The 57,671-nt window shown below is 52.2% G+C and carries 57 protein-coding genes (1 of these 57 cut by a window edge); 17 read left to right on the top strand and 40 right to left on the bottom strand.

Features of this window, described 5'->3' with window-relative positions; translation table 11 throughout:
- Positions 1-1,618 carry the 3' portion of a CusA/CzcA family heavy metal efflux RND transporter gene (locus GOC95_RS08290; RefSeq protein WP_275356642.1) on the top strand. Its footprint begins 1,457 nt before the window's first position, so only the last 1,618 of its 3,075 coding nucleotides appear in the window; its start codon lies off the left edge, out of view; its stop codon occupies positions 1,616-1,618.
- Between the two features lie 507 nt (positions 1,619-2,125).
- On the opposite strand, the gene lnt is transcribed toward GOC95_RS08290, so the two are convergent.
- The 6 genes from lnt to phoB all read right to left on the bottom strand — a co-directional run bounded on the left by lnt (position 2,126) and on the right by phoB (position 8,308).
- Entirely contained in the window at positions 2,126-3,604 is a 1,479-nt protein-coding gene (gene lnt / locus GOC95_RS08285; protein ID WP_275356641.1) for an apolipoprotein N-acyltransferase, read from the bottom strand.
- Positions 3,595-4,446, bottom strand: a complete 852-nt coding sequence (locus GOC95_RS08280; protein WP_275356640.1) for a ChbG/HpnK family deacetylase — start codon at positions 4,444-4,446, stop codon at positions 3,595-3,597. Before GOC95_RS08280 ends, lnt begins: the two co-directional genes overlap by 10 nt.
- Positions 4,443-4,829, bottom strand: coding sequence for a GtrA family protein (locus tag GOC95_RS08275; protein WP_275356639.1), 387 nt, complete (start codon positions 4,827-4,829; stop codon positions 4,443-4,445). The genes GOC95_RS08280 and GOC95_RS08275 overlap by 4 nt, the downstream gene beginning before the upstream one ends.
- Positions 4,830-4,836: 7 nt before the next feature.
- Positions 4,837-5,814, bottom strand: a complete 978-nt coding sequence (locus GOC95_RS08270) for a glycosyltransferase family 2 protein (protein ID WP_275356638.1) — start codon at positions 5,812-5,814, stop codon at positions 4,837-4,839.
- A 45-nt stretch (positions 5,815-5,859) separates the two neighbouring features.
- Positions 5,860-7,488, bottom strand: a complete 1,629-nt coding sequence (locus GOC95_RS08265) for a hypothetical protein (protein ID WP_275356637.1) — start codon at positions 7,486-7,488, stop codon at positions 5,860-5,862.
- Between the two features lie 112 nt (positions 7,489-7,600).
- Positions 7,601-8,308 carry a phosphate regulon transcriptional regulator PhoB gene (gene phoB, locus GOC95_RS08260; protein WP_194749295.1) on the bottom strand — a complete coding sequence of 236 codons (708 nt, stop codon included), beginning with the start codon at positions 8,306-8,308 and terminating at the stop codon, positions 7,601-7,603.
- 156 nt (positions 8,309-8,464) lie between these two features.
- On the opposite strand from phoB, the gene GOC95_RS08255 reads away from it, so the two are divergent.
- Genes GOC95_RS08255 through nusB form a run of 3 tightly spaced genes read left to right on the top strand, consistent with a single transcriptional unit; the run spans position 8,465 to position 11,115 of the window.
- Positions 8,465-10,138, top strand: a complete 1,674-nt coding sequence (locus GOC95_RS08255) for an OFA family MFS transporter (RefSeq protein ID WP_275356636.1) — start codon at positions 8,465-8,467, stop codon at positions 10,136-10,138.
- A 60-nt stretch (positions 10,139-10,198) separates the two neighbouring features.
- Entirely contained in the window at positions 10,199-10,648 is a 450-nt protein-coding gene (gene ribH / locus GOC95_RS08250) for a 6,7-dimethyl-8-ribityllumazine synthase (protein WP_194749293.1), read from the top strand.
- Positions 10,645-11,115: a transcription antitermination factor NusB gene (gene nusB, locus GOC95_RS08245; RefSeq protein WP_194749292.1), complete on the top strand. Its 471-nt coding sequence runs from the start codon at positions 10,645-10,647 to the stop codon at positions 11,113-11,115. Before ribH ends, nusB begins: the two co-directional genes overlap by 4 nt.
- Before the next feature lie 100 nt (positions 11,116-11,215).
- Here the strand turns inward: nusB and GOC95_RS08240 are convergent, their stop codons facing one another.
- From GOC95_RS08240 to GOC95_RS08220, 5 genes are all read right to left on the bottom strand, one after another.
- Positions 11,216-11,962, bottom strand: a complete 747-nt coding sequence (locus GOC95_RS08240) for a UDP-2,3-diacylglucosamine diphosphatase (RefSeq protein ID WP_275356635.1) — start codon at positions 11,960-11,962, stop codon at positions 11,216-11,218.
- 3 nt (positions 11,963-11,965) lie between these two features.
- Complete coding sequence (locus GOC95_RS08235) at positions 11,966-12,460, bottom strand: peptidylprolyl isomerase (protein WP_194749290.1); 495 nt, start codon at positions 12,458-12,460, stop codon at positions 11,966-11,968.
- 44 nt (positions 12,461-12,504) lie between these two features.
- A complete protein-coding gene (locus tag GOC95_RS08230) occupies positions 12,505-13,068 on the bottom strand; it encodes a peptidylprolyl isomerase (protein ID WP_275356634.1) in 564 nt (187 codons plus the stop codon).
- Positions 13,068-14,315: a L,D-transpeptidase family protein gene (locus tag GOC95_RS08225; RefSeq protein ID WP_275356633.1), complete on the bottom strand. Its 1,248-nt coding sequence runs from the start codon at positions 14,313-14,315 to the stop codon at positions 13,068-13,070. Before GOC95_RS08225 ends, GOC95_RS08230 begins: the two co-directional genes overlap by 1 nt.
- A 120-nt stretch (positions 14,316-14,435) precedes the next feature.
- The gene (locus GOC95_RS08220) at positions 14,436-15,593 is read right to left on the bottom strand and encodes a tetratricopeptide repeat protein (RefSeq protein WP_275356632.1); all 1,158 of its coding nucleotides are present in this window, start codon (positions 15,591-15,593) and stop codon (positions 14,436-14,438) included.
- Between the two features lie 266 nt (positions 15,594-15,859).
- Between GOC95_RS08220 and cysS the strand changes: the two genes are divergently transcribed.
- Both cysS and argJ read left to right on the top strand, forming a co-directional pair.
- Entirely contained in the window at positions 15,860-17,221 is a 1,362-nt protein-coding gene (gene cysS / locus GOC95_RS08215) for a cysteine--tRNA ligase (protein ID WP_275356631.1), read from the top strand.
- 37 nt (positions 17,222-17,258) lie between these two features.
- The gene (argJ, locus tag GOC95_RS08210) at positions 17,259-18,485 is read left to right on the top strand and encodes a bifunctional glutamate N-acetyltransferase/amino-acid acetyltransferase ArgJ (protein ID WP_275356630.1); all 1,227 of its coding nucleotides are present in this window, start codon (positions 17,259-17,261) and stop codon (positions 18,483-18,485) included.
- A gap of 146 nt (positions 18,486-18,631) precedes the next feature.
- Here the strand turns inward: argJ and arfB are convergent, their stop codons facing one another.
- Complete coding sequence (gene arfB / locus GOC95_RS08205; RefSeq protein ID WP_275356629.1) at positions 18,632-19,033, bottom strand: alternative ribosome rescue aminoacyl-tRNA hydrolase ArfB; 402 nt, start codon at positions 19,031-19,033, stop codon at positions 18,632-18,634.
- Positions 19,034-19,052: 19 nt separating this feature from the next.
- The gene (locus tag GOC95_RS08200; RefSeq protein ID WP_275356628.1) at positions 19,053-20,999 is read right to left on the bottom strand and encodes an ATP-dependent DNA helicase; all 1,947 of its coding nucleotides are present in this window, start codon (positions 20,997-20,999) and stop codon (positions 19,053-19,055) included.
- A 174-nt stretch (positions 21,000-21,173) separates the two neighbouring features.
- Between GOC95_RS08200 and GOC95_RS08195 the strand changes: the two genes are divergently transcribed.
- The gene (locus tag GOC95_RS08195; protein ID WP_194749282.1) at positions 21,174-21,728 is read left to right on the top strand and encodes a C40 family peptidase; all 555 of its coding nucleotides are present in this window, start codon (positions 21,174-21,176) and stop codon (positions 21,726-21,728) included.
- A gap of 46 nt (positions 21,729-21,774) precedes the next feature.
- Here the strand turns inward: GOC95_RS08195 and GOC95_RS08190 are convergent, their stop codons facing one another.
- A complete protein-coding gene (locus GOC95_RS08190) occupies positions 21,775-22,062 on the bottom strand; it encodes a SelT/SelW/SelH family protein (protein WP_275356627.1) in 288 nt (95 codons plus the stop codon).
- Between the two features lie 172 nt (positions 22,063-22,234).
- On the opposite strand from GOC95_RS08190, the gene GOC95_RS08185 reads away from it, so the two are divergent.
- The 3 genes from GOC95_RS08185 to GOC95_RS08175 are packed head-to-tail and all read left to right on the top strand — an operon-like array spanning position 22,235 to position 24,702.
- Positions 22,235-23,662, top strand: coding sequence for a S41 family peptidase (locus GOC95_RS08185; protein WP_194749280.1), 1,428 nt, complete (start codon positions 22,235-22,237; stop codon positions 23,660-23,662).
- A gap of 54 nt (positions 23,663-23,716) precedes the next feature.
- Positions 23,717-24,358 carry a 2-polyprenyl-3-methyl-6-methoxy-1,4-benzoquinone monooxygenase gene (coq7, locus tag GOC95_RS08180; RefSeq protein ID WP_275356626.1) on the top strand — a complete coding sequence of 214 codons (642 nt, stop codon included), beginning with the start codon at positions 23,717-23,719 and terminating at the stop codon, positions 24,356-24,358.
- Between the two features lie 26 nt (positions 24,359-24,384).
- Positions 24,385-24,702: a DUF2322 family protein gene (locus tag GOC95_RS08175; RefSeq protein ID WP_194749278.1), complete on the top strand. Its 318-nt coding sequence runs from the start codon at positions 24,385-24,387 to the stop codon at positions 24,700-24,702.
- A gap of 47 nt (positions 24,703-24,749) precedes the next feature.
- Here the strand turns inward: GOC95_RS08175 and GOC95_RS08170 are convergent, their stop codons facing one another.
- The 7 genes from GOC95_RS08170 to GOC95_RS08140 all read right to left on the bottom strand — a co-directional run bounded on the left by GOC95_RS08170 (position 24,750) and on the right by GOC95_RS08140 (position 29,691).
- On the bottom strand, positions 24,750-25,157 hold the full coding sequence (locus GOC95_RS08170; RefSeq protein WP_275356625.1) for a VOC family protein: 408 nt from the start codon (positions 25,155-25,157) through the stop codon (positions 24,750-24,752).
- A gap of 48 nt (positions 25,158-25,205) precedes the next feature.
- Positions 25,206-25,631 carry an OsmC family protein gene (locus tag GOC95_RS08165; RefSeq protein ID WP_194749276.1) on the bottom strand — a complete coding sequence of 142 codons (426 nt, stop codon included), beginning with the start codon at positions 25,629-25,631 and terminating at the stop codon, positions 25,206-25,208.
- A gap of 53 nt (positions 25,632-25,684) precedes the next feature.
- The gene (locus tag GOC95_RS08160) at positions 25,685-26,098 is read right to left on the bottom strand and encodes an FKBP-type peptidyl-prolyl cis-trans isomerase (RefSeq protein ID WP_275356799.1); all 414 of its coding nucleotides are present in this window, start codon (positions 26,096-26,098) and stop codon (positions 25,685-25,687) included.
- Between the two features lie 293 nt (positions 26,099-26,391).
- Positions 26,392-27,801: a D-alanyl-D-alanine carboxypeptidase/D-alanyl-D-alanine-endopeptidase gene (gene dacB / locus GOC95_RS08155; RefSeq protein ID WP_275356624.1), complete on the bottom strand. Its 1,410-nt coding sequence runs from the start codon at positions 27,799-27,801 to the stop codon at positions 26,392-26,394.
- Complete coding sequence (gene bioA / locus GOC95_RS08150) at positions 27,801-29,114, bottom strand: adenosylmethionine--8-amino-7-oxononanoate transaminase (RefSeq protein WP_275356623.1); 1,314 nt, start codon at positions 29,112-29,114, stop codon at positions 27,801-27,803. The genes dacB and bioA overlap by 1 nt, the downstream gene beginning before the upstream one ends.
- Entirely contained in the window at positions 29,111-29,410 is a 300-nt protein-coding gene (locus tag GOC95_RS08145) for a type II toxin-antitoxin system RelE/ParE family toxin (protein ID WP_275356622.1), read from the bottom strand. The genes bioA and GOC95_RS08145 overlap by 4 nt, the downstream gene beginning before the upstream one ends.
- Positions 29,407-29,691, bottom strand: a complete 285-nt coding sequence (locus GOC95_RS08140) for a hypothetical protein (RefSeq protein ID WP_018987653.1) — start codon at positions 29,689-29,691, stop codon at positions 29,407-29,409. Before GOC95_RS08140 ends, GOC95_RS08145 begins: the two co-directional genes overlap by 4 nt.
- 110 nt (positions 29,692-29,801) lie before the next feature.
- On the opposite strand from GOC95_RS08140, the gene GOC95_RS08135 reads away from it, so the two are divergent.
- Positions 29,802-31,736 (top strand): U32 family peptidase, encoded by a 1,935-nt coding sequence (locus GOC95_RS08135; protein WP_275356621.1) that lies wholly within the window; start codon positions 29,802-29,804, stop codon positions 31,734-31,736.
- Positions 31,737-31,781: 45 nt separating this feature from the next.
- The gene (locus tag GOC95_RS08130; RefSeq protein ID WP_275356620.1) at positions 31,782-32,417 is read left to right on the top strand and encodes a YchE family NAAT transporter; all 636 of its coding nucleotides are present in this window, start codon (positions 31,782-31,784) and stop codon (positions 32,415-32,417) included.
- A 71-nt stretch (positions 32,418-32,488) separates the two neighbouring features.
- On the opposite strand, the gene GOC95_RS08125 is transcribed toward GOC95_RS08130, so the two are convergent.
- From GOC95_RS08125 to GOC95_RS08115, 3 genes are all read right to left on the bottom strand, one after another.
- A complete protein-coding gene (locus tag GOC95_RS08125; protein ID WP_275356619.1) occupies positions 32,489-32,989 on the bottom strand; it encodes a hypothetical protein in 501 nt (166 codons plus the stop codon).
- 86 nt (positions 32,990-33,075) lie between these two features.
- On the bottom strand, positions 33,076-33,318 hold the full coding sequence (locus GOC95_RS08120) for a DUF2442 domain-containing protein (protein WP_275356618.1): 243 nt from the start codon (positions 33,316-33,318) through the stop codon (positions 33,076-33,078).
- Positions 33,299-33,535 carry a DUF4160 domain-containing protein gene (locus GOC95_RS08115; RefSeq protein ID WP_275356617.1) on the bottom strand — a complete coding sequence of 79 codons (237 nt, stop codon included), beginning with the start codon at positions 33,533-33,535 and terminating at the stop codon, positions 33,299-33,301. The genes GOC95_RS08120 and GOC95_RS08115 overlap by 20 nt, the downstream gene beginning before the upstream one ends.
- A gap of 198 nt (positions 33,536-33,733) precedes the next feature.
- Here GOC95_RS08115 and GOC95_RS08110 point away from each other — a divergent pair, with 198 nt between their 5' ends.
- From GOC95_RS08110 to GOC95_RS08100, 3 genes are all read left to right on the top strand, one after another.
- Complete coding sequence (locus tag GOC95_RS08110; RefSeq protein ID WP_275356616.1) at positions 33,734-34,225, top strand: NUDIX hydrolase; 492 nt, start codon at positions 33,734-33,736, stop codon at positions 34,223-34,225.
- Entirely contained in the window at positions 34,222-35,316 is a 1,095-nt protein-coding gene (gene mnmA, locus GOC95_RS08105; RefSeq protein ID WP_275356615.1) for a tRNA 2-thiouridine(34) synthase MnmA, read from the top strand. Before GOC95_RS08110 ends, mnmA begins: the two co-directional genes overlap by 4 nt.
- A 94-nt stretch (positions 35,317-35,410) precedes the next feature.
- Entirely contained in the window at positions 35,411-35,740 is a 330-nt protein-coding gene (locus GOC95_RS08100; RefSeq protein WP_194749265.1) for a hypothetical protein, read from the top strand.
- Positions 35,741-35,773: 33 nt separating this feature from the next.
- Here GOC95_RS08100 and GOC95_RS08095 read toward each other — a convergent pair whose 3' ends face one another.
- The 4 genes from GOC95_RS08095 to GOC95_RS08080 form a co-directional block, all read right to left on the bottom strand.
- Entirely contained in the window at positions 35,774-37,972 is a 2,199-nt protein-coding gene (locus GOC95_RS08095; protein WP_275356614.1) for a TonB-dependent receptor, read from the bottom strand.
- A 250-nt stretch (positions 37,973-38,222) separates the two neighbouring features.
- Entirely contained in the window at positions 38,223-38,879 is a 657-nt protein-coding gene (locus GOC95_RS08090) for a PEP-CTERM sorting domain-containing protein (protein ID WP_275356613.1), read from the bottom strand.
- 176 nt (positions 38,880-39,055) lie between these two features.
- Complete coding sequence (locus tag GOC95_RS08085) at positions 39,056-39,253, bottom strand: hypothetical protein (RefSeq protein WP_194749262.1); 198 nt, start codon at positions 39,251-39,253, stop codon at positions 39,056-39,058.
- 244 nt (positions 39,254-39,497) lie between these two features.
- Complete coding sequence (locus tag GOC95_RS08080; protein ID WP_275356612.1) at positions 39,498-40,121, bottom strand: glutathione S-transferase N-terminal domain-containing protein; 624 nt, start codon at positions 40,119-40,121, stop codon at positions 39,498-39,500.
- A gap of 164 nt (positions 40,122-40,285) precedes the next feature.
- On the opposite strand from GOC95_RS08080, the gene nadC reads away from it, so the two are divergent.
- A complete protein-coding gene (gene nadC, locus GOC95_RS08075) occupies positions 40,286-41,155 on the top strand; it encodes a carboxylating nicotinate-nucleotide diphosphorylase (RefSeq protein WP_275356611.1) in 870 nt (289 codons plus the stop codon).
- Positions 41,156-42,113: 958 nt separating this feature from the next.
- On the top strand, positions 42,114-43,904 hold the full coding sequence (locus tag GOC95_RS08070) for a GspE/PulE family protein (RefSeq protein ID WP_275356610.1): 1,791 nt from the start codon (positions 42,114-42,116) through the stop codon (positions 43,902-43,904).
- A 15-nt stretch (positions 43,905-43,919) separates the two neighbouring features.
- On the opposite strand, the gene GOC95_RS08065 is transcribed toward GOC95_RS08070, so the two are convergent.
- The 12 genes from GOC95_RS08065 to azu form a co-directional block, all read right to left on the bottom strand.
- The gene (locus tag GOC95_RS08065; protein ID WP_275356609.1) at positions 43,920-44,435 is read right to left on the bottom strand and encodes a cytochrome b/b6 domain-containing protein; all 516 of its coding nucleotides are present in this window, start codon (positions 44,433-44,435) and stop codon (positions 43,920-43,922) included.
- A 26-nt stretch (positions 44,436-44,461) separates the two neighbouring features.
- Positions 44,462-44,740, bottom strand: a complete 279-nt coding sequence (locus GOC95_RS08060) for a PepSY domain-containing protein (RefSeq protein WP_275356608.1) — start codon at positions 44,738-44,740, stop codon at positions 44,462-44,464.
- Positions 44,741-44,753: 13 nt separating this feature from the next.
- Positions 44,754-45,800 carry an alpha-hydroxy acid oxidase gene (locus GOC95_RS08055; RefSeq protein WP_275356607.1) on the bottom strand — a complete coding sequence of 349 codons (1,047 nt, stop codon included), beginning with the start codon at positions 45,798-45,800 and terminating at the stop codon, positions 44,754-44,756.
- A 4-nt stretch (positions 45,801-45,804) separates the two neighbouring features.
- Complete coding sequence (locus GOC95_RS08050) at positions 45,805-46,485, bottom strand: Fe2+-dependent dioxygenase (RefSeq protein ID WP_275356606.1); 681 nt, start codon at positions 46,483-46,485, stop codon at positions 45,805-45,807.
- A gap of 8 nt (positions 46,486-46,493) precedes the next feature.
- Positions 46,494-48,728 (bottom strand): TonB-dependent receptor, encoded by a 2,235-nt coding sequence (locus GOC95_RS08045; protein ID WP_275356605.1) that lies wholly within the window; start codon positions 48,726-48,728, stop codon positions 46,494-46,496.
- Between the two features lie 305 nt (positions 48,729-49,033).
- Entirely contained in the window at positions 49,034-51,190 is a 2,157-nt protein-coding gene (locus tag GOC95_RS08040) for a TonB-dependent siderophore receptor (protein WP_275356604.1), read from the bottom strand.
- Between the two features lie 152 nt (positions 51,191-51,342).
- Positions 51,343-53,505: a TonB-dependent siderophore receptor gene (locus GOC95_RS08035; protein WP_275356603.1), complete on the bottom strand. Its 2,163-nt coding sequence runs from the start codon at positions 53,503-53,505 to the stop codon at positions 51,343-51,345.
- A gap of 56 nt (positions 53,506-53,561) precedes the next feature.
- A complete protein-coding gene (locus tag GOC95_RS08030; RefSeq protein WP_275356602.1) occupies positions 53,562-54,395 on the bottom strand; it encodes an ATP-binding cassette domain-containing protein in 834 nt (277 codons plus the stop codon).
- Positions 54,392-55,465: an iron ABC transporter permease gene (locus GOC95_RS08025; RefSeq protein ID WP_275356601.1), complete on the bottom strand. Its 1,074-nt coding sequence runs from the start codon at positions 55,463-55,465 to the stop codon at positions 54,392-54,394. The genes GOC95_RS08030 and GOC95_RS08025 overlap by 4 nt, the downstream gene beginning before the upstream one ends.
- Positions 55,462-56,406 (bottom strand): ABC transporter substrate-binding protein, encoded by a 945-nt coding sequence (locus tag GOC95_RS08020; protein ID WP_275356600.1) that lies wholly within the window; start codon positions 56,404-56,406, stop codon positions 55,462-55,464. Before GOC95_RS08020 ends, GOC95_RS08025 begins: the two co-directional genes overlap by 4 nt.
- Positions 56,393-56,941, bottom strand: coding sequence for a pyridoxamine 5'-phosphate oxidase family protein (locus GOC95_RS08015; RefSeq protein ID WP_194749245.1), 549 nt, complete (start codon positions 56,939-56,941; stop codon positions 56,393-56,395). Before GOC95_RS08015 ends, GOC95_RS08020 begins: the two co-directional genes overlap by 14 nt.
- 139 nt (positions 56,942-57,080) lie before the next feature.
- Positions 57,081-57,596: an azurin gene (gene azu / locus GOC95_RS08010; protein ID WP_275356599.1), complete on the bottom strand. Its 516-nt coding sequence runs from the start codon at positions 57,594-57,596 to the stop codon at positions 57,081-57,083.
- Between the last annotated feature and the right edge of the window lie 75 nt (positions 57,597-57,671).

The raw sequence follows: 57,671 nt of genomic DNA, 5'->3' as shown, positions 1-57,671 counted from the left end.
CATTATTCCGGTACTGGCCTCATTCCTCATCCGCGAACAAGCCAGCGAAGACCCGTGGTTGATCCGGCACCTCAATCGCTGGTATGCCAGCGCACTAAACACGGCCATGCAACATAAGCGCCCTGTGCTTTTAGCCGCGGTTGTCCTGCTGGTGCTCACCGGCGCCGTCTATCCGCTGATCGGCAAAACCTTTATGCCCACCATGGATGAAGGCGACATCATCATCGGCACCGAAAAACTGCCTTCTATCTCCTTGCAACAAAGCATCGCAACAGATACCCATCTGCAACAAACCCTGCTACAACAAGTGCCAGAGCTCGAAGGCGTTTACTCCAGGGCGGGCGCTGACGAACTGGGTCTGGACCCGATGGGCGTGAATCAGACCGATAATTTTCTGGTGCTCAAACCACGTGACCAATGGCAAGTGCCAGACAAAGCGACGCTGATCGAAAAGCTGCGCCAAGTCATGCACAGCGTTCCCGGCCTGGATTACAACTTCACGCAACCGATCGAAATGCGCGTAAACGAAATGATCCTCGGTGTGCGTGGTGATTTGGCGCTCAAAATCTTTGGGACAGACCTCAACGTACTCGACCAGAAAGCGCAGCAAATCATCAAAGTGCTCGAATCCATCCCTGGCAATCAGGATGTCTATACCCCGCAAAACAGTGGCGTGCAATATTTGCAAATCAAGATAGACCGCGTCGCCGCCGGACGACTCGGCCTCAGCGTGGCGGACATCAACACCCTGCTGCAAAGCCAGCTCGAAGGCAAATTGCTCGGCATCGTGCTGGAAGGCAACCGCCGCACCCCAATCTTGCTGCGCGGCAGCCAGATCGTGCGCGAATCCGCCGCCGACTTCAGCCAACTCATGCTGGCGCTGCCGCAAGGTGGCACTGTCCCGCTTTCCAGCGTCGCTCACGTCGTGCGCGAAGAAGGCCCGGTCAAGGTAGACCGCGAACGCGGCAACCGCATGGTCGTCGTCACCGCCAATGTTAAAGGGCGCGATCTGGTCAGCTTTGTAGAAGAAGCCAAGCAAAAAGTGGCACAGCAAGTAGCGCTACCCGAAGGCTACTGGCTGAAATGGGGCGGCCAGTTCGAAAACCAGCAACGTGCCGCCGCACGCCTCAGCATCGTCATCCCGATTGCGGTCACACTGATTGCGCTGCTGCTGTTCATGACCTTCGGCTCCCTGCCAAAAGCCCTGCTCATACTCGCCAACATCCCATTCGCCATGATCGGTGGCGTATTCGCACTGTGGCTATCAGGTGAATACCTCTCTGTCCCAGCCTCGGTCGGCTTTATCGCCTTGCTAGGGATCGCAGTACTAAATGGCGTCGTCATGGTCAGTCACTTCCAACACTTAGCCGAACAAGGAATGGCGGCCAGCCTCATCGCCTACGAAGGCGCCAAACGCCGCCTGCGGCCAGTACTCATGACCGCCAGCATCACCGCCTTTGGCCTGATTCCCCTATTGTTTGCCACTGGACCAGGCGCTGAGATTCAACGGCCATTAGCCATTGTGGTGATTGGGGGCCTCATCACAGCGACCTTTTTGACGTTGTTTGTCTTGCCGATTTTGTATCAGCACTTTTTTGGTAGGGAAAAGAGGGTTTAAATGAGCAAGCAATTCTGCTTAACAGTGATGTTTGGCTGACTAGTCAGGCAATCTTTTCGCCTTTCGACAAGTGAATTTTGGCTGCTTCCCTCCAGAAAGTCACCACATCCAGCAAAGTGTTGCGACATAGGCTAAGCTTCAGGTGAAGCCGTATTGGCAGCTCTAGCCAAGATGAGTTTCGCGAACGCTTAGCCAAAGTCCGGCAAAGCAATGGACGAAATTCCTAAGCCGAGCACCGCAGGGAATCAGTGGAAACTCGGGTGCACTTTCTTTTGCTGACTTGTTCTTTGGGCAAGCAAAGACAAATCACTCGCCGAGTGGCGAAATAGAACATCACAGATTACAAGCAACTGTCCGCGTGGGCATCCATGCCCACCCTACTACTCTATCAATCAACCTTGATGTGGACACAGAATGCCCTAAGAATCGCCTACCAAATCCACGCAGACCTGGCTGCACTCACGACAAGACGGGTCTACTTCAATCCGCAAACGCAAGCAGCAAGAATTACCTTCTTACCCTAATCCAGATCAATCCTGCCGCACTCAAGACCAAAAACGCCCAATTCCCCCACCAAACATAAGGCGTCTTTCCTTGGTAGCTCTGCGCTTCCCCCGTCAAGATCACCGCCTCATCATGCGGTGCATGCTGCAATACCTGGCCATTTTTATCGATGATGGCGGTCGCGCCCGTATTGGTGCTGCGCAACACCATCCGCCCGGTTTCAATGGCGCGCACCTGGCTGAATTGCATATGCTGGTCGGCCGCAAATGATTGTCCGTACCAGGCATCGTTGCTGATATTGACCAAGAGCTCGGCTTGCGGCAGTTGCTGGGCAATTTCTTCGCCAAACACGTCTTCATAGCAAATATTGACGCCGACTTTTTGCCCGGCAATCAGCAATGGCTGTTTCGATGTGCCGCGGGATAAATCGCTGAGCGGCATATGCAGCCAGTCACGGTAGATCCAGCCGAACAGGCTTTTAAGCGGAATAAATTCGCCAAAAGGCACCAGGTGGCTTTTGGAATATGACTGTGTGGGAGAGCTGCCCAGGCTGATGGCGCTATTAAAGTACTGGTCTTGTTTGGACTCAACAACGCCCACCAAGAGGTCGCCTTTTTGCTGTACTGCGTGCTGTTTGAGAGCATCGAGATAGCTGGGCGCAAGTTGGTCGAGCAGCACCGGCAAGGCGGTTTCGGGCAGCACAATCAATTGGGCCTGGGTTTGCTGCACCATGTCGAAATACTGTCGCAAGGTCTGTTCCGCGTGCTCAGGCGACCATTTGATGGTTTGGCTAATATTGCCTTGCAGCAAGGCGACCGAGACAGGTTTTCCCGTAGGCTGCGTCCACGGCACCAGTGTCAGCAGGCTGCCGCCTAGCCACAATAGCGCGAGCATGATGAAGGCCGGTTTACGCTGCGGCGTGATCAGCAGGCAAGCAAGACTGGCAGCCCCCAGCATGAGCAAGGTCGAGACGCCATAGACGCCAACGACAGGCAGAAAACCGCTGAGCGGGCTATCTGGGGCCTGACTGTAGCCCAGTGTCAACCAGGGGAACCCGGTAAAAATCCAGCTACGCACCCAGTCTGACAAGGCCCACAGCAGTGGTGCAGACCATAGCAGATGACCGACTTTTTTTGCCAGATAAGCGGCGAGGGCCGGGAACAGTGCCATGAAGGCGCACAGACAAAAGGTACAAAACCCGGCAAACCACCAGGGCATGCCGCCAAAGGTATGCAGGCTGATATAAATCCAGTAGATACCAACACCGTATAAGCCCAAGCCAAACGCCAGGCCCAGCCTGAACACTTGCGCGGGCGTGACCGCCTGCTGCCAAAGTAGCAGCAAGGCTGCCAGCGTCAGCCACGGTAACCAAAACAGATTAAACGGCGCAAAACCAAACACCGTTAACGCGCCTAACAGGCATGAAAGAACGGTTTGCTGCATCCACGAGGCCTGGCTGAGCCAGGCGGTGATTACGCGCATGGCAGGCCTTTCGGGTGACCTTTGACCGGTTGCAGATCCGCCATCTTAAGCCAGGCTGAAAAATCGGCGGACTGCATGACTTGCCACTCGATCATGCGCGCAATGGCGATGGGGTCTAAGGGATCCACCGTCTGTGTTGGCCGGGCAGGATGGCACATGAGGACGGGTGGCAATTCGTTTTGCGTGGCAGGCCTCAGATGCTTAAGTTGTCTGGCCCATTCTATCCAATGTGCCTGATAGGCGGCAGCATCGCCCTGAAAATCATAGACGCCTAATAAGACTGGCGAGACCCGGAAACCAGCCGCACTTGCCTGTCGCTGCAAGGCTTGTGCGCCTAGCCAATGAATAATGCGCGCCTTGAGACCGGTTGCTGCTGGCGGGCTGGAAATACGCAGCCAGGGACGTTGATCCACGGGCAGATGGCCATAGCGTTGTTGCATGAGTGTGATCAACGATTCGCGGATCATTGGCAACTGATGCACATGCAAGTGACCATCAATATAATCAGGCGGCGTGTGCAAGGCCGCTTCAAAGGCATCCAGTTGCTGTGTGATATTCGACGTCACATCTGCAGGATTGAGCATGCCGCACAGGCTGCGCATGATCAGGACGGGATGTGCAAAGCGTGAGGTGTGCGCGTACTGCGTGAAATCAAGATGCAAGCCGATGTCTGCCAAATTGCGGATGGCTGGCGTGACATGCCGGGCACTCTCTGACCAACGCGGACTCAAGGTCATGCAAGAGGTGGCGGTCAATACGCCGCGCTCGATCAAGGCCAGGATGGCGTCATCAATCTCGGCGGACTGTGCATAATCATCTGCACAAATAATGAGCTGCGTCATGCTTGGCCCTCATGGTGTTGAAACGCCCAAAAGCGGCTGAGCAGCCAGGTGCTTGCCGCGACCATCACCATCACGCAGCCGAGCACCAGCCAGAAAGGCAGCGGCGTATAGTTCAGCCCCAGCCATAACAGGGCCTGATTGCCAAAGAACCCCAATAAGGCCACCGCAAAAAACTTGCAGAATGCCGCCAGATGATTGGCTTGTGTGCCGCGAAAAGACCATAGCCGATGACCGAGGTAACTGACCGGAAATGCGCATAAAAAGCCGATCCAATTCGCCTGTGCCGGTGACAGGCCCCAGGCATGTGCCAGTAGCGCCATGACATAATGGACGGCGGCCGCGAAGGCACCAACACTGACAAACCCGAGTACCGAGGCACGCATGGGACGCTTAGCGGGAATCCGCTGATGGCGCAGGCGTGACGACTTCTGCCACAATGTAGGGTGGCCGCCCTTTGACCTCATCATAAACACGCGCCAGATATTCGCCAAGCACGCCGATAAACAACAACTGTACGCCGGACAGGAACATCATGCTGGCAACGACGGTGGGCCATCCAGGAACAGACTCATGAAAAAATAGCGCATCAATGACCACCAGCAAACCATAGGCAAACGCCAGAATAGCCAGGGTGGCACCAGTCAGGCTGGCCAGACGTAAAGGCAACACCGAGAAACTGGTAATGCCAGTCCAGGCCAAGGCAATCAGCTTGAGTTTTGAATAAGCACTTTCACCATGCAACCGCGGCAATGGGGTGTACGGAATGCCGATCGACTTGTAGCCAACCCAGGCATAGATACCTTTCATGAAGCGGTTGCGTTCTGGCAGTGCACACAGCGCATCAACCACTTTACGGTCCATCAGGCGGAAATCACCGGCGTCGCGTGGGATTTCCACATGGGTGCTGCTACTCATCATGCGATAAAACAGCCGAGATCCCCAGAGTTTGAAAGGCGATTCCTGCTCGCGGTCCTGACGCACGGCATAGACCATGTCATATCCCTCGCGCCACTTTTCCAGCATGGTGTACATCAGATCTGAAGCGTGCTGACCATCGGCATCCATACAAATGACGATCTCACCCTTGGCATAAGTCAGGCCAGCGCTGATGGCGTTTTCCTTGCCAAAGTTGCGGGAGAACTTGACCAGGGTCACACGACACTCGTCCACCAGCGACTGCACCACGAGTGAGGTCTGATCACGGCTACCGTCATCCACCACGACAATGTCCCAGTTGGGCGACATTTGCTGCAAATCTTGCCGGATATTTTGCAAGGTTTTTGCAATATTTTTTTCTTCGTTGTAAGCAGGCACCATCACCGTCATATGCGGCTGGGCAGATTGGCGATGGCTAACAGCAGTGGTCATGGCGTCATACTCAAAAATAACTGGGACTATTGTAGCGGATTGCGGTTAGTTTTTGGCTGGCGTCGCTTTGCGATCCGCCCCTTGCAAGTGACGACGGTCCTTGACTACCGCCAGCCACATGCCATCGCGCTGGATGCCACTGATGAGTTTGCCTTGCATGACCTCGTGGCAATGCATATTGGTGGTGGAGAGGAAAAAATCTGCTTCCTCCCAGCGGCGGGTGACACTGAAGCGACCATCCAGATAGGGCTCAATTTGTGGCGTATCCACACAGGCGGCCACCCAATAAGGCTGGCTGCGCGCGGGCAAATGCAGGGCCGTGAGTTGGGCCGCAGCCGCCCGCAGGGCGCTGGACCAGTAATCGCCCTCCCATTTGAACTGTGCTTGTGCCTGATCGCCAACCAGACGATTTAACCTGACGTATTGATACGGATGCATTTGCACAATATCCACCAGCGTCACCAGCATGAGTCCGGCGATAACCCCCGCCCACAGCGCTTGGGCGTGATAATGCAAGGACGATGTGCACTGCACGCAGGCCTGCCAAACCGCGAGCACAGACCAGGCAGACAAGATGGCCAGCAAGGGCAAGATAAAGGTAAAGTGTCGGACGCCATTGTACAAAGCGGGACGGTCATCCATGACAAAGACCAGCGGAAACAGGATGCCCATCAACAGCGTATACATAGGCATGCGTATTGCGTTGTCAGCCAGTCGCAGTGACCGTCTATTCACCAGCCAGAGCAAGGCGACCCCGGCAAACGCTAGTAGCGCAGCCTCGGGCAACTTCACTGCCAGATACTGGAACAAATAGCTGCGTGGAACCTCGCTGATGTTATACACCACCCCGTTGGCGATGGTTTGCATATTAAAGTCAAAATGGGAGAACGACTTGGCCGCCTCCAGCATGTTGTCGGCCTCGATCACGCTCCACGGCCAGCACATGGCCATAAACACAAACGCCAGCACTGCCGCAGGCAGCAACACCCATACCATGCGCAACAGGCGCGAAAATATCGGCGTGTGCAGTTGCCTATGATCGAGCCAGGCCCGCAGCATGACCAGCAAAACCAGATAAATCACGGCAAAGGCGCCGCCCACGCGCAAGCCAAGCGCACCGCCGACCGCAAAGCCGAGCAGGACAATGACTCTGCCACTCACCAGTTCCATGTCGCGCACCACCAAGGCGGTGGCATACAGCGCCCACAGCATGCAGGTCGCAAATGGAACATCTTTGGTATGGGTAAACATGGTGCCTGACCACGACACGGTCAAAAACAACATGGTCATTGCCAATAGTGCCAGACGGGGGCCGCCTAGCAACCGGCCAAATTGCGAAACACCATAAAAACCAAGCAAGCCAAACAAGGCAGAGAGCAGATGCCGGATATCCCAGATCATGACCGGGATGTAGGGGTCGAGTGCGGCCGCGATAATATCGAACAGGCCGCCATAGAGATATAGATTACGGTAATGAAAAGCGTCCTGGTCCTTGAATCCCGACTGATACCAGTCGAGCAGCATTTGGCCATAGGTATGCTGCACATACTCATCATTGCTGATGCCATGCTGACGGAAGGTCAACGCTACCCATGCGACCAGTACAAGCCAAAACAGCCGGATCAACCAGCGGTAAAGTGACTCATTCGAGGAAGCATTTGCAGCAGCGTTCATGGGCCTTGCCATTAAAAAAATGAAACAGGCGCAAGCGTATCACGACACCCTGCCGGATGGTAGAGCAAGACCCATGGTCTTGCTCGTATTTTGTCAAATTAAGGAAGAATGCTTATTGCGTACCAGGATCGGTATGCACGGAGAAACGGTAGCCTGAACCGCGTACCGTCTGAATCATTTCCTGATGATTGGAGGCCACCAGTGCATTGCGTAAACGACGGATATGCACATCCACGGTACGGTCTTCAACAAAGACACGGTCACCCCACACCTTGTCCAGCAGTTGCGTACGGCTATGCACACGCTCAGGATTGGTCATGAAGAAATGCAGCAGTTTGAATTCGGTAGGGCCCAGTGGAATATGGACATTGTGACCAGTCACCCGATGGGTAGTCGGGTCCAGATGCAAGCCGGCAATTTCAATCGGATCATCTGTCATCTGCGGCGCACGTCTGCGCAACACGGCCTTGATGCGTGCATTTAATTCACGCGGGCTGAATGGCTTGGTCACATAATCATCCGCACCCACTTCTAGACCACGCACCTTGTCAAACTCATCGCCGCGGGCAGTGAGCATGATAATCGGCACTTCTTTGGTCATGCTGTCAGATTTAAGCCTGCGCGCAAACTCGATCCCGCTCATGCCAGGCAACATCCAGTCCAGCAAAATCAGGTCTGGCATCGTTTCGCGTAACAACATTTGTGCATGTTCAACGCTGGTGGCACGGATAGCATGATGCCCCGCCTGTTTGATATTCAACGCCAGCAATTCCTGGATCGCCGGTTCGTCTTCTACCACCAAAATATTCGCTGCAGCCATGACACTCCCTTCGAGCAATATTGAGATCAAACTACTTAATTGAATGCTCGCCAGTTTATGAATTAATTATGACATTTTAATGACAACATCACATAAATTTAATCAAGACTGTTATTGCCTTTTGGGGCAAATTGTAACAATATGTAACAGACGTAAATGAGGGGCTTTATCTTGATTAATCTTTCCAAAGAACACATTACAGCCGGCAATCAGTTTAATCGCTGGCTGGTACCGCCAGCCGCATTGGCAGTACATCTTTCAATAGGCATGGCCTATGGCTTTAGCGTGTTCTGGAAACCGTTAGGCAATGCATTGACCGGACCAGACGGCAAACCTGTTGCCGCCTGTGCTGCAGGCGCATCCACTTTCGCCGACAAATTGGCCGGCACCGCAAAAGCATTGACCGCCACCGACTGTAACTGGACCCAGTTTGATCTGGGCTGGATGTATACCTTATTTTTTGTCTTGCTTGGCTGCTCGGCGGCGATTTGGGGCGGCTGGCTGGAACGGGCAGGACCGCGTAAAGCCGGGCTGGTAGCCATGCTTTGCTGGTGCGGTGGTTTACTGATTTCGGCGCTGGGCATACACCAGCATCAACTCTGGATGATGTGGCTGGGTAGCGGCGTCATTGGCGGCATCGGCTTGGGGCTGGGCTACATCTCACCCGTTTCCACCCTGATTAAATGGTTCCCAGATCGTCGCGGCATGGCGACCGGCCTGGCGATTATGGGCTTTGGCGGGGGCGCCATGATAGGCTCACCTCTGGCGACTAAGCTGATGGCGATGTTTGCCACACCGACAGACCCTGGTGTCTGGCAAACGTTTGTGGTGCTGGCGCTGATTTACGCGGTATTCATGACTTGTGGTTCGCTGGGTTACCGTGTCCCCGCCGCCAACTGGAAACCTGCTGGCTGGACGCCACCCGATGTACAACACAACCGACTGGTAGCCACCCGGCATGTACACTTGAAAAATGCCCATAAAACGCCACAGTTCTGGCTATTATGGCTGATTTTGTGCATGAATGTGTCAGCAGCCATCGGTATTATTGGCGCAGCAGCGCCGATGTTACAAGAGACCTTTGGTGGCGTATTGATAGGCCAGCCACAACTGGGCTTTGCCGAGATCAAGGCAGACGAAGCATTAACCGCCACAGCAGCCGCTGTTGGCGCAGGCTTTGTCGGTCTCATTTCGCTGTTCAATATTTTTGGCCGTATCGGCTGGGCCACCTCTTCCGATAAGCTGGGGCGCAGAACCACTTACTTTATCTTTTTTGTGCTGGGCATCATGATGTATGTCTGCGGCACCTATGCCGCCAACCATCATCAACTAGCCTTGTTCCTACTGGTGTTTTGTGTGATCGCCTCCATGTACGGCGGCGGCTTCGCGACCATTCCCGCCTACCTGGCAGACCTGTTTGGCACGCAGTTTGTCGGTGCGATTCATGGCCGCCTGTTAACCGCCTGGTCGACCGCAGGGATTTTGGGGCCCGTCATCGTCAACTACATGCACGATGTGAGGCTGGAGGCTCATGTTCCGTATGCAGACATTTATGCGCCGATATTCATGACGCTGGCGGCTTTGCTTGGGGTGGGCTTCACGGCCAATTTGCTGGTCCGGCCAGTGGCAGACAAATACTTCATGTCCGACAGCGAACTGGCGGCTGAACAGCAAAGCGGCAAAAAACCGGCAGACAACGCAGTCAGTCTGGCTAAAACAGATACGCCAACACCTGCCATACTGGTAAAACTGGCCTGGCTGGCGGTACTAATCCCCATCAGTTACGGCATCTGGATGACCGTACAAAAAGCCTGGTCATTGTTCGCATAATCCGTAAAGCAGCCGTTTGGGTTAAAATAGCACTTTTATGTGTTAACCCACGGACTCAAAGTGAACAAAATTGCCCAAAATCTGGACGGTACCGGTAAAAAAATCGGTATCGTTCTTTCCCGCTTTAACGACAATATCGGTGCAGGTTTGCTTAACGCCTGCGAACAAGAACTGCTCAAACTGGGCGTCGCTGCTGAAGATATTACGCTTGCCAGTGTCCCTGGTGCGCTCGAAACGCCCCTGATTCTGCAGCACATGGCGCTGTCAGAAAACTTCGATGCCCTGATTGCCCTAGGCGCTATCATCCGCGGCGAGACCTACCACTTTGAAGTGGTGTCCAACGAGTCCGCGCGCGGCATTTCCGAAGTGCAGCGTGACACTGGCGTGCCCGTCGCCAACGCCATCCTGACCACCGAAAACGACGAACAAGCCGAAGCACGCATGGCCATCAAAGGCGCTGAAGCTGCACAAGTGGCGATTGAAATGGCCAATCTGGTGAATGCACTATGAGTGCTGATCAGGCAGCACCCAGCAAAAGCAAAGGCAGTAAAAACCGCCGAAAATCGCGTGAGCTGGCGCTCAAGGCCCTGTACCGCAACCGTATGAATGCGGGCGATGTCAAACAACTGCGCCTGGACAGTTTGGATGACCCGGACTATTTCAAAGCGGATGAAGCGTATTTCAAACAACTGCTGACCGGGGTACTCGAGCAGACCGAGCAAATCGACGCCATGATCGGCCAGTTTATTGACCGTCAACTCGAAGAACTGAGTCCAATCGAACATGCCATTTTGCGTATTTCAGGTTATGAACTGATGTTTGATGTCAGCATCCCGTACCGGGTCGCGATCAATGAAGGCGTGGAGCTCGCCAAAGCTTATGGTGGCATAGACGGCCATAAATACATCAATGGCGTCTTGGATAAAGTCGCCGCGCAAGTCCGTCCGCATGAATTTGGTCAACAAGTCAAAAAGTAACTCTTTGACGGTTTGAACCTGGATCTGACATAAAAAAGACAGCGCTTAAAAGCGCTGTCTTTTTTATGTGCGGAGTGAGTAAGTCGCAGAAAAATAGCAATTACACATCAAGTGATAACGTCACCAACTGCATTTCAGCAGCATCTAAACGTGCCACCACTGCGGTGTCGTGCCAATCCCCTAACACCCAACGCTCACAGGCATGCTGATCGACCAGCAAAGGATGTATCGCTGGCCGGTGTGTATGGCCATGCAACAACACATCCGGATAGTGATTATCGCGAATCAACTGGTTGACCGCCTCGCCATTCACATCCATGATCTGCATGCTTTGGCTGGCTTTGTTTTGCGCACTCTGGCTACGCGCTTCTTGGGCAAAGGCAATGCGTGCTGCCAACGGCTGCGACAGAAAAGCGTGTTGCCAGGCCGGACTGCGCACCTGCTGACGAAATTGCTGATAAGCCACATCGTCCGTGCATAGCGCATCTCCATGACTCAACAGAATGCTTTTGCCTGCCATCTGCAAGCGCGCAGGGTCTTGGAGTAAAGTGAGGCCACAGGCCTCAGCAAAGGCCTCACCGATTAAGAAGTCACGGTTACCGTGCATGAAATAAAGCTGAACCCTTTGTGCCGACAAAGCCCGAAGCGCCTGGACGACAGGCAAAAATGCTCGGCCATACTCGGCGTCTTGCAGCAGGTCGTCACCCACCCAGACCTCAAAAAAATCACCGAGAATATACAATGCGTTGGCCTGACTAACCACGGTGTCTAGCCAATGCAAAAAAGCCTGCGTTACCGCAGGCCTTTGCGCACTCAAGTGCAGATCAGAAATGATCCAGGTGGTCATGCCCTAGGCAACCACAACTGCTTTTTCAATCACCACAGATTCAACGGGCACATCCTGATGACCAGCGCGGCTAGCTGTTTTGACTGCTGTGATTTTATCCACGACGTCCATGCCTTCGACCACTTTACCGAACACGCAGTAACCCCAACCTTGAGTGGTGGGTGCGCTAAAGTTGAGGAAGTCGTTATCTTTCACGTTGATGAAAAACTGGGCAGACGCTGAGTCTGGCACCATGGTACGTGCCATGGCAATCGTATATTTATCATTGCTGAGGCCATTATCGGCTTCATTTTTGATCGGCGCGTCAGTTGGTTTTTGCTTCATGTCGACATCAAAGCCACCGCCTTGAATCATGAAGTCTTTGATCACGCGATGAAAAATCACGCCATCATAAAAGCCTTTTTCTACATAGCTCAAAAAGTTAGCGACCGTGATCGGTGCTTTTTCTGCGTTGAGTTCTAGCGTGATATCGCCAAAGTTAGTCGTCAGTTTGACCAAAATATTCTCCGTTGATTAAAGGTTGCGACAATCAATAAGCTCAATTAATTGACTATCGTTGCACGTTTGATGATGACCGTACGATAGGGCACATCCGAAAAACCGCGCTGGTTACCTGTCGGTAAGTTGCTGATTTTGAATACCACATCCATGCCAGACACCACTTTGCCAAAGACACAGTAGCCGATACGGTCTGGTTCCGGGCTGGTGTAATCCAAAAACTGGTTATCTGCAACATTGATGAAAAACTGGGCGGTGGCCGAGTTAGGGTCTGGTGTACGGGCCATGGCAATCGTGCCAGTCTGGTTGATCAACCCATTGGCTGCCTCATTGACGACGGGTGCGCGGGTCGGTTTTTCGTTGAGGTCACGGTCAAAGCCTCCGCCCTGAATCATGAAACGGCCAATCACACGATGAAAAATGGTATTGCTGTAAAAACCGTCTTTCACATACTGCAAAAAGTTATCCACGGTTTTAGGTGCCTTGTCACGATAAACCTCTACCGTAAAATTACCCTGATTGGTTTCAAACATGACCTGCGTTGCTGCAATCGCCAGATTCACAGCCAACATCAAGCACACACCTACTAATTTTGACCACACACGCATTAAGCTGATCCTTCGTAAAGAATTTTCCATTCACCGTTTTCCTGCACCCAGTACTGCCGTTTTTTCATGACATTTCTGAGCGCAGCGCTAATATATTCCTGCTCAAAGTCTACGACCACCATATTGCGCTTGGCGTTCGGATAGGTGAACATGCTGACATCAGACAAATTGATATTGACCTTGGGCTTGGACGCTTGAATCTGGCGTTTGTAACTGGCCCATTTAGACAAATCACCATCAGAGTAAAAGAAGTCAGGCGTGTAGTGCGACAGATAAGCCTCTGTATTTTGCGCCATCCAGTCTTTACGCCAGCGCTCGATCGCCTGTTTGAGATCAGCCTTGGCACGATCTTGCTGGCGGGCCGATTCCGGTGTCACCCATTGAAAATCCACCCCGATTACCACGGGCGTATTGCCTGCTTGCAAAATACCTTGCAACGCTTGCATGTCAGGATTGGACAACACAACACAGCCATCACTGGCCCTTGGCGGACGGCTGTAGGTATCGCGTGGCGTGCCATGAATCCAGATCCCGGAGCCTGTTTTACGCTCGTAGCTATCTATTTCGTTCGGGTAGTTGAGCGGATAAGCCGCATCGCCATACAAATCTGGTAAGGGACGGTTCAGTTTGCGCGAGGCAAAATACACACCAATCGGTGTGCGTTTGTCGCCTTGGTCTTGTTTGCCGATGCCATTTTTTCCTATCGTGACATAATAGTCAGCCATGTACTTGAGCTCATTGTCATTGCCTTTTTCGTAGACATAGACACGGGAGCGTGCGGTATCGACAAACAGGACATGGCTTTGTTTTTCGGACAACTCAACCAGCAGATTGGGTTGGGTCAAGCCACGATTGCGGTCAAAGTAATTACGAATCCGAATCTCGGCTTCTTCTTTGAAGTCCTGGATACGGCTGACATCGGCGACATGCGCATCGCCAAAGCCATGCAGGATTCTGGCTTTGGCGGATAAGAGATCGCCATGAATCAAGTGCGCCAGTGCAAAATTGGGAGAGATGGCGAGTAACTGATCGACATAATCCAGCGCCTGTTGCAAATGACCTTCTTTGATAGACTGCAAAGTCTGCACCAACATGCGCTCTACCGCATTGGTGTTTTTGCTTTGCATGAACAACCTGGCGGTTAACGCCTCATGGTTAACCGCAGTTGCATTCCAGGGCAAAAGCGCAGCGCTGACAAACGCAATACAACAGTACTTTCTCAACCGACTCATACCATGATTATACAATTGTTTCAGTAAAAACCCGTGTGCTCAGGCCCCAGGCGCCGCAGTGCGGCTTTGGTGTGACCCGCCTCAAGAACACCAGCATGCATCATGCAAGAGGCCCCCAGAGGCAAGTGCGCCAATTTAAAACTTGCCTACACGCTCTTGCTGAATCAACCAGCGACCACCTTCTTTGACCATATTGAGTGTTTTGTTTGAGTTCGCATCCAGGCCGGTTGCTTTATAGGCCTGACGGAAGGTGACTTTTGCCTTGCTGTCGCCCTCCATCCTGACATCGATATTGCTCAACTTGACCGAAATTTTACTTGGCCGGCTCACGCGATCACGACGCGTGGATTCCCACTGTTTGCGCGGCTCACCTGCGGGTGTTTTAAAATCTTTGGCATAGCTGTTCAGATAGCGCTCTACATTTTGTGCCTCCCAAGCATCCGCCCAGGCGTTTACCGCATCCAACACTGCGCGCTCGAGTTGTGCCGACGATTTACTGTCGGCAGATTTAGACTCTGTTGGCTTGGACTCAGCGACCTTGGACTCTACTGGTTTTGGCTCAGCCGGCTTGATCTCCTGCGGTTTTACTTCAGTGACGACCGGTTTTTTAGTCTCTGTCACGGGAGAATTATTGGTCACAGGGGCGGTCGCAGCCGGTGGCGTCACCGCTGCCGGTGGATTCACAGCCGCATTATTGGTGGGCGGCGTAGGCGATACGCTCGCGGCAGGTGGTACAGCTGTCGCTGGACGCGCTTGCGCACGCTTTCCGCCGAACAGATCCGTAATCATGGCCAGCTTATTCTGCGCACGGCTATTTGAAGTATCCAGCTTGAGCGCCTTGTCATAAGCCTCAGAGGCCAGACGTGCATAAATATCGCCCAGATTCTCATGGGCCGTGGCATAACTTGGATGCGTTTTGATGGCAGACTCCAGCGCTTTTCTCGCTTTGTCATATTGCCCCTGATCCGCATACAGCACGGCCAGGTTGTTATAAGGCTCAGGCAGGCTAGGATATTTGTCAGTCAATTCGGTAAAAGCCTTGATCGCTTCGTCCCGCTTGCCCAGCTCGACCAGAATCACGCCACGCATAAACATGGCTTCGGCATTTTTCGGGTTGGCTGCCAAATAGTTATTCACGCGATCCAGCGCTGCTGCCTGATTGCCCTGCTCAGAGAGCTGGTTGATTTCGCGCAACTCGACATTGGTTTGACCGGCCAGCACGGTATCGGAGAAGGCCGCCTGGCTTAAAAAGACGCCAAGCACGAGTAAATATTTTTTTAATGTTGCGTTCATGAGCTATTACCTGGGTAATCGTTGATTTTTATCAGTATGTTATACTCGGATTGTACTAGAGACAGTGCAAAATTAGGTGAATATGCAGACGAATTACACATCATTTTGTGTTTGGCGTCGCCTCAACCACAACAAGCTGATCAAGCAAGGGATTGTTTGTAGACTGTTTTAGGCAAAACATGCAGCCTGCCTGCTTAACACCAATTAAACACCAGACTATTTCTGCTAATTTTATCACGCATCCATCCTTCTTCAATTTCATTCGCATGCTAAAACTTTACAACACCCTTACACGCAGCAAGCAAGACTTCAAGCCGATTCAGCCCAACCAGGTAAATATGTACGTCTGCGGCATGACCGTGTATGACTTTTGCCACTTGGGACATGCCCGCGTCATGGTGGTGTTTGACATGGTGGCGCGCTGGCTGCGTGCCACTGGCTATCAAGTGACATATGTACGCAACATCACCGATATTGACGACAAAATCATCAAGCGTGCGAACGAAAACAATGAAACCATCCAAAGTCTGACGCAGCGTTTTATTACCGCCATGGACGAGGACTCGGCCAAGCTTGGCATTTTGCGCCCTGACCTTGAACCACGCGCAACCGAACATGTGCAAGGCATGCTGGACATGATCAGCAAACTCATAGACAAAGGCTTTGCTTACCAGGCACAAAATGGTGATGTGTTTTACAAAGTGCGCAGCTTTAATGATTACGGCAAGCTCTCCGGCAAAAGCCTGGAAGACCTGCGTGCGGGTGAACGCGTAGAAGTCGATAGTTTCAAGCATGACCCGCTGGACTTTGTGTTGTGGAAGTCCGTCAAACCTGGCGAACCCTACTGGGAATCCCCCTGGGGCAATGGCCGCCCCGGCTGGCATATTGAATGCTCGGTGATGAGTGCCGCCCATCTCGGCCAGCACTTTGATATTCATGGTGGCGGGCAGGATCTGCAGTTCCCGCACCATGAAAATGAAATTGCCCAATCCGAAGCCACCCACGACTGCACCATGGCCAACTACTGGATGCACAACGGCTTTGTGCGGGTCGATGACGAAAAAATGTCCAAATCGCTGGGCAACTTTTTCACCATCCGTGAAGTGCTGGAAAAATATGATCCAGAGGTCGTACGTTTCTTTATTCTGCGCGCCCATTACCGCAGCCCGCTTAATTACTCTGACAAGCACTTGGATGATGCCAAAGCCTCGTTGACCCGCCTGTACACGGCCTTGCGCGGGATTAAGGTCGATGCATGTGAGATCGACTGGCAACAACCGCAAGCGGCCAAATTCCAGGCAGCCATGAATGACGACTTCAACACCCCAGAGGCGATTGCCGCCTTGTTTGAACTTGCCAACGATCTCAATAAAGATAAATCTGCGACCACCGCCGCATTACTGAAACAATTGGCTGCGATTATCGGCTTGCTACAACGTGACCCGGAAAGCTTTATGCAAGGCGACACCGACAGCACTAGCCTGGATATTGAAGGCATGATCAGTGCACGCATCGCCGCAAAAACAGCCAAGAACTATGCCGAGGCCGACCGGATTCGCAAAGCCCTGTCTGAAGCGGGCGTGATTCTGGAAGATACGCCTCAAGGCACCACCTGGCGTCGTGCCTGATTAAAAACAACTCATTAGCAATCACGAAGGAACTTGGATGCCCGTTAAACTGACTGCTCCCGCTGCCGGGACCCTACTGCCTGTCAAAGGCGTCAAACTTGGCTTTGCCCAGGCTCATATCCGCAAGCCCAACCGTAAAGACATTCTGGTAATGACCCTGCCTGAAGGCAGCAGCGTCTCAGGGGTGTTTACCCTGAACCGGTTTTGTGCGGCGCCAGTGACGGTGTGTAAAACGCATCTGACACTCAACAAAGGCATTCGCGCCCTGTTGGTGAATACCGGCTGTGCCAATGCAGGCACGGGCCAGCAAGGGCTGGATGATGCACTCGCCAGCTGTATTGGTGTGGCGCAGGCGCTCAATATCAGCCCGGAACAAGTGCTGCCATTTTCGACTGGCGTGATTCTGGAGACGCTGCCGATGGACCGCTTGTTAGGTGGCATCCCGAATGCAGTCGCCAACTTACAGGAAGATAACTGGTTAAATGCCGCCGAAGCGATCATGACCACCGACATTGTGGCCAAGGGTAATTCCCGCCAACTGACCATAGACGGCAAGCCGATCACCATCACTGGCATCAGCAAGGGCTCTGGCATGATCCACCCCAACATGGCAACCATGCTCGGCTATATCGCGACCGATGCGGCTATCGCACAACCAGCTCTTGACAGCATCATTCAACATGCTGTGAACAAATCGTTTAACTGCATCACCGTCGATGGCGATACCAGCACCAACGACAGCCTGATTCTGATGGCTACCGGGGAGGCTGGCAATGCCATGATCACAGAACAAAGCCCTGAGTTTGCGGCTTTGCAAACCGCCCTGACCGACGTTGCGATTGAACTGGCACAAGCGATTGTGCGTGATGGCGAAGGCGCCACCAAATTCATGACGATTCAGGTTGAAGCAGGCAAAGATGAAGCGGAATGCCGTAAAGTGGCTTATGCGATTGCCCACTCCCCGTTGATCAAAACAGCCTTCTTTGCCTCAGACCCTAATCTGGGCCGGATTCTGGCCGCCATCGGCTACGCGGGCATTGAAGACCTTGATGTCAACACCATGCAACTTTATCTGGGCGATGTTTTGGTTGCCGAAAAAGGCGGCCGTGCAGCCAGCTATGTCGAAGAACAAGGCGCGGCAGTCATGAAAGAAAGTGACATCCTGGTGCGTGTGGTATTGAATCGCGGCGCGGCGAATGCGACTGTATGGACCTGCGACTTTTCTTATGACTATGTAAAGATCAATGCCGACTATAGATCCTAATAGTTAGCTGACTGCCTCATCGGTAATGAGGCAGTCACAATAAAAAAGCCATCACAAGTCTTCCCATGCTTTGTGATGGCTTTTTTTATTTTGCGCACGCAAAACGCTTTCAACCCAGACAGCGGCCAAGCAAAGGTATGTCTTATTTATGCCTCATCCAGCACCTTGCCCCTACCCTGTTTAACGACCCCACGCAACAACTTTCCGGTCACCCGTCTTTTTTTCGAAGCCAGTGTTGGCCGGGTCGCATGGCGTACCGCGTGCACATGACTTGCCGCTTCGACAATCGCATGCAACCGGGCAATCGCATCGCGTTTATTCGCTTCTTGCGTGCGGTATTGTTGCGCCTTGATTACCAGCACACCTTCTGCACTGATGCGCTGGTCTTTGCGACTGAGCAAGCGGGCTTTCACGGTCTCACTGAGGCTGGAGGCTGGGATATCAAACCGCAAATGGATGGCAGACGAAACTTTGTTGACGTTTTGACCGCCTGCGCCCTGGGCGCGAATGGCAGTGAGGGTATATTCGTGAGCAGCAATCTCAAGCATGGCGCACAATCCTCACAAATCAAGAAACCCCATTGATCACTGCAAAGAAGTCTTCCACCTCTTGTTGCACACGCGTGCGTTTGAATGGAGGCAGACTTTGCCAGATACGGCGTCCATAAGGTTTATCCACCAAGCGCGGATCGCAAATCATCAATACCCCGACATCCTGCTCATCCCGAATCAAACGCCCGGCGCCCTGCTTGAGGGTAATCACAGCATAGGGCAACTGGTACTCCATAAAGGCATTCTTGCCTTCGGCGTTCATTTTGTCGATGCGGGCGGCCAGGACCGGATCATCGGGCGGGGCGAACGGTAGTTTGTCGATGATGACGCATGACAGCGCCTCACCGCGCACATCCACGCCCTCCCAAAAGCTTTGCGAGCCGACGAGGACGGCATTGCCGTGACTGCGGAAACGGTCCAGCAATTCGGTGCGATTGCTCTCGCCTTGCATCAGCAGGGGGTAATTGAGGCCAAGTTCTTCAAACGCATTTTTGAGCAGCGCATGCACTTCGCGCATGGCCTTCAGCGAGGTACACAGTACAAAAGCACGGCCACGGCTCGCTTGCAGCACCGGCAAGCTCACAGCAGCGACCGCAGCAGCATAAGCGCTGCTATTGGGCTCAGGCATCCCTGTAGGCACGTAAAGTAACGCTTGCTGACCATAATCAAATGGACTTTGCCAGTGCCGGGTTTGCGCCGCCAACAGCCCCATCTGGCTCTGGTAATGGCTAAAATCACTTTTAACGGCCAGCGTGGCTGAGGTAAAAATCCAGGCACGCGGCTGCGCATTGAGTTGCTTGCCAAAGCCATCCGCCACACTGAGGGGGGTCGCATGTAACTGTACACTTTGGCTAAATACCTCGACCCAGCGCACAAGATTGGCGTGATTGCCTTTCAACCAGGCTTGCAACAGGGCCAGCAATGCTTCACCGCGTTGCCAGCACTTCTCCAGCAGCGGATCACGACCAGCTTGGGTTTCTAGTACCGCGGTCAGGGCGGCGAGTGTTTCCAGCATGCGCTGAAAAGCCTCATCAAAATTTTTCATGGTTTGCGCCTTTTGTGCCGGCATACGCGAACCTTCAAACTGGAACACCAGCCTGAAATCTCGGCATGCCTTTTCCAACGGCGGCACCGCTTCACTCAGTGCAACACAATCCTTGGCCAGGCTCAAGTAAGCCATCTGACTGTCCCGCGCCAGATCCATCAACTGTGAGGTGGAGATATCCTCGCCAAAAAAGAGACCAGCCACCTCAGGCAATTGATGCGCCTCGTCAAACACCACGGTATTGGCGCTGGGTAACAACTCGGCCACGCCCTCATCGCGCAACATGACATCAGCAAAAAACAAATGATGGTTGACCACGACCACATCAGCTGCCAGCGCCTGCTTGCGTGCTTCCATGACAAAACATTGCTTGTAAAACTGGCAATCTTGGCCGACACAGTTATCGCGGGTGGAGGTCACTTGTTGCCAAACGGTCGCTTGTTCCGGTACTTCGACCAACTCTGCTTTGTCGCCAGTCTGGCTATGTTCAGCAAAGCTTTGCAGGATAGGAATATATTGTGCGTCCTCGCGCGACTGAAAGCGCCCTTCTTGGCTGGCACGTTGCAAGTGATAATGGCAGAGATAGTTGGCGCGCCCTTTGAGCATGGCAACAGACACGGGCACTTTGAGCGCTTCGCGTACCGCTGGCAAATCCCGTTGAAAGAGCTGATCTTGCAGGGTTTTGGTGCCGGTAGAAATAATGACCTTGCCCCCCGACAACAGCGCAGGCACCAGATAAGCATAGGTTTTACCGGTGCCGGTGCCAGCCTCGGCGACCAACTGCTGTTGCTGCTCAATCGCTTCGGCGATGGCCAGCGCCATTTCCTGTTGCTGCGGGCGGCTGCGGAAATCGGGCATGGCTTGTGCCAAAGACCCGTTTTCTGAAAATGCCGAACTGACTTGCTGCGCTAAAGACATGCGTAATTATCCCATGAGCATCGCCAAAACAGACAGCACTTTTGCGACTTTCAGTCAGTCAAGCAACGTACAAAAGGCGCCAAATACTTGCATATCAATATAAAATATGGCATGGTTTAGCCTGTAAAACTTTTTAAACCGCTTCAAATTCAATATAACAAGCCCTTGATTGTGATGAATAAATCCATTTTCCGGCTGGCAGCCTTACTCGTGAGTGTACTGCTCTGCCAGTGCAAAAGCGTTGCCGCGCCCGGGGATGACAAGCGCTGGCAAAACGCCTACAGCTACTCCCAAGCGCAGGTGATGGAGAGTCAGTCCGGCGTCTCTGGCAGCTGGTCTGAAAAGGTCGAGGAAATCATGATCCGCGCCTTAAGCCTGACCGGGGTCAATTACAAATATGGCGGACGCAGCCCTGAAACAGGCTTTGACTGCAGCGGCTTTGTACAGTATGTGTTCATGAACGCTGCGCAGATTGCGCTCCCCCCTTCAGCCCGTACCATTAGCGAAATGGGCAACACCGTCAAACGTGAGGAATTGCAACCGGGCGATCTGGTCTTTTTCAACACCCTTAAATCTGCGTTTTCGCATGTGGGCATTTATGTCGGCAATAACCAGTTTATCCACGCGCCACGCGCGGGGGCAAAGGTACGCATTGAAAACATGGATGAGCGCTATTGGAAATCGCGCTATAACGGTGCCAAGCGACTTGAGGTAGAAGCGTCTCAATAAACGTCATCACCTCTTCAGGATGACGACCAGTCTCGCTCAAGCCCGCTTAAGGACTGACGGGCGTATCGCTGTGCCCGAGCGAACGCTCGGGATCAATCACATCACGGATCAGCTGTTTCAACTCCTTGGCTTCTGGAAAGCGCCCTGCGGCTTTGCGTGAAAAAATCACCACACCATCACAGCGCACCTCCAAAATACCGCCAGTTCCAGGGACGAGATTGACTGACTTCAAATCGCCATCAAACGTGGTTAACAGCTCCTGCGCCAGCCAGGCAGCCCGTAACAACCATCGGCACTGTGTACAAAACTCGATTTCTACGATAGGCTTTTGCATGTTTTTCTCTAAACAATTATTTGCTAGAAGAGTATAGTCAATTTTATTGAAATAGCGGAAAATGAACTTAACAGCGTTCTATCTACTCTCTGCAACAGGCTGACATCAACTGATGCATCCTGATTCTGAATGAAGTAATATTCTTCGCTTATTTGATCACACAAGGCATGGTATGCGTTCCAAATTAGAAAAGTTCGGCTTGCTGGGTGCAGGCGTATTTGTAGGGATTCTGGTCAGTATCAATATTTCTGCATGGGCAGACCGGACCTCAGTCTCTCAATTACCTATTGATGAATTACGCGTCTTCGCCGAAGTCTTTGCCAAAGTAAAATCTGATTACGTTGAGCCTGTAGAGGACAAGAAGCTGATCAACGAAGCTTTGTCCGGCATGCTGCAAGGCCTGGACCCACACTCAACCTTTATGGATGCCGATGCTTATAAAGAGCTGCAAGCAGGTACGCAAGGTGAGTTTGGCGGACTGGGAATTGAAGTCGCCATGGAAGACGGCCTGGTCAAAGTAGTTACGCCGATTGAAGATAGCCCGGCTTATAAAGCAGGTCTCAAGTCTGGTGACCTGATCATGAAACTGGATGATGCCCAAGTACGTGGCATGACGCTGAATGATGCAGTTAAACGCATGCGTGGCGTTCCAGACACCAAAATTACATTGACCGTGATTCGTAAAGGCGAGGACAAACCGCTGACCTTCACCCTGACACGCGCCATTATCAAGTCACAAAGCGTGAAGAACAAATGGATTGAACAAGGTTACGGCTATGTTCGCATCACCCAGTTCCAGGAACGCACTGGTGAAGATTTGGCCAGAGCGCTCAAAAACTTGCGTGCAGAAAATAAAGGTCCGCTCAAAGGCTTGGTGCTCGACCTGCGTAACAACCCAGGCGGGTTACTGGATGCGGCCGTAGGCGTCTCTGCCGCGTTCCTGCCCAAGGATGACTTGGTTGTGTACACCGAAGGTCGTGTCGCAGACTCCAAGATGCGTCTGAATGCAACCCCTCTGGATTATGCGCGTCGCGGCAAGTCTGATTACCTCAAAGATTTGCCAGAAGAGTTTAAATCGGTGCCTATCGTCGTGCTGATCAATGCCGGCTCAGCCTCTGCTTCAGAAATTGTGGCTGGGGCGTTGCAAGACCACAAACGCGCAACCATTATGGGCATCCAAAGCTTTGGCAAGGGCTCTGTGCAAACCATATTGCCAATGAACAATGGCAGCGCAATCAAACTGACCACAGCGCGCTATTTCACGCCAAATGGCCGTTCGATTCAAGCCAAGGGCATTGTGCCGGACGTGACGGTGGATGATGGTTCCGATCCTAGCCTGAGCCTGCATGAAGCAGACTTGAAGCGCCACTTGTCCAACCCGACCGATGGCAAGAATGCGACTGACAGCAAATCCGTTGACGAGGCGAAATCACGCGCCGCTGCTGAAAAACTCAAGGAAGAAAAACATGCTGAAACACGTGGCCCGATTGAGCCAGCCACTCAGGATGACTTCCAGTTTGTTCAGGCTATGAACTTACTCAAAGGCTTGCCTGTTCAAAAAGCGCCAGAACCTGCTAAAGTAAGCGCAACCAAACCATAATGTTCTGCCTGTTTGCACCCGCAGGTGTAAACAGGCCTTACTTGAGACACCACTATGCTGAACTTGCCGCCGCTGACACTAGACAAAGCCATCGCCGTCATGGATATGGGTTTGCGTACGGTGTTCAGCCCGGCAGTCTCCAGCCGCCCTTACCCACCCGCGGAAACCACCCCCGACACGTTAAGTGACCGTGAACGCAAACATGCTGCGGCACTCATGCGCATCAATCATGTCGGCGAAGTCTGCGCACAAGCCTTGTACAGTGGCCAAGCCCTGGTTTCACGTGATCCGGCCAATGTAGAGGCGCTTAAACAAGCGTCTCGTGAAGAGGTGGATCATCTTGCCTGGTGCGAACAACGGATTCAAGAGTTGGGGGGGCGCAAGAGTCTGCTCAATCCACTCTGGTACGGTGCCAGTTTTGGCATGGGTATCACAGCCGGCCTGCTTGGCGACAAGTGGAATCTGGGCTTTCTGGCCGAAACAGAACATCAGGTGTCAGCGCATTTGCAAAGTCACCTGCAACAGCTCCCGGCTCACGATACCGCATCAAAAGCGATTGTGGCGCAAATGAAAGAAGACGAAGAGCACCACGCCCATACCGCAGAGCAACTGGGCGGCGCCAGGTTGCCAGCACCAGTCAAACTGGCCATGCGGCTGGCTTCAAAAGTGATGACGCGCACCGCGTATCACTTGTAATGATTTGTAGTAACCTAGAGTCAACCATGCAAAAATTTAGTGACAATCTTCTGATGCTGGACAGTGCGGATCACGTCAAACGCATTGAACTGTATGATGAAAGCAATCAGCCTGCCGGGATCATCGAGAACAAACCTGGCACCCAAGGCTCCATCAAGATTTACCATCATCTGTTCAAAGTCTTTGGTGAAATTAACACCGATGCAGCGGTAGAGGGATTGGCCTTATACGCCGAACATACCGAGGATGCGGAAGATCATCCAGGCAAGCATCCCAATATCGACCGCTTGCTCAATGTGTTAGATAAAGAGCTAACGCTCAATATCAAGCTCATTACCGAGTAGCTCCAAACAAAAAAGCCTCTAACACTAGAGGCTTTTTTAATGTCCAGTCACGCAATCGCCGCGAGATGCCGGACGATGGGCGGGTGATAGATAAACTCGAGCAAATGGCCGACACTGTCGAGGCAGTAAAAGCCACGAGAGCCGTCCCGATGGCTTTTTGGCGCTTCTGTAATGCGCACATCATGCGCCACCATATGCGCATACCAGTCATCCACCGCCTGCGCATCTGTCAGCACAAAGCCAATATGATCCAGCCGTTGCATCGGGTCCGGTGTATAACTGACGCGGTGCAAGGCAAACACATCGCCATGATTGGTCAAATACACATTGTCAGGGTCGGGCTGCCACTCGATCTGCATGCCCACTACCCGCGTATAAAAATCAACGGCTGACTCCAGCTCCTTGATAAACAGCGCGACGTGACGAATGCCTATCATGCCTTTTGGAATACTCATGCTACGCTCCGTTGATTGATCATGCCAGCCAGTGTCATCATGCGTAGATTAGTCAAAGGTCGGCGCCTTGATTTCGAACCCGTGTGTGATCTCGCAGGCTTTTTGCAGCATGATGCTGGCCGAGCAATATTTTTCGGCAGACAGTTTTACCGCACGCTCCACTTGGGACGCATTCAGGCCTTCACCCGTCACCACAAAATGCACATGAATTTTGGTAAACACCTTGGGCACCGTATCAGCACGCTCTGCCTGAATCTGCGCCACACAGTCGACAATGGGCTGACGGGCTTTCTTCAGGATCGTCACCACGTCAAATGAAGTGCATGCGCCCATCCCGATCAGCAGCATCTCCATGGGACGCATGCCAATATTACGGCCACCATTTTCTGGTGCACCATCGAGTACCACGGCATGGCCTGTTTCAGACTCACCGACAAAACTGACCCCATCTATCCACTTCACCTGGACTTGCATCTAAACTCTCATTTCACAAGGATAAAAACGTATGATACCGACACGGGTATTATTTACTTCACGCCCAGCAACTCAACATCAAACACCAAAGGCGCATTCGGCGGAATCACACCACCTGCACCACGGGCACCGTAGCCCATCTCAGAAGGGATAATCAAGGTGCGCTTGCCGCCCACTTTCATGCCCTGCACCCCCGTATCCCAACCTTCAATCACTTGGCCACCACCAAGAAAAAAGTTAAACGGCGAATTGCGATCCAGGCTGCTATCGAATTTCTGGCCTTTATGATCGGATTTGTTGGCGTCATAGAGCCAACCGGTGTAATGCACAGTGACATTAAAACCAACTTCAGCCTCGCGACCAGTGCCTACCACCGTATCAATTTTTTGTAATTCAGTCACCTTGGCAGACATTTGCGTAGCTTCCTTTGTATTCGCAGAGTTAGATTGCGCCTGGCAACCCGTCATGGTCAACAGCATCAACAAACTGCAACCGATTAATTTCATTCCAGATTTCATGTATTTGCTCCCAGAAAACGTCCGTCATTTTACGCGCTTTTATCCACAAATTCTTTAGTGTGTTGTTCAACCCAGATTTTCTATTAGGACTTGAAATGACAACGAAGGACAGTTTGATGGATTTTTTACGGAAATTTGAGGGTAATAGTCATTCTATTGGCCGAAAATTTACGCAAAAAAGACGCAAAATGGACAAGTTGGCATTCAAGTAGATTGAAAATCGCCTAATGGAAAATCTGGGTTCAATAACCTTCTATCAGTTGTTTTAATAACAGATCCTGCACCGCACGCACGGCCGATGCCCGCGCATGGTTAGCGACGATCACCAGCACATAGCGCTTGCCCGCCTGATCCTGCACATAGCCAGCCAGACTGCTCACGCCCTCAAGCGAGCCGGTTTTGAGATAAGCCATGCCTTTGCTCGTGCTATCGGCCAGTCGCTTTTTGGTGGTGCCATCCATGCCTAAAATAGGCAAAGAAGCCATAAACACCGGCATCGCCGGACGCTGATAGGCTGTGACGAGCAACTGCGCCAAATGTTCCGCACTGATACGTTCATTGCGCGATAACCCAGACCCATTTTCAAGCACCAGCTCAGAAAACACCAAACCACGCTGACGCAAAACCTGCTTGAGTGCCAAAGCAGCTCCGGCTTCATCCGCGGGCGTAAACCCGGCATCTTGCGCAATCGTCAGCATCACCTGGCGCGCCATGACATTATTGCTCCACTTATTGATGTCGCGCACCACCGAATCCAGCGGTGGCGATGACCAGGTCGTGAGCGGGATCGCCGCATCCGTGACCGGAGCCAGTGCCAATTGTCCGTTAAACTGCCCGCCCAATTGCGCCCACAGTTTTTTAAACGTGGCATACACATATTGCGTATCAGACAGCACACTCAACTCAAGGTAGCGCTCATCACACTGCTCGGGCAGTGTGCCACTAAAGGCCACGGTGACCCCATCCGGCTGCGGGGTGACGCTGTAATGCAAGTCACTGCGCCAGTCATTGCAGGCCCCTTTGCGCGCTTGCATGGTGTTGATGATATGGATATTCGGCAACTCAAATTCTTGCGCGATGAGCACGGCGGGCTTATTCGCCTGACTGCTGACCGAAAAACGGAAGCTGGTATTGCGGCCATTGAGCAATAGCGCACTGGGGTTGGCGTTGTAGGCGCGCCAAGGTTCATCATCCAGCACGGGCCGTTGGCTGACTTCAGGCGCATATAGGGTTAAATCGAGTAGCAGATTGCCTTTGATCTGGCGCACGCCTTGTTGCTGTATTTGTTGCAACAAGCGCCAGAACTCTGCAACATTGAGTGCCGGGTCACCTGCGCCTTTGATGATCAAATCACCCTCAAGCACGCCTTGATTGAGCGGCCCATTGCGATAGACTTCGGTTTTCCAGCGATAGGCAGGCGTCAGCGCCTCTAGCGCAGCATAGGTGGTGACCAGCTTCATGACGCTGGCGGGATTCATGGCTTTGGACGCATGATGGCTGATCAAAGGCGGCCCGCCTTCCACCGGCTGTACAACAATTGCTACACTCTCAAGCGGCAGCTGCGCTTTGGCGAGTGCGTCTTGCAAACTGGCGGGCAAGGCCGCCTGCACCAGCGCCGGCCACAGACTGGCAAACAGTAGCCACCAGCGCATTACATGCTCTCCATCACCGCTGCCCGTGTAGCTTCCACCAGATGCTGCTGATCTGATTGCGTCAGGCAATAGGGTGGCATCCAGTACACGGTATTGCCGATTGGCCGCAACAGCAGGCCATGCTTCAAGGCCGCGGCATAACAATCCCGCGCGAACTGCGGGTTTTGCGTCACGACCTCAAAAGCCGTAATCATGCCGCGCTGGCGAACATGCTGCATTTCAAAATCATAGTGCTCAACGGCGCTCAGCAAAGTCTGCGCTGTCTCACGGTTTTGCCCCAGCACATCCGAAGCTTCAAACAGCGCCAATGTGGCCAACGCGGCACTACAAGCCAGCGGATTACCGGTATAACTATGGCTATGTAAAAAGCCTTTGACGGTCTGGTCATGATAGAACGCCCCATACACATCATCGGTGGTCAACACCACGGACAAAGGTAAGTAACCGCCGGTGATGCCTTTAGACAGGCAAATAAAATCAGCAATCTCACTCACTTTTTCACCCGCCTGTTCGCAGGCAAACAGCGTACCAGTGCGGCCAAAACCGACAGCAATTTCATCGGCAATTAAATGCACCTGATAACGGCTGCAAACTTCTCGCGCCCGTTGCAAATAAACCGGGTGATACATCGCCATGCCTGCTGCACCTTGCACCAAAGGTTCGATAATAAACGCAGCCAGGGTGGCATGATGCGCGGCCAGATAGGCTTCCAGCGCCTCAGCACAACGCAAAGCGTAGGCCTCTGCAGACTCACCCGCTTCAGCCAACCGACTATCCGGGCTGGGCATTTGTGCCGACTGCAAAATCAGGGGTGCATAGGTGTCTTTAAAAATGGCGACATCGGTCACACTGAGTGCACCCAGCGTTTCGCCGTGATAGCTGTTTTGCAAGCTAATGAATTTGGTTTTTTCCGGTTGTCCGATATTGCGCCAGTAATGAAAACTCATTTTCAGCGCGATCTCGGTGGCACTGGCACCATCCGAGCCATAAAAGGCGTGACCCAAGCCAGTTAATGCCGACAGCTGTTCTGAAAGCGCCACCACGGGTTCGTGCGTAAATCCGGCCAGCATCACATGCTCTAACTGATCAAGCTGGGATTTAATCGCCTCTTTGATGACGGGCTGGTTATGCCCAAATAAATTGACCCACCAACTGCTGACGGCATCGAGGTAACCCTTGCCTTCACTATCGAACAACCAGGCCCCTTCGCCACGCGCAATCGGCACCAGAGGATAGCGCTCATGATGCTTCATTTGCGTGCAAGGGTGCCAGACGGCACGCAGGGAGCGTTGTAATAACTCAGGGTTGTTCAATGGTAATCCACTTCTCTTTGGTGTTTAATCGCTAGCACCATCACTAAATTTGCGAGCTCATCATATTGATAGCGCGCCAAATAGCCTGTGCTGCCATGCGAAATCACTAACTCTCTTAAACCGTTTGGTAGCTGCCTGCCAACTAAAGGATGCTTTTTTAACAAATCAATCCCATCACTGATCACAAACAAAATGTGATTCGCCAACTCGAGATGATCTTGATGCAACATGCTGAGCCGAATCAAATCTTCTCGCGCATCAAGCGCATATTCCACTCGGCAGAGTTGCTGGCTCATTTTTTATCTTTTACTGGAATCAAGTCGGGCAGAGGCTGGCCATTCAACTTTGCTCGCACATACGCATGCACATCCTCAGCCGCATAAGAAATACCAGTTTCACGATAATGCTGTAAAGATGCCTCAGCCCGTGCCATAAATGCGCGTTCTTGTTCTTCACGTGCAGCCTTTTCTGCAATGGCTTCTACCATAAATGCGTGAGCAGTTTTGTCTGTGTTTGACACTAAGTTACTCACCCGATCTTTTAAACTATCGGGTAACTTTAAGCTGGTGGTTGCCATGATTTTCCCCTCAAACCGAAAAAGTGTTACCAAAGTAACACCACAACCTTTACCTGTCAAATGCTGCTTTGTGCTATAGTGCGCATCTTATTGATTTATATGCATAATCCATGCAAAAAACACGTAAACACCTCGAACTGCTGGCCCCGGCCAAAAATGCTGATTTTGGCATCGAAGCCATCAACCATGGCGCCGATGCCGTCTATATTGGTGGCCCGGCGTTTGGTGCACGCGCCAAGGCACCCAATACCGTGCAGGACATTGCCAGGCTGGTCACGCATGCACATCGCTTTCATGCCGAGGTGTTTGTCGCGCTCAATACGATTTTTCATGACAACGAGCTTGAAGGCGTGCGCCTGCTGGTGCATCAATTGTATGACTGTGGCGTCGATGCGCTGATCGTGCAGGACATGGGCTTGCTGGAGATGGACTTGCCGCCGATTCAGCTGCATGCCAGTACGCAAACCGATATCCGTACCGTCGAAAAAGCACAATTTTTAGACCAGGTCGGCTTTAGCCAGCTGGTGCTGGCGCGCGAACTGGATATTGCCACGGTAAAGAAAATTGCCGATGCGACCACCGCCAACCTGGAGTACTTTATCCACGGCGCCTTGTGCGTGGCATTTAGTGGCCAGTGTTTTATCAGCCATGCGCATACTGGCCGCAGCGCCAACCGCGGTGAGTGCTCGCAAGAGTGCCGTTTGCCCTACACGCTGGAGGATCAGAAAGGTCGCATCATCGGCAAAGACAAGCATTATTTGTCGATGAAAGACAACGACCAGAGCGCCAACCTGCGCGCCTTGATTGCGGCAGGCGTCAGTAGCTTTAAAATCGAGGGCCGCTACAAAGACTTGCCTTATGTGAAAAACGCCACCGCGCATTATCGGCAATTGCTGGACGAGATTCTGGAAGAGATGCCGGAATACAGCAAATCTTCGGCCGGACATGCGACGTACACCTTCACCCCGCAACCGGAAAAAACCTTTAACCGCAGCGCCACCGATTATTTTGCCAATGGCCGCCAGGCGGATATTGGCGCGTTTGATACGCCGAAGTTTGCCGGGGAAGAATTGGGCAAAGTGCGTAAGGTGGGTAAAGATTTTATTGATGTGGCGACCGAAATCGAGCTACACAACGGTGACGGCGTGTGCTTTTTTGACGTGCATAAAGAGCTCGTCGGCCTGCGCGTTAATACTGTGCAAAGCCTGGACAAATACACACAACGGTTATTCCCCAATGAAATGCCAGCGGATATCCGCAACAACACGCAGCTATACCGCAACCGCGACCATGCGTTTATGCGACTGCTGGAAAAAGAATCGGCAACACGCAAAATCGCCCTCGATGCTGTGCTGTATGAAACCCGTGACGGTTTTGCACTGACCCTCACCGATGAACAAGGCTTTAGCGCCACTGCGCAATGTGCCGCCGAAAAACAGCCTGCCAACGATGCAGAAAAAGCCGCCGCCTCCCTGCGTGAAAACCTTTCCAAACTGGGCAATACCGACTTCGTCGCCAATGACATTGGCCTGGAATTGACCCAACTCTGGTTTCTGCCCGCCTCAGTCGTCAACCAATTACGCCGTGAAGCCATCGACCAATTACAAGCCGTCCGCACCTTGGGCTATGAGCGCCCAGCATTAAGAGCAGCCGCGGAACCGCCTGCACTTTATCCGCAAGACAGTCTGAGTTATCTGGCTAACGTCTATAACCAGAAAGCACGCGAGTTTTACCACAAGCACGGCGTCAAACTCATCGCCAGTGCGTATGAAGCGAATGAAACGCTAGACGAAGTGCCGGTGATGATCACCAAGCACTGCCTGCGCTTTAGCCATGGCCTGTGCCCCAAAGAAGCCAAAGGTGTCATCGGTGTACAAGGCACGGTGACGGCTGAGCCAATGACACTGATTAGCGGTAACGACAGGTATACACTCAAATTCGACTGCAAACCGTGCGAAATGCGTGTGATGGGCAAAGTGCGAAAACATATTTTGCAAATCCCGCCGCCGCAGCCGATAACATTTTTCGATAAACGTCCGGCATAAGCCCCTGCTCAACGCCACCAGCCGCACTTGGGAGTCTGAAAAAGCATGACCGATTACGCATACCTGATTAAAGTGGCCATCGCCCTCATCGCCATCGTCAACCCCATCGGTTGCCTGCCGATTTTCATCAGCGCCACCAGCGGCTGGAGTAAAGAAGAGCGCTCGCGCACAGCCCGCACTGTCGCCATCACCGTCATGATTGTGCTAGGGGTCTCAGCCTTTTTTGGTGACCTGATTCTGGACTTTTTTGGCATCACCATCCCCTCGTTTCAGGTCGGTGGCGGTATTTTGCTCTTACTGATCTCCATCTCCATGATGCACGGCAAACAAAGCGCCACGCGCCAAACACCTGAAGAAGCGCAAGACTTAAGCGAACGTGAAGTTATCGCCATCGTCCCACTCAGCATCCCGCTATTAGCCGGCCCCGGTGCCATTTCCAGCATGATCCTCACCGCTCAGCAACATCCCGGCTTTTGGGGGCACTTGAGCCTGATGTTACCAATTGCCTTGATCTCATTATTTATCTGGGGACTGTTACAACTGGCCGATGGCATTACCCACTACCTGGGCAAGATCGGGATTAATATCGTGACGCGCTTAATGGGCCTGATTCTGGCCGCGATGTCGGTGGAGTTTATTGCGCATGGGCTGGAGGGGTTGTTTCCCAAGGTGTTTGGATAGATCGGTTGACGTCTCGTCTGGTTTTCCGAATACAAATTATAGAGTGCACAAACAGTTATCCAGCGGACTCGTTAAACCTCATTGGCATTAAGCACCTTGCCACCCTCCAAAGCCTCAAGGTAGCACTCAAGGTTTCCCGAAATTTTCTCAAGAATACGGGGAAAATATGGAACCAGATCATCAAAGCGTTCGGTAGTAAGGTCGGGGCCACCATGGTAGTCATGGCAATGTTTTAGGATGTCGCTGCGTTCCTCGTTAGATAGTTGTGAAAGCGGATCACGGTCATTATAGTCGTGAAGGCCCGATAGATGGATAAACGCACACCCGAACTTGTACACGGACTGTGTCCACCCCTGAAGATTCTGAGCAAGCTCAACCATTTCTTTATCAGTAACCTTCGCGCTCGAAGTTGCTTGCGCCCATTTTTCGCCACGAACTGACGCACCGATGAGTAGTTCCCTGCGCTCTAAACTTTGTGTAAGCAAGTAAATCACACGGACCATCGAATCCAACTCTTGCCTCAACACGGAAACCATTTGTCCAGCAAGTCTGGCACCTGCAAGAAGTTCCATTGCTCGCTGATGCTCAAGCGAACGACTGCGGACTTGACGGAGAAAGATCGAGAGATTTGACATACAGAATTTAGTGTAGTCAGTTTTTAGCTGTTCCTCATCAACGTACTGACAGCAATATCTTCGTCAATTTCTGGCCAGTGAATACCTATTCCCTTGCCGATTAAGCGCCAATTTTTACGTTGATTTTCGCTCGCATCTCTTAATCTGGGAAACCATTCCAAAGGAGCTGAGATTTCGCGACCGTCTGCCACGACAATGTGTAAAGCGTCATTTTTAAAACTCACGTCAACTGCATGGGCGTCTAGCTTAACTGCCAAAGTGCTCATTCCATTTCTCCACAAATAGCTCACGGTGTTGAATCACTAACATTCTTACTTTTTTCAGCTCATGGCTTCTAAACTCTGTTGAACTTGAGAGCTCTACAGGGTTAAGCCAAAACTTAGCCACTTTATCCCCATGCTCAACATGAATATGAGGCGGCTCATTGCCTTCTTGGCTAAAAAAGAAAAACCTAAATCCTTGGGCTAGTAATATTGTAGGCATTTAAGTCCCTGAATGACATCGTCCTATGAAAACTAGCGTAATTTAATATTCATTGTTTTGCAATGGACACATTGCATGCCATTCAACAGAAGCAGTTTCTATAGATTCCCAAAAGTATACTCCGCCTGATAAAAACTATCCCTCGCCCAATCAATCACATAGCGGTAAAATAGCGTTTTTTAACGAAACCCGCACATCTTGAATTCTTCTGTTCTGCAACCCTCCAAATCGTCGCATCAATGGAAGCCTAACGTCACCGTTGCGGCCATCATCGAGCAAGATGGCAAGTTTCTGTTAGTGGAAGAAACCACGGACAGAGGCAATCGCTTTAACCAGCCCGCCGGGCATCTGGAAGAAAACGAGACCATTATTGCCGCGGCGATCCGCGAGACGCTGGAAGAGACGGCTTACGATTTCACGCCAGAAGCGATTGTGGGCATTTATCACTGGCAGCATCCGCTTAATGGCATTACCTATTTGCGTTTTGCCTTTACTGGCAAATTGGGTGCGCATTATCCAGAGCAGGCCTTGGATGATGGTATTCTCCGCACAGTGTGGAAAACCGAAGCCGAGATTGCGGCCGAAGGCGAGTTGATGCGTAGCCCGCAAGTATTGTTGTGCGTACAAGACTACCTCGCCGGCAAACGTTATTCTTTAGACATTTTGAAGCATTTGGGCCAAGCATTATGAGTAAGCCACATGTGATCGTCGGTTTGTCCGGCGGTGTTGACTCTTCCGTGACCGCTTTGTTGTTGAAACAGCAAGGCTATGAGGTCACCGGTTTATTCATGAAGAACTGGGAAGACGATGATACGGATGAGTATTGTTCTTCTCGCCAGGACCTGATTGATGCGGTTTCTGCGGCCGATAGAATTGGCATCGACATTGAAACCGTGAATTTTAGCGCCGAGTATAAAGAGCGAGTGTTCGCTAACTTTTTACAGGAATATCAGGCGGGCCGCACGCCCAACCCGGATATTCTGTGTAACGCCGAGATCAAGTTCAAGGCGTTTTTGGACCATGCCATGGGGATGGGCGCAGACTTAATCGCCACGGGACATTATGCTCAAGTGCGTGAAAACCCGATTCAGCCGGGCAATTTTCAACTGCTTAAAGCCGATGATGGCAGCAAAGACCAGAGTTACTTTTTGTCACGCCTGAATCAGGCGCAGTTGTCAAAAACGCTGTTTCCGTTGGGCAAATATCTCAAGCGTGAAGTGCGTGAAATTGCACGGGAATATGGCCTGGCCAATGCCGAGAAAAAGGATTCAACTGGTATCTGCTTTATTGGCGAGCGGCCGTTTCAGGAGTTTTTACAGCGCTACCTGCCGCGCCATCCTGGCGTGATGCGTTCGCCCGAAGGCAAAGTGGTGGGCGAGCATGAAGGCTTGATGTATTACACCATTGGTCAGCGCCAGGGGCTCAAGATAGGCGGTAGCCGTGAAAGCAATGGCGAGCCGTGGTTTGTCGCCGCCAAGCATATGGCCGATAACGAGCTTATTGTGGTACAAGGCCATGATCACCCGCTTCTGAAATCCGACGGGCTGAAAGCGGGACAACTGCACTGGATTAGTGGCGAAGAGCCGCGTACCAACTGGGTATATGCGGCCAAAACCCGTTATCGCCAGCCGGATGCGCCTTGCGAGGTCGATGCGGTGAATGCAGAAGAAGCAACTATTCGCTTTGGTCAGCATCAATGGGCCATCACACCGGGGCAAAGTGTGGTCGTTTACGAAAGCAACGTCTGTCTGGGCGGCGGCATCATCACGGGTGCGCTTTAACCAGGGTTGAGATCGCAAGCGCGAGGCATGGTTATTGCTTTTGTTTACACCATTTAATCAAAATACACTGCCAAGTGACAAGGAATGACACCTGATGGCCTACGTCTTAAAAAATAACCAAGGTGCGATTATTGCGGCCAGCCCGGATACGCAAGTGGCTGCGGACTGGGTGGAAATAGATAATACCGACACAGAGTATTTGTGTTTTCTGGATGACGAACTCAAAAGGCACCACACCTTCCGTGAGAGTGACATTCAGCTCGCGCGCGTGCTTGAAGACCTGATTGGCATTTTGATTGAGCGTAACCTGATCAGCTTTACCGACTTCCCGAGCCCCGCACAAAAACGCTTGAACGAGCGTCAAACCTTGCGTCACAAAAACAAGCTGCATTTGCTGGGCGATGACGATTTGGGCCCACTCTAGCAGCAGTCGTCAACCGACAATGCCCCATCTTGGCTAGTAGGTCAGTTCAACCTGAAATTTCACATTCCGGCCCGGGCCGTACATACCCAGGCCGCCCATGGTGCCATCCAGGCGATACAGCGTATTTTTGAGATTTTCACCGATCAGTCGTAACGTCACATGTTTACTCGCCTGCCAACGGGCACCTGCATTCCAAAGCGCATAGCCGTCCTGTGTCCCAAACCGGTAAGGGCTGGCGGTGGTGCCATCCCCACTTAACAGGATATCCCGGTCAGAAACCTTGCGGTAACTGAGGTTCAGATCGACTGCCTCTGAGAGCACGGCGCCCAGCTGCACATTGAAGGCATTGCCTGGCGCGGTATACAACGGCGCACTGACCAGCCCGGTATTAATCCCGCCATTGATTCTGTAATACGCACTACGCAGATACCACCCACGATATTGCAAAAAGCTTTCAACCTCAACCCCGTTTCTGCGCTCCCAACCATCTTGCGCAAGATTGCCATTGGCATCTTCACGCAATGAGGTCAGCAAATGCGAGGTATAGGTGTGATAAAAATTCAGCTTGCCTGAAAACCAGATAGTGCTATTGAACAAGTGCGGTGTTTGATAACTCACCCCGGCCTCGGTGGTTTCAGAGCGCTGCGGCACATACAAATCCCCACAAATCTGCGACTTCGGCCCCTTGGTTGTCATGACTTGCGCACGACAACGGCTGAACGGCCCCTGCGTAAAATATTCATCAATCAGGGGCGGCCTGAAGCCTTGCCCGTAATTGCTGTAAAAGGTTAGTTTGTCGGGGTTTTGTTTGGCTAAGGTATCATAGGCCAGGCCCAGACTCCAGGTCTCTTGTTTGAATTTGATGGTGCTTGCCTGGCCATAGGGAGCGAGCAAGGCCAAAGTCCCTCCATCAGCCTCTACTTGATAACGGTCCTGGCGATAGCCCGGGATCACTGAAAATGCGCCGAACTCAAACTTTGGTTGCACATAAACGGCATGAAATGACTTGCGCCCTGGCGGCGCTGAGGCATTAAAGCCATCGGGATAAAGCGCTTGTAACGCGGTCTTCCGATTGTCGAAGAAGCGTGTAATTTCACGTTCGCTGGCGTTGTATTGATAGCCCGTCAGTAACGAAACAGACCATAGATCTTTCTCAGCAAAGATTGCCCGGTTGCTCAGGTCTACGGTGTTTGTTTTATATTCATACGTATCCGTCAAATTGCCGCGGCAAGTCGTGGTATCCGCGGGATTTGTCGTATTGATGACACCCTGACACTGCCTTTGCAAGGCATTAAACGTGGAGTTGAACGGCGCACCTTGCCCAATCAGGTCTTGCAAATGCGTATGCCCGGCGCCGATAGTGCCCTTAAAGTTGATCCACGGGTGTTGAGGATCGTAGTTCACTGTCTCTGACCAGGTGAGATCATCCACCGAACGCACCACATTGCCAAAGAAACCGGGTTGCCCGCCTGTCGCATCATAAGGTTGCAGTCCGGTATCCTCAAACTTCACCACAGAGGTCACCAACTGCAAGTCTTCGGTTGGAAACACACTGACCTTGAGCAACTGTGAAATAGATTCAATCGCAGAACTTTGTAGCTTGGAGCCATCGCCCAAGGTCAAATTATTGGCCTGCCGATTGGAATAGTTATACAAAATATCCACGCGTTCATCGGGGCGCGCATACAGCAGATAGGAACGTGAATATTCATCGCTGTTATTGCCATAGCCAAACTTGGCCTTGCCGCCATAGTGTTGGCCGGGTTTTAAAAAGTCTTCAGCATTTTTAGTCGTCGCATTGACGGTGCCGCCCAGTGATCCGGAACCACTCGAAATCTGCGGCCCACGTTGCACCTCTATGCTTTTTAATAATTCCGGCTCGATAAATGTCCCGCCCATACGGTATTTCTCAAATCCTTTGGGCACGCCATCCACTTTCACCAGCACGTCTTCATTGTCCACGTAGCCACGAATCCCAAACGTCATGCCACTCGGCCGTGGTCCGCCAGAGATAGACACCCCTGGCACGGCTCTGACCGCATCAAAAATATTGCTGGGCTGGGCACGTTGCAATTGTTCGCTGGTAATGGTGGTAACCGGCAAGGTTGGATTGATCCCAGTCTCGGGCGCTTTTTGTTTTTTTTCCTGGATGGTGACCTCAGGCAGCGTATGCACCTCCTCGGCCACTGGCTGTTTTATCGTGGGTGCTGGAGACGCAGGGGGCGTTTGCACGTCCGTTGCCTCCACGTCTGGTATTGGCTGCTCAGCCCAGGCGGCGTGAGGCCAAAAAAAACAGGCGAGCCAACACAGCCCCACAGACAAGGTTAACCTTGTGCGAATGAAGCTTTTTTCAGGCAGGCAACTGGAGAGGATCGCAAGAGAGCGAGCCCGCTTTAAACCGGTGATGTTCATTTAACGAAAATAAGTGGGCGCGCAAGAAAGGGGCTAAACAGCCCCTTTGCCATGGTCAGCCGAATGGGAATCAGGCTTGTTTTTTTGCGTTGCGGCGCGCGACAAATGCCATCAAACCCAGCCCCAAGCCCATCAGACTAAAGGCCTCAGGTTCAGGCACCGGTGTCACAGTAGGCACAGACACGGCGGCCAATGCCAATTGATCCAAACTCATACTGGATGAATTGGCATTGAATTTAAAGGTATACAGGCTGGAAGCGGCGACATTGCTCCATTTCCAATACAACTCTTGTTCAGCAGTTGCCCCTCCCATCACGGTGCCTTGATCTTCGTTGAACTGCAACACGGAAGTCGCTGTAATGCCATTCAAGGTTGCTGAACTGTTGGCCAGGGTGCCCAAGGTTGCAATACGCAGATAGACATCAAACAGGCCTGTGCTGGCACCGCTCAAGGTCGCGGTGAATGCCGTAGCGCCAGAGAAACTATAAATATTGCCCCCGCCAGTGATAAAAGCACCGCCTGTGGTTTCTTGCACAGAAGCGGTGATCCCGGCAGTCACAGCGACATCTGGTGTATTGTCATTGGTGCTGTTAAAGACGTTCCACTCAGCATAACTCGCTGGTGTCAGACTCCCCCAGGGATTGGCGGTGTCCCATACTGCCTGGGTCGCAAACGCGGAACTATTGAACAGCATGCCTAAGGTGAATGCCAAAGCTGAAAATTTCATGATTTATTTCTCCTCAACGAGCGCTTGTGCCCCTTCCTCTCGAAGGCCATCGCGCCATTTTTTTAAAATGAAGTCTCACGGACCCACACCGTTGAGTATTTCAATCGCCACGCTTTGCGCATGGCAATAAAATTGAAATTAAAAAATAAAAGTGATGTTGTTTTAATCACGCCTGGTCAGGCGCCTTGCTTCTCCTGCCTGGACTCAAAATCAACCACATAGCGGTACTGCTTGCCGCAATCAATAATGACTTCTTTCTGGCCCCGCTTGAGCAGGCGTATATCCACTTTGATGCTACCGAAGCCATCATGAGCGATGAGCTCATCCAGCAGTTCTAGCAATCTTTTTTTGACGGGTGCATTCATTGCCTGCATAGCATGTATTGATCATGTTTTTGAGTATTCTTAAATGATAACAATTATCATTTAGTTTTGCAACGTAAAAATACGATCGGTGATTAAGCTTAAGTGGATAGATGCAGTGAGGCCAAAAGGCAGAATGAAAAAGAAGGCAGACGAGGGGAAAGCGCCGCATCACAAGGTGAACGGCTGAAGATCAACTGGAGAAAATCAAGACAGCATCCCGACAGCTTAGGACGGAATGCTGAGATAAGGTGCCCTAAGGCTGTGGCATGGTTTGCTTGAAGCTGGGACGCTTTACCAGCACCCCGTAATGTTTGGCCAGATTAGGAAACTTCTCTTGCCAGTATTTGCCTTCCCATTGCACATTTTTAAAACGCAAGTCTATGTAGCCCAGCGCAGTGCCCAGGGCAATGTCTGCCAGACTGAATGTTTCGTTGACACACCACTTTTTCTTTAGCAAGTCGTTATCAAGCACGGTCAGGCCGGCCGTCACCTTGGCAAATTGCTTTTCTATCCATGGTGCAGACTGCTGTACCTCTGGCTTGCGTTGTTCCAAGATCACCGCCACGGCAGCATCACACACACCATCGGCAAGTGACTCCCAGCGACGGACCTTGATTTTGGCTGAGTGGTCTTGCGGAATCAGGTGGGCCACCGGCGTGCGATGATCCAGATACTCGACAATCACGCGTGAATCATACAAGGCATCGCCATCATCCAGCACCAGCACAGGAACCTTACCCAACGGGTTGTGCTGGCTCACGGGACAATCCGGCGCAGACAGCACGACCTCCGTCAAAGTCAGGTCAATATGTTTTTCAATGGCGACGATACGCACTTTACGTGCATAGGGACTGTTAACCGTATATAAAAGCTGCATAGTGTGATGTGAGCCGGATTGAAGAGTACTTTTACCGAAAAAATACCCCATGACGCAATACGATGGTACAAAACTCGCTGGTCTTGGGGTGCTTTTATTATAATAGCTTTTGCCATGGGCTTAGAACGCTCATCTGCATAAATTTTAAATTGACTGAGCTGCTCATGACTACTGCATCACTTTACCAACACTTGCCCGACTACTTAAATGCCGATCTGATAGCGGCGCAAGTGCAATCGGCCCTGGCAGAAGACCTGGGCAAAGGCGACCTGACCGCTGCACTCATCCCTGCTGGTACGCAGGCCAGCGCGACCATCATCAGCCGTGAGGCTAGCATTCTCTGCGGCTGTGCCTGGGCGCAACAGTGCTTTGCGCAGTTGGATCGCAGCATCCAGCTCGAATGGCTGGTAAAAGACGGTGACCGCGTCGTCCCCAATCAAGCGCTGGTCCATATTCATGGCGACGCACGCGCCATGCTCAGTGCCGAACGCCCGGCCCTCAATTTTTTGCAAACGCTTTCTGCAGTAGCCACACATACCCGCCGCTATGTTGACGCAATTAGTGGACTCCCCACTCAAATTCTCGATACGCGCAAGACCCTGCCTGGCCTGCGCCTGGCACAAAAATATGCTGTGCTCGCTGGCGGTGGCGCCAACCAACGGCTGGCTTTGTACGATGGCATCCTGATCAAGGAAAACCATATCGCCGCCGCAGGCTCGATTGCCGCCGTGCTTGAAGCCGCCTTCGCCATGCGCAGCACGGATAATATCCAGATCGAAGTGGAAACACTGGATGAATTGCAGCAAGCGCTGGATGCCGGCGCCACCAGTATCTTGCTCGATAATTTCACGCTGGAAGACCTGCGTAAAGCTGTCGCAATCAATCAAAAGCAAGCATTGCTGGAAGCATCGGGCAATGTGGATTTAACGACGGTTAGGGCGATTGCGGAAACAGGCGTAGATAGAATATCTATTGGGGCACTGACTAAAAATATTCAGGCGGTGGATTTGAGTATGCGGATACAGATGCAGTGATAGAACATCCGCGCAGACGATTTAAATAACGCAGTAAAAAGTTATTCTTTGACGAGTATTGCTGTAGCAATCCGATGCTTAGACCTTTTATAGCCTCAGCTTACTGTCTCAAGCGAGTAACTTTATTATTTACTTGCTCGAACAAATAGATTTAAACCTGAAACATGAGCTGGTTTGAATAGCGATTTGTTTCGCCTTTACGGCGACCAATCTTTCTTATGCTTGTCCATAAGAAAGAAGGCAAAGAACAAGACACCCCAGCTTCCGCTTCTTTCCTGTGCCACTCGATTTGCCGGGCGACCATCGAAACTCGCCCTGACAAGCCGCACACGTCGTAGCTTGTTGCGGAACTCGAACAGCCGATGGCCGAAGGCTCACGCCAACCCTGCGTTGCACTCTTTTAATTAAAGCGTGCGGCAGAGGGGGACCCCGAACACCAGATGAGCGTAACGGTCAGTGGATTGAATAAAAGAATTGGTTTTTGCAAGCGTCCAAACTTCAACAGTGTGACTTTGACGAGATAAATCCCATCCCATCACGCTGAGTAGCGCAGATGAAGTGGGAGCTTTCTGCCATCAACTGTTTGAGTTCCGCAGTGGCTTGCGGTTTGTGCAAGCCGCCAGGGCGAGTTTTGATGGCAGCCCACTTTACCGAGCAACGCAAGGCAGCCGAAGGCAGTGATGGCTGGGTGTCCTCCTCTTTGGTTACTTTCTGGGGGACAAGCACCAGAAAGTAACTCGCCGAGAGGCGAAAAAATGTATCTTTAAAAAACATCACTCAAGATTCTATCTTAAATAAAACTTAACAACTCTCATCAATAAGTGACAGACTCAAATTAAAAAAACCTTTAGAAAACCCAGACTAAACACATTTCCAATCTAAGCAATGTGACCATTTCTGCCACCTCCTGATGGCATGACTCTTGCATCATTTGCAGCTAGTCTAGCCAGCATGTGACATGAATAGTCCAATCCCTGTTTCCTTGCCCAAAACCATAGAGAGCTTGCGCCTCTCGGATTTGTTACGCATGCTGGTTTCTCATGGGCATGCAGATAAAGTCCAGGCTGAAAAGCTTTATAAAGATCGCAAGCGGGACAGCTCTAAAATTCACCCGGTTGTGATTGTGGCCGAGCAAAAATGGTCGGATTTACAAAACCCCAATCAATTATTGACTGTAGAGGCCCTGAGCCGCTTTGTGGCAGAGCAGGCTGCAGTGCCTTATTATCAAATCGACCCCCTAAAACTGGACTTTAGTGCCGCGGCGCAAATTGTCTCGCAAGCCTATGCCGAGCGCCTGCGCATCATGCCGATTACGGTCAGGAATGGGGTGGCCACAATTGCGACGGCCGATCCATTCCACCAGACCTGGCTGCATGATCTGGAGCGTATGCTGAAGTTGCGCATTGAAGTGGTCATGGTGAATCCGCTGGACTTGCAGCGTTATTTGCCCGAGGTTTATCAGCTTTCTGCAGCGATTCAATCTGCCAATGCCGCCAAGGCCGGGCAAATTGTCGGCGTACAAAACTTTGAACAGTTGATCGAACTGGGCAAAGACCGCCAACTGGATGCGAATGAACAGCACGTGGTGAGCATTGTCGACTGGTTGTTTAAATATGCGTTCGAGCAGCGCGCCAGTGATATCCACCTGGAACCGCGCCGTAATCTGGGCTTGATGCGTTTTCGTATCGACGGTGTCTTGCATCAAGTGTATCAGCTGCCGAGCAATATCATGAATGCGATTACCAGCCGCATCAAGCTGCTGGGGCGGATGGACATGGTGGAGAAACGCCGCCCGCAGGATGGTCGTGTCAAAACCGTAGACACTGATGGCAAGGAGGTTGAATTACGCTTATCGACCATGCCGACCGCGTTTGGCGAAAAACTGGTGATGCGGATTTTCAAGCCGGACGTACTGGTACAGGATTTTCAGTTACTTGGTTTTTCCAAGCGTCAGGGCGAGCAATGGGCGCAGTGGACTCACCAGCCCAACGGCATCATTCTGGTCACCGGGCCAACCGGCTCGGGCAAAACCACCACGCTGTATACAACACTCAAGCAATTGGCGACCGATGAAGTCAATGTATGTACGGTAGAAGATCCGATTGAGATGATAGAGCCTGCCTTTAACCAGATGCAGGTGACACAGAATATCGGCCTGGGCTTTGCCGAAGGCATACGCACGCTGATGCGCCAAGACCCCGACATTATCATGGTCGGCGAGATCCGCGATCAGGAAACCGCCGATATGGCGATTCAAGCCGCGCTGACCGGCCACCTGGTGCTATCCACGCTGCACACCAACGATGCGCCATCCGCTGTCACGCGCTTGCTGGATTTAGGCGTGCCTGCCTACCTGATACATTCCAGCCTGCTGGGGATTATGGCGCAGCGGCTGGTGCGCACCTTGTGCCCGCATTGCAAAACAGAAGCCACCATTTCAGACGCAGAATGGGCCAGCGTTACGCGCCCGTTCAAGGCCGCCAAACCGGCAAAAATCATGAAAGCCGTGGGCTGCAAGGAGTGCCGCAACACGGGTTACCGTGGTCGCACCGGCATTTATGAGATGCTGACACTGACGCCGACCTTACGCAAACTGATCACGCCTGAGACCGATTTGATTAAGCTCAGACAAGCCGCCACGCAAGCGGGGATGCAACCTTTGATGTTAAACGGTGCTGAGAAAATTGCGGCAGGCCTGACAACCGTAGACGAAGTGCTCAAGGTTGCCCCGCCGATTGAAGTAGATTAAAGGCGCAAGGCCCGCTTATTTGCGTAAGTGCATGCGGCCATGCCACATTTGCCGCACTAAATGCTGCTTGGACAAGCGTCCAATCCAGATCACCGCAACAATATGCAATGCAATCACGGCCATCAGTAACCAACTCAACAGTGCATGAATCACAACCGGCCCCTCTTCGCCCCAAAAGGCATCGGTGCGGCTTAACCAACCAGTCAGCGCCAGCAAGGCAATCAGCATCCAGATGACATACACGGCCCATTGGCCTAGCGGATTGTGCCCGGCATGCACAGGCAGGGTTGCTTGACGCACCTCTGCAATATGAGCGCGGATGTCACGCAGGCCGGGCAGATGAAAGCGCGCACTTGGGTATGCGCTAAAACACCCGGCCATGATGCGGATCATAATGATTGCCAGCACAGCGTAGCCAACCGTGCGATGCAGCGCATCCGTTTCATACCAGACATGGCTCATCAGCCACAATGCCATCACCCCGGCTGCCACCAGCCAGTGACTCAGACGCACCCACCAGGGCCAAAGCATTGCGGATGGCTGCAACATCTCCCCACTTAGTCTTTCAAGCCGATGGCTTTGACGATCGCCAGCGTTTTCATGTCGAAGTAAATCTCAACCTTCTTACCCTCTTTGTTACGGCCATAAATTTCATAACAATTACCATCTACTTTAAATTTTTTGATGGTATAGCCTTCTGCTTCCAGTGCTTCTTTAAGGGTATCTTCTGAAGCCCACTCCTCTTTTGGATAGGATTTGCAATCCGCCGCGGCCAACGCAGCTTGTGCATGCAGCAGGCCGATTGCCAACAAGAGTGAAAAACCAATTTTTTTCATCAAAACGTCCTTTTCATGATTCAAACAATTCTACCTGGCGCAGCTCTGCCAAATTCGAAACGCCAGTCAACGCCATGGTCATTTCCAGCTCATCACGCAAAGTGCGGATCACTTTTGCTACGCCCATCGCGCCTTCTGCAGCCAGGCCCCAGATGTAAGGGCGACCAATACAAACGGCATCGGCGCCCAACGCCAGCGCTTTAAACACATCTTGCCCGGAGCGGATACCACTATCCACCAGGATTTTGCATTGGCTACCCACGGCAGCCACGATCGTTGGCAGCACTGCCGCCACTGACGGAGTGCTATCAAGCACGCGGCCACCGTGATTGGAAATGACCACGCCGTCACAGCCGCATTCCACCGCCCGCCGGGCATCCTCTACATGCATCAGACCTTTCAGTAGCAAGGGGAGGTTCACTTGCTGCCTGAGCCAGGCCACATCGTCCCAAGTCGGCGCCTGCGTCATCCAGCCATCGAACACTTGGCTTTGGCCCGCTTGCACAGGACGCATGCTCAGTGGCTGCGCCAGATTGACTGCCGAAATCCTGTCTGGTAAATCAATTAAAGCTTGCTTGACTGGCGCATCGACAGTGAACACGACTGCGCTGATACCAGCTGCCACGGCTTTATGCAATAACGCCGCGGTTTGCTCGCGGTCACCTTGCCAATAGAGCTGAAACCAGAGCGGTTGTTGTGCCTGCGCTACAATCTCGCTCACAGGTTGACTGGCTAGACTGCTCACCATCATCTGCCCCTGCTGGGCATTGCAAGCGACAGCGGTGCCAATCTCGCCATCGGCATGAAACAAGCGCTGATAAGCCACTGGCGCCAACAGGATGGGATGCGCCCATTGCTCGCCAAAAATGCTACAACTCGTGTTCGGTTGATGGAGGGGCAGGAGTGGACGTGGACAGACCTTCTTGCTTTGCCAGCCCGTTTCGTTGACCTGCAATTGCAACCCGTTCCCGGCATCTGACTGCAAATAATGCCAGACATCAGCTGGCAATTTGGCTTGCGCTTGCTGGGCAAAATAGGGGAGCAAAGGTAAGGACTGCATTCGCTTAGAGCGCCCACTGGCGCAACAGGTTATGGTAAATGCCGGTTAACTGCACCACTTCTGGCGTTTCCCCTTGTTGCTGGCGCAAGCGGACCAAGGCCATATCCATATCAAATAGCATGCGCCGTTGCGCGGCGTCGCGCACCATGCTCTGAATAAACATAAAGCTAGCCAAGCGCTCACCACGCGTGACCGGCGTCACCGCATGCACCGAGCTAGAGGGATAAATGACGATAGCACCCGCTTTGAGCTTGATGCGCTGGTCACCAAACACATCCTGCACCACCAGCTCACCGCCTTCATATTCATCCGGGTCGTTAAAAAACAGGGTAGCCGAAACATCTGCCCGTACCCGCGCACTACCATCCGGCATGTGACGCATGGCACTATCGACGTGAAATCCATAGGCATTGGTCTCACCCGCATAACGATTCACAAAAGGCGGCAAGATTTTGTCTGGCAACGCGGCCGAAAAAAATAAAGGATCGCGCTGCAATGCCTGCAACACGATCCTGCGGATTTGTGCCAGCAACGGGTCGTCTTCGGCCAGTTGCTGGTTGTTTTTAACGCTGGCTGCCTGAATACCGGCGGTTGTGCGGCCATCCACCCATTGCGCCTGCTTCAGCAAGGCACGGATAGTATGCAGCTCTTCTTCAAGCAAAACCCCCGGTAAACTTAACAGCAAATTAACTCCTAGAACTTGTACTCAGTTGTGACGATAGCCTGGCGACGGTTGCCTGGTGTCAAGAAAGCACCATTATCATAAATCGCATCATAATACGCTTTATCCAGCAAGTTCTTGATATTTAAACGCACCGCCCATTTCGGTTGTTCGTAGGCCACCATCGCATCGACGCGTGCATAGCCAGGCGCAGTATTGGGCTTGAAGGTGCCATTAACAAACAAAGTGCTCGCATTGGTGGTCGTTGGGCTATATCCATACCGGTCTGCTTTCGCCTCAACGCCACCACCAATTTTCCACCCATTACTCCAGTCATACGTTGTCCAAAGATTAAACGTAGTACGCGGCGTGTTTCTTGCCCGCTGACCATCCAGCCGGGTATCGGCATTAGTTTGAACACCAGCAGTACTAATATTCTCTGCAGCGTTGATAATCTTTGCATCCAATAAAGCGATACCAGCAAAGACATCCCAATGCTCGGTGACTTTACCAGTCAACTCAACCTCCAACCCATTTGTGCGACGACGCTTGGTCAGAATAGAGTTATTACCAAAAGCAATCAAATCAGTGTTTCGCTCCCAATCCTTGGTGGTTGTAAATATCGCTGTTCTTAAAGCTAAATCACCATCCATAAACAACCACTTGCTACCAATCTCTAATGTACGGCTGCGCTCGGGCGGTTGCTTGACTGTCGTCAACTGATACAGGTCAGCAGTTGGGCTAAATGAATTGCTGTAGGTAATGTAATAGTGTTGGTCTGTGGTTGGTTGCCATGAAAGTCCACTTCTGTAACTGTTTTGGCCATAATCAAGGTGTGGTGCAGCGCTAGTCGTGTAATCTGCCTTCATTTCATCGCGTCTTATCCCAACCAATGCCGTCCAATGTGGCATAAACTCCACGCTATCTTGTGCATATACCGCGTAGTTGTTAGCACTGAATCTTGCATATTGTGTATTGGCAGGCGTGATTGCAGTTTCCTCATCCTCACTGAACTCAGGGGCTGCGCTGGTACTCAAATTGCGCAATGAATTGCGATAGGAATGTTCATGCAGGTATTCAACGCCAGTCAAAACGGAATGGGTCATACCTGCCAGCGTCAGTTTGGTACTAAAATCTGATTGCAGGTTATAGGTTTCATAATGTTGTGTGCGAGTTACATCATTATTGCCGCCACCTAATCCAAGTCCAGCCCCCCCTGCCAAAGTTGCGTTAGGAGCAAATGCAGCGCTTGGTGTTTTTGCCCAGTAAGCGCGCTCATAATCAGCATGTCGTAATTGCGTACGCAATTGTGTGTCGTCATCAAACTTGTGCGTAAAAATACCGGTAGTGATATTGGTATCACTGTTATCAAAGTTTTGGCTTCCGCCGTAAAAGGACGAGTCATCAACTTTGTTACCAGCAATCGTGGTATTGATCGGCCGTTTGTTTACAAATGAAATACCAAAGTCTGGCACATCCCGCGTACGCAAATAGACGTGGTTTAAAAACAGCTCGTTTTCGGTACCGATACCAGCCCCAAAACTGACGGCAATCCCCTGACGATCAATCTCAGGATGATCCCCGTTTGCCGGGTTTTTACGATAGGTTTCTTCATGTCTGTCCATGACATTCACGCGAATCGCGGCAGTGTCTGTCAGCTTCTTGTTGAAGTCGCCTGTCGCCTGATGGTAATCATAATTGCCCAAGCTACCTGTCACGGTATTTTTGTCATTTAACTCAGCCATCTTGGTGACCTGGTTAATCACGCCACCCGCCTGGCCACGCCCGAACAACATCGCCGCAGAACCACGCAAGACATCTACCTGTTCCAGGTTAAATGTCTCGCGGTTGTACTGTGCGGTGTCACGCATGTTATCCAGGTAAATATCGCCAAAGGTATAAAAACCGCGCAGGTTAAAGTTATCGCCAGCACGGCCCCCTTCAGCCGCATTGACTGATAAGCCAACCACATTCCGCAAGGCTTCACGCAGTGAGCCAACTTGCTGATCATGCAGCAATTCTCTGGTTAGCGTAGTGACTGCCTGCGGCACATCTTGCGGATCCTGATAGGTTTTACCGACGCGGGTCTTGGTCGCTTGATAGCCTTTGTTAGGCGCATCTTGAATTCGTTGCGTTTTGACCTTCACCTCGGTCATGGTCTGAGTCGCGTCTGCAGTTTTTTTCTCTTCATCTGCCGCGATCGCAATCGCTGGAAGCGCCATCAACAGCGCCAAGGTCATTGTTTTTTTATTAAAGCCGGATGGCATGTTTTTTCCCTAATTCAATCTTGTTAAGTGAGTTGCTGGCTACTGGAAACAATACTCGTTGGCTTGCAAAATAGAATAAGCACGAATGATAACAATTCTCATTTTTACAATCAATGAAACATAGCGTGAACATTTATTTGTACAAATACAAATAGCCCTCAGGCCTAAGCAAAAAACTGGCCGTGACCATGCATGGGGAAAGAGTTGACGTGTAGCTGGAGGTGGCCCTTATCACAAAGTGGGCCCAACAAGGGCTAGCGCTTTGATCTACGTATCAAAGGGCTAGCATATGAATAGGTAATTACTTAAAAATCCAGGCGCAGATTGGCCTGCAAGGTTCTTGGCCGGCCGACGCCCAGTAGGCTGTTGCCTGCTGTACTCCAGTAATCTTTGTCTGTGACATTATCGACCACGACCTGAAAAGTGGCTTTTTGCTTGCCAAGCAGGGTCTTGTATCTGGCCCCTACCGACCCAATCGTGTAGCCATCTATGCTGGCTTGATTAAATGCATTCACCTGTTGCTTGCCGCTATAAAACAAGCCCGCGCTCAAAAACAGGCCAGGGACCTGCGCAATCTGGTATTCGCCAAACAGACTGGCAGTTTTCTCTGGCGTATTTTCTGGCGTATTGCCATTGCTAGCCGCGTCAGGTGTTTTCAAGGTCGCATCCATCAACAGGAAAGAGGCGGCGACAGACAGCCTCTCCGTCAACTCGCCAGTAGCAGCAAATTCCAAGCCTTGATAATTTGCATCCCCATTAACTTTGAAAGTATTGGTCACCGGATTGGTAAACGCTGCGGCGCGCTCAATATCAAAATAAGCCAATTGCAGCAAAAAGCGGTTAAACAATTGGGTTTTTACGCCAATTTCTTTTTGTCTTGATTTTGCCGGGTTCAGCAACTCGCCTGCATTGGCCCGGTTAGCTGGTGCCTGACCACTATCTTCAAACCCTTCAATGTAACTGGCGTAGAGAGAAATATTTGGCTGAAGTTTGTACATCAGCGCCACGGAGGGGATGACTTTTTTGGCGTTGAAGCGCGTAGCCGTTGCCGTGCCTGCATTGGTGGCAATGGTCTCGGTGTCATAACGACTTTGCCGCGCACCTGCCATGAGGGTCCATTGGTCTGTCAACGCCATTTGATCAAATACATACACGCCTCGATCCAGAATTGTCTGGTCAGATAAACGGTTATTGGAAACCGCCGCAAGCACAGGAACAACTCTGGGATTGAAATAGTTTTGAGCAACAGAAGTGCTGGCAAACATGGGTGTCACGCCTTCACGCTGATTACTGGTGTACCCCAAGGTGAGCTGATGCTTGATAGGACCCGTTTCCAGCAAGCCGAGTAACTCAGTTCTAAAATTGGTGTTGGTAAAGACCTGATTACGCACAAACGACACCTGAAGCTGCCCTTCTCCGGTCAGTGGGTTAAAGTTCTGAAATTGTGAAAAGTTTCGGTCGCGCTCCGTCTTGGCTCGTCCGGCTTCAAACAACCAACTCCAGTCATCACTCAAGGCATAATCGGTCCTGAACAGAATATTGGTTGCCTCAGCATCATAGTGCTGCCATTTGCCCGCCAGGTTTTGCGTCGCCGACGGCACAGGTGGCAGCGTGATTTTACCGTTGACGGCTGTCGGTACGGCAATTGCAGCCTGCTCTGAAACATCTTTGCGGTAATGCTCAAGGTCAAGCTTGAAAGACAATTTATCGTTTGCACGCCAATCCAATGCGGCTGAGACCAGACCACGGCTGCCGTCATAATGGTCAATGCCAATATCTTCGCTGCCAGTGACCACATTAAAACGTGCACCAAACTGCTGCTCAGCGCCAAAGCGCTTGCCATAGTCCACATGGGCGCTACGCGCACCAAATTCATTGGTAGACAGCGTCAGGCTTTTGTTTTCAACCTTGCCAGCCCGCTTGGTTACCAGGTTGATAATGCCAGAGGGCGGCACCAGGCCGTAATACAGAGACGAAGCCCCTTTGAGCACTTCTACCCGCTCTTTGTTTTCTAGTGGCGTATCAATCAGGTTAATAATCGGCAACGAACCATTGAGCCGGTAGTTTCCGCGGTTCTCGACCAGAATGCCTCGGATCGCAATATTGTCATAGGTCGAGCCACTCAATTGCGAGCGTGAAACCCCTGCGGTGTTCCGCAATGCGCCAAACAATGAGTTGGTCGCTTGCGCATCCAACACCTCACGCGTCACCGTGTTCACGGTCAAGGGCACGTCCAGCGGATTCATGTCTCTAAACGTCCCGACCTGTACCGTGTTTGAGTGAAAACTCTGACGACGGCTGGTCGATACCTCAACTTCACCCAGAGTTTGCTGATCGTCATCAGTGTTTGTTGCAGCTGGGGCAGAAGCAGTCTTCCCAGCCTCCCCCTGCGCCCAAACAGCCGACATCGGCAAGGCTAACAACAACGACAAATAAACTGTTTTTAATCGAATCACGGTCACACAACACTCCCATTAAATAAAGCTGGCTACTGGAGTGCGTAACTCGATGGCTGGCAAAAAACAAGATCAATCTGATTTTTATTTTCAACACCCTCAGCACCCCTCCCTGTCAGGGGCCAGTAAACATACCGGATTGCTAAGAGCTTGGCGTTTTAATAACGCCACGTAAGTGTGGCTAAAGCGCTCATGGGCGCAGCATAGTAAGCTTGGCCCGCATAGGCATAACGCAAGCTGGAGAGGTACTTCTCGTTAGTCACGTTATACAGATTCAACGCCGCGTCCCAATGCTGGTCAATCTTGTAATTTGCGACCAGATTGAGGGTGGCATAGCTGTCCTGGCGATAGCGGAAAGTACCCACGTTTTGCAAAGTGATATCCACATGCGTTTCGCTTTGCCAGTAAAGATTGGCCCCTAACTTGAGGTGTTCCACATAAGGCACTTTATACATTGCTGCGACGTGCATCTGATGCCTGGGGGTGTAAGGATTAACATTTTTGCCGTCTGAGTTCTTCAGGCTCATCAAGCGCGTATAGCCCGCATTCATGCTCAACCGATCCGTCAACTGTCCGGCAATATCAAACTCGTAGCCTTTGCTAATCGCCTCTATGCCCTCATAAATCGAGGTTGCACCTTGGGTGCCAACTTGCTGCGGCAAATGTTCTTGTTCAGTTTTGAAGAGCGCAACTGTGCTGTTTAACTGGCCATTTAGCCATTCACTTTTGACCCCCGCCTCGTAATTCTTGCCCTGCAAAGGCGGCAAGACTTTAAAGTCGCGGCCAAGCTCGGCTTGCGGCTTATAAATGCCTGTATAGCTCGCATACAACGAATGCTGATCGTTGATATCGTATACAGCCCCCAAATAAGGCGTGAGCTTGTTATCCTCTTTTACTGACTGCGGTACACCGTAACTGATCCCCTGCAAGTCGTAACTGAGCAAGCTGCCGCCAGCAGTCACTTTCAGGTCATCCATCACATTGATTCTGGCCGCTGCGTAGGTATTGATGGTGCGAGTCGAAAAATCAGCCACTTTGCTCTCTGGCCCAAAGGTTGGCAGCGGGAAGTCTGCAGCAGACTCAAAGCTTGCCAGCGGTGTGCCAATAGCACCAAAACGTGAATAGTCGCGTACATCCGCCTTGCTCAAGGTGGTTCCCAAGACCAATTCGTGTTTGCGACCTGCCAACTCTACGGGACCATTCGCATAAAAATCTAAGACATTGTCCTCCGTACGGGTATGGTATCGGCCTGGGTAGCTTAAGAGACCCAAGCCAGTCGAACGCACTTCGTTGCCATAAATGTAATGTAGTCTTGCATCAGCCTCAGTCTGCTTGTGGGTGAGCTGTCCTTTGGCTTTCCAGCCATTGGCAAACAGATGAGTCATTTCAGCGAAGCTGATATTGGTGCCTACATCCCAGTAACTCCAATGGGGGGCAGTACTATCTGAGCGTTTATAATGTCTGGGACTTCCATCAGCGTATAGCAACGGTAAACTGCCCCAGTTATTACCGCTAGAGTTATTCTGCTGATAGGTGTGGCCGACGGCCACGCTGGTACGGTCAGAAAGATCAGCTTCAATCACACCATATGCCACGTTGCGCTCATTGCTATAGCGGTCCAGATAAGAATTCTTTTCCTGATGTGCCATCACCAAACGGGCACGTACACTGCCATCCGCATTAAGCGCTCCCGAAACATCCGCATCCAGCCGACGGTTATCCCACGAGCCAGCCGTGGCATTAATCTGTGCTTTAAGATCCTTGGTCGGACGCTTGCGAATAAAGTTAATGGTCGCAGAGGGGTTACCGGTAGAAGTGAGCAAACCGTTTGCGCCACGCAACACTTCAATCCTGTCGTACAGCGCAACATCCAAGTCCCCATATTGCGTGCCATAGGTGATCGGTGTGCTTAATCCATCAATTTGAAAGTTGGTGATGTTAAACCCACGCGCCGTATATTCGCTGCGGTCTGTTTCAAATTGCTCAACACGGACCCCGGTCGCCAGCGATAACGCATCATTCACGGTCAACGCACGAAAATCATCCATGAGCTGCCGTGTAATGACCGAGATCGACTGTGGGGTGTCGCGAAGACTGGTATTCAACCGTGTGGCGGTCGCCGTCGCGTTTACAGTGTATGACTTGGTTTGCTCAGAGGGCTGATCATGGGCGACTTTGGTCGTGACTTTTACTTCTGGCAAGGCGTCGACTTCCCCCGTTTGACGCTGATCTTCAGCAAACCCTGGCTCGTGAAACGCAATAAGTAAGGCAACAAATAAACGGCGATAATGCGCGTGATGTATTAAAGATAATTGAGACATGCAATTCCCCTGACAAACAATCGCTGGCTACAGGAGAAAACACTCGTTGGCTTGCATTAAAGCATTAAATGATAACAATTATCATTAACAAAATCAACAGAGTCGGCTGGAGGCCTCTCAGGAGCGACCAGGGTCTGGCCTTGCTCGGTGATCGCACTGACCAAATTGACATCGTACAAAGCAGCCAACGTCGACAGGGCAATTTGCCTGCGCGGATAATCGCCCATAAGACGCCCGTCTTTAATCAGCACGAGCCGGTCGAATCCCTGCAAGGCCTGGTTGATATCATGCAAGATGGCGAAAATCGCATGCCCACGCTGGCGGGCAAACTGATCCATGGCGGCCATCAGTTGCCACTGCAAGCCCGGGTCGAGCGCCGCCATCGGCTCATCCACCAGCAACAGGCCTTGCTCGATATCCCACAATTGCGCAAAGACCCTGGCAAGGTGGACGCGCGCCTTTTCGCCACCGGACAGGGTATCGAACCGGCGCGACAGCAAGTGCCGGGCACACGCCAGTTCTGCCGCCTGACGCACTATCACATTTAAATCAGGGTCGACCATTCTGGCGACCCGGCCAAGACCAATCACCAGTTCAACGGGCAACCCAAAGGCGACCTCATGCGACTGTGGCAAGATGGCGCGTTGGCGGCTTAGGTCGACCAGTGACCACGTTGTCAAACAGCGCTCACGCAGCCTGACTTGGCCACCGCTGGGCAAATACTCGCGCGCGAGCAACTTGAGCAAGGTAGATTTACCGGCGCCACTGGGTCCGAGCACCGCAATCCGTTCACCTGGCTGCACGGTCATCGAGAACGGACCAAAAATATGGCCTCCCAATTTGAGCGTCACGGCTTGCAGCTCGAGCAACTGTGCAGTGCGATGGCTCATAGATGACCGCCTTTTCTGAGGCTCCCGAGCAATAGCAAGAAGAACGGCGCACCCAGCAATGCCGTGAAAATCCCAACTGGAATTTCTGCGGGAATCGCCAGCGTACGGGCCGCGGTATCAGCCAATAGCAACAGGATGGCGCCAACCAGCATGGCAAGGGGGGCTAGACGACGCTGATCAGGCCCGATCAATAAACGCACAATATGTGGGGCGACCAAGCCGATAAAACCGATCATGCCGCACCAGGCGACGGCAAATCCGCTTAATAGCGCCACCAGCACAATGACACGGCGGCGTAATTGACGCACGTGAATGCCGACATGCGCGGCGGCCGCCTCGCCGAGCGCCAGTGCATTCATGGCATTCACCAGCCGTTGCATATAGGCCAACGCGGCGATCAACAACAGTGACAACACCACCACCAGCCGCCAACTGGCACTCGCCAGCGACCCTAACGTCCAGAATGTGAGGCTACGCAGCTGTTCATCCGTCGCCAGATAGGTGCATAAGCCTATGACGGCGGTAGCCAGCGCATTGAGTGCAATCCCAGTCAATAGCAATCCGGCAATCGAATCTGCCGTGAGCCAGCGCGCCACGCCATCCAGCAAAAAGCAGACGCTTACCGCGCCGAAAAAAGCCGTCAGTGGTAACAGCCAATAGCGTAAAGTGATGGGAATCTCTATTCCCGAGCCAGCCAGCAGCACAATCGTTAACGCCGCCGCGCAGGCGGCACCACTACTCACCCCCAGCAACCCCGGATCGGCCAGCGGGTTACGAAACAGGCCTTGCGTGAGCGCGCCTGACAATCCCAAGGCAGCCCCAACCAGTGCCGCAAACAGAATGCGCGGCAATCGCAGATTCCACAGCACATAAGCACCGCCTGTGAGCGGATGAGCGGGGTCATTCAACCAGCCGATGCGCCAGTCAGCCAACGTCACGGGGACGGCCCCCGCCCAGGCCGACAATGCGAGCAGGATCAGCAAGACAAGACCCAAACCCCAGGAAGGATATGTTGCAAAACGGGTGGTTAGGCGCTCGCAGAATACCGGCCAGGCGGTTGCGCTGATCATAGGGTCATGGCCTTGCCGAGCAATTGATCAAGTGCGGCGACGGCCTGCGGCAATCGTGGCCCGAAACCTAGCATAAACATAGCTTCCAGCGCCACAATCCGGCGATGCTCCCCGGCGGGCGTCTGCGCCAGGCCAGGCAACCGCAGTGCGCCTTCGACCCCGCCAACCACTGTCAGCCCTTGCTCTGTGAACAAAACGATCTCTGGCTGCGCCGCGATCACGGCCTCGGGTGTCAACGGTTTAAAGCCCTGAAACCCCTGCACCGCATTGCGTGCGCCCACATAATGCAACATGGCCTCGGCACTGCTCCCCTGCCCCCCCACCATGACCTGGCCGGGGGCATGTGACAACACAAACAGCACACTTGGGCCCTGCCCTTTGCGTGCCAGAATCGGCGCACGCGCACGCTGCCAGTCGGCTTTGAGTTTGTCTACGCACTGCGTCGCCACTGGCGTACGATCAAGTAAACGCCCAAGCTGTTGCATGCGATCTACCACGCCTTCAAAGCGGTCATGCGCCGCCAGAATACTTAGCGGCACACCTGCCGCCTGAACTTGCCTTAGTACGGCTGGGGGCCCGGCATCCTCAGTGGCGACCACCAGGGTCGGCGCCAATGCCAGAATCCCTTCGCTGGACAGGGTGCGTGCATAGCCAACACTGGGCAGCCTGGTGGCGGCCGCCGGAAAAAGCGAAGTGGTATCTACACCGACCAAGGTCTGGCTGGCACCAAGTGCATATATCATTTCTGTCAGAGCACCGCCGATACTGACGATGCGCTGGCTCGCGGGCTCGGTGTCTGCGGCCCACACCAAAGACTGGGGCAATAGGGCTGTGATTCCCAATGCACCCGCTTGCTGTAAAAATTGCCGTCTGGCCGCCACTGAAGCGTTCATGGCATGAATACGTGTTTTCTGCTTATCCATGCCATCAAACCAACGCATCCAGATCCGCCTGACTGGCGCTATCTGGCGCACGATGGCCTTGTTCGTTACGGTGCGCCACCTCAGATAAATCCTGGCCGGTCAGGCGATAGGCTTTGGCAAAGCCAGCCACATAGCTGCCCTCTAACGGTGTTAAGGCATACAGGTGAAAGTCCGTCAGTTTGGCGATCACTTCCATAAATTTGCCAAATTTGGCATGAAACTGATCCATCACCAATACAAACGTAGCTTCATCCCTAGGCACTTCTTGCGCCTGGCATTGCAGCACAAGACGCTTTCTGGCAAATGGATGGCTGGCTGCCTGCTCGCTTTCGATAAACATCACCGAGCAACGACCGTGATGTTGCAAATTGGCGCAATGGGCGGCCAACTCACTCACATAAATATAAAACCGCTGCTCGTGCTCGACAAAAGTGGCATAGCTGGCTTCAGGCCATCCCTGATCACTGGTGGTCGCTAACTGCAGGGATTGAAACTGCCGGTGGAACGCATTGGCTTCAGTGCCAACGGCCTGTAATTTTTGTGTGTCTTGCATCGTGTTCTCCTCAAACGCACTCATCATGTTTTAGCCGCGGTAACGCTTTGCTTTTACTGCCAGTAAGAAACAAAGTGACCGCCCGCAACTGGGCCCTGTGCCCATTTGAACCTGCCGGTGCAGGCAGGTTCTGCAAGGACTAGATCAGCTTGAGCGTGCCTTTCATCATCGAGGCATGGCCGGGGAATGAGCAAAAGAAGACATAACTGGCTGATACATCCAGCTGCTTGGGTGTAAGGCTGGTCTCTGCACTCTCACCACCGCCAATCACCTGGGTGGCGGCGAGCACGCGACTGTCCTGCGGTTTGACAAAAGACTTGGCGATGCCTGCCTTCATGCCATCTTGCAATACGCCCTGTTCATCAGCCTGTTTGCTGATCACCAGGTTATGGCCCATGATGTTTTTAGCCATGGTACCGGTATGCTTCAAGCGAATAGCAAAAGAGGCACAGGCTTTGGGCACAGCAATTTCCTTGACGTTATAGCTCATGGCATCCGTGGCTTCTACCGTGACTTCACAATGATCTGCGGCCTGCGCAGAGGCTTGTAGCAATAAAGTGCTGGCAACCACGGCCAGCGGCGCGGCTTTTAACAATAAGCGCACTGAAAAAGAAGGCCGGTTCGCGGAAAGGCGGGGGTTAAAAGTGAGTTTCATCTATGCTCCAATCATCCAATTTAAAAACTGGCTGGCTACTGGAGTGACGACTCGGTGGCTGGCTAAACTAAAGAC

Source organism: Methylophilus sp. YYY-1, assembly GCF_029132825.1.
Lineage (GTDB): Bacteria > Pseudomonadota > Gammaproteobacteria > Burkholderiales > Methylophilaceae > Methylophilus > Methylophilus glucosoxydans.
Note: the sequence above shows the minus strand (reverse complement) of the source record. Positions and strands in the feature narration are given on the sequence as shown.

Excerpts from the sequence above, each read along its gene's own strand:
- lnt (WP_275356641.1), bottom strand. The coding sequence starts at position 3,604 with ATGCGCGTAATCACCGCCTGGCTCAGCCAGGCCTCGTGGATGCAGCAA.
- GOC95_RS08220 (WP_275356632.1), bottom strand. The coding sequence starts at position 15,593 with ATGAACGCAACATTAAAAAAATATTTACTCGTGCTTGGCGTCTTTTTA.
- GOC95_RS08275 (WP_275356639.1), bottom strand. The coding sequence starts at position 4,829 with ATGCGTGCCTCGGTACTCGGGTTTGTCAGTGTTGGTGCCTTCGCGGCC.
- GOC95_RS08070 (WP_275356610.1), top strand. The coding sequence starts at position 42,114 with ATGAATAGTCCAATCCCTGTTTCCTTGCCCAAAACCATAGAGAGCTTG.
- GOC95_RS08065 (WP_275356609.1), bottom strand. The coding sequence starts at position 44,435 with ATGCTTTGGCCCTGGTGGGTGCGTCTGAGTCACTGGCTGGTGGCAGCC.
- GOC95_RS08200 (WP_275356628.1), bottom strand. The coding sequence starts at position 20,999 with ATGTCTTTAGCGCAGCAAGTCAGTTCGGCATTTTCAGAAAACGGGTCT.
- GOC95_RS08135 (WP_275356621.1), top strand. The coding sequence starts at position 29,802 with ATGCAAAAAACACGTAAACACCTCGAACTGCTGGCCCCGGCCAAAAAT.
- GOC95_RS08085 (WP_194749262.1), bottom strand. The coding sequence starts at position 39,253 with ATGCAGGCAATGAATGCACCCGTCAAAAAAAGATTGCTAGAACTGCTG.
- GOC95_RS08120 (WP_275356618.1), bottom strand. The coding sequence starts at position 33,318 with ATGAGCACTTTGGCAGTTAAGCTAGACGCCCATGCAGTTGACGTGAGT.
- GOC95_RS08145 (WP_275356622.1), bottom strand. The coding sequence starts at position 29,410 with ATGAGCCAGCAACTCTGCCGAGTGGAATATGCGCTTGATGCGCGAGAA.
- GOC95_RS08190 (WP_275356627.1), bottom strand. The coding sequence starts at position 22,062 with ATGCAAAAGCCTATCGTAGAAATCGAGTTTTGTACACAGTGCCGATGG.
- GOC95_RS08060 (WP_275356608.1), bottom strand. The coding sequence starts at position 44,740 with ATGAAAAAAATTGGTTTTTCACTCTTGTTGGCAATCGGCCTGCTGCAT.
- cysS (WP_275356631.1), top strand. The coding sequence starts at position 15,860 with ATGCTAAAACTTTACAACACCCTTACACGCAGCAAGCAAGACTTCAAG.
- GOC95_RS08020 (WP_275356600.1), bottom strand. The coding sequence starts at position 56,406 with ATGCGTTGGTTTGATGGCATGGATAAGCAGAAAACACGTATTCATGCC.
- GOC95_RS08015 (WP_194749245.1), bottom strand. The coding sequence starts at position 56,941 with ATGCAAGACACACAAAAATTACAGGCCGTTGGCACTGAAGCCAATGCG.
- GOC95_RS08240 (WP_275356635.1), bottom strand. The coding sequence starts at position 11,962 with ATGACCACCTGGATCATTTCTGATCTGCACTTGAGTGCGCAAAGGCCT.
- GOC95_RS08170 (WP_275356625.1), bottom strand. The coding sequence starts at position 25,157 with ATGAGTATTCCAAAAGGCATGATAGGCATTCGTCACGTCGCGCTGTTT.
- GOC95_RS08035 (WP_275356603.1), bottom strand. The coding sequence starts at position 53,505 with ATGTCTCAATTATCTTTAATACATCACGCGCATTATCGCCGTTTATTT.
- GOC95_RS08160 (WP_275356799.1), bottom strand. The coding sequence starts at position 26,098 with ATGACGGGTTGCCAGGCGCAATCTAACTCTGCGAATACAAAGGAAGCT.
- GOC95_RS08115 (WP_275356617.1), bottom strand. The coding sequence starts at position 33,535 with ATGCCTACAATATTACTAGCCCAAGGATTTAGGTTTTTCTTTTTTAGC.
- GOC95_RS08265 (WP_275356637.1), bottom strand. The coding sequence starts at position 7,488 with ATGAACGCTGCTGCAAATGCTTCCTCGAATGAGTCACTTTACCGCTGG.
- dacB (WP_275356624.1), bottom strand. The coding sequence starts at position 27,801 with ATGCGCTGGTGGCTACTGTTTGCCAGTCTGTGGCCGGCGCTGGTGCAG.
- GOC95_RS08025 (WP_275356601.1), bottom strand. The coding sequence starts at position 55,465 with ATGATCAGCGCAACCGCCTGGCCGGTATTCTGCGAGCGCCTAACCACC.
- nusB (WP_194749292.1), top strand. The coding sequence starts at position 10,645 with ATGAGTGCTGATCAGGCAGCACCCAGCAAAAGCAAAGGCAGTAAAAAC.
- coq7 (WP_275356626.1), top strand. The coding sequence starts at position 23,717 with ATGCTGAACTTGCCGCCGCTGACACTAGACAAAGCCATCGCCGTCATG.
- GOC95_RS08125 (WP_275356619.1), bottom strand. The coding sequence starts at position 32,989 with ATGGAACTTCTTGCAGGTGCCAGACTTGCTGGACAAATGGTTTCCGTG.
- phoB (WP_194749295.1), bottom strand. The coding sequence starts at position 8,308 with ATGGCTGCAGCGAATATTTTGGTGGTAGAAGACGAACCGGCGATCCAG.
- mnmA (WP_275356615.1), top strand. The coding sequence starts at position 34,222 with ATGAGTAAGCCACATGTGATCGTCGGTTTGTCCGGCGGTGTTGACTCT.
- GOC95_RS08055 (WP_275356607.1), bottom strand. The coding sequence starts at position 45,800 with ATGCAGTCCTTACCTTTGCTCCCCTATTTTGCCCAGCAAGCGCAAGCC.
- GOC95_RS08175 (WP_194749278.1), top strand. The coding sequence starts at position 24,385 with ATGCAAAAATTTAGTGACAATCTTCTGATGCTGGACAGTGCGGATCAC.
- GOC95_RS08030 (WP_275356602.1), bottom strand. The coding sequence starts at position 54,395 with ATGAGCCATCGCACTGCACAGTTGCTCGAGCTGCAAGCCGTGACGCTC.
- GOC95_RS08165 (WP_194749276.1), bottom strand. The coding sequence starts at position 25,631 with ATGCAAGTCCAGGTGAAGTGGATAGATGGGGTCAGTTTTGTCGGTGAG.
- GOC95_RS08080 (WP_275356612.1), bottom strand. The coding sequence starts at position 40,121 with ATGCAGCTTTTATATACGGTTAACAGTCCCTATGCACGTAAAGTGCGT.
- GOC95_RS08185 (WP_194749280.1), top strand. The coding sequence starts at position 22,235 with ATGCGTTCCAAATTAGAAAAGTTCGGCTTGCTGGGTGCAGGCGTATTT.
- GOC95_RS08100 (WP_194749265.1), top strand. The coding sequence starts at position 35,411 with ATGGCCTACGTCTTAAAAAATAACCAAGGTGCGATTATTGCGGCCAGC.
- GOC95_RS08140 (WP_018987653.1), bottom strand. The coding sequence starts at position 29,691 with ATGGCAACCACCAGCTTAAAGTTACCCGATAGTTTAAAAGATCGGGTG.
- GOC95_RS08045 (WP_275356605.1), bottom strand. The coding sequence starts at position 48,728 with ATGCCATCCGGCTTTAATAAAAAAACAATGACCTTGGCGCTGTTGATG.
- argJ (WP_275356630.1), top strand. The coding sequence starts at position 17,259 with ATGCCCGTTAAACTGACTGCTCCCGCTGCCGGGACCCTACTGCCTGTC.
- GOC95_RS08090 (WP_275356613.1), bottom strand. The coding sequence starts at position 38,879 with ATGAAATTTTCAGCTTTGGCATTCACCTTAGGCATGCTGTTCAATAGT.
- GOC95_RS08255 (WP_275356636.1), top strand. The coding sequence starts at position 8,465 with ATGAGGGGCTTTATCTTGATTAATCTTTCCAAAGAACACATTACAGCC.
- GOC95_RS08130 (WP_275356620.1), top strand. The coding sequence starts at position 31,782 with ATGACCGATTACGCATACCTGATTAAAGTGGCCATCGCCCTCATCGCC.
- GOC95_RS08195 (WP_194749282.1), top strand. The coding sequence starts at position 21,174 with ATGAATAAATCCATTTTCCGGCTGGCAGCCTTACTCGTGAGTGTACTG.
- arfB (WP_275356629.1), bottom strand. The coding sequence starts at position 19,033 with ATGCTTGAGATTGCTGCTCACGAATATACCCTCACTGCCATTCGCGCC.
- GOC95_RS08280 (WP_275356640.1), bottom strand. The coding sequence starts at position 4,446 with ATGACGCAGCTCATTATTTGTGCAGATGATTATGCACAGTCCGCCGAG.
- GOC95_RS08230 (WP_275356634.1), bottom strand. The coding sequence starts at position 13,068 with ATGCGTGTGTGGTCAAAATTAGTAGGTGTGTGCTTGATGTTGGCTGTG.
- nadC (WP_275356611.1), top strand. The coding sequence starts at position 40,286 with ATGACTACTGCATCACTTTACCAACACTTGCCCGACTACTTAAATGCC.
- GOC95_RS08270 (WP_275356638.1), bottom strand. The coding sequence starts at position 5,814 with ATGACCACTGCTGTTAGCCATCGCCAATCTGCCCAGCCGCATATGACG.
- azu (WP_275356599.1), bottom strand. The coding sequence starts at position 57,596 with ATGAAACTCACTTTTAACCCCCGCCTTTCCGCGAACCGGCCTTCTTTT.